Here is a 55373-nt window from a genome sequence, read left to right as displayed (position 1 = left end):
TGCTGGCGATGGCCGGTGCCGCCACCCTCCTGGGACGTCCGCCGGCGCTCGGCGGGCTCAACGACACTCCGGCCGATGCCAGCATCCTGCTGGCGCTCGGCTTGTTCCTCCTCTGGTTCGGCATCCTCGCCTGGCGTATTTGCCGGCGCCGGCTGCGCCGCCCGAGCGACCTGACCCTGGCGCCTCACCTGCTGAAGAAGCGTGGCTGATCCGACCCCGGACGTCGGGTAAACTAGGCCCCTTCGCGGAGGCCCCATGCAAGACGACGACAACGACAGCTCCCTTTTCATGTCCGAAATGCGCGGCGTGAAACCGATCCAACACGATCGCGCCGACACCGGCAAACCCAAGGCCGACCGCCAGCAGATTGCCCAGCGCCGCCAAGCCGCCACTCTTAAGCCGATCTCGACCAAGGTCGACGGCCTGTCCGACCAGTTCGTCATCGACGTCGGCGCCGAAGACGAGCTCTACTGGGCACGCGACGGCGTCCAGGAAGGCCAGATGCGCAAGCTCAAGGCCGGCCAGGTCGCCTTCGAAGGCAGCCTGGACCTACACGGCATGACCGTGGAAAAGGCCCGGCAAACGCTCTGGGACTTCCTCGCCGAAGCGGCGAAGCTGGAAATCCGTTGCGTGCGGGTCACCCACGGCAAGGCCGCCCGTCTCGACGGCAAACGCCCCTTGATCAAGAGCCATGTGAACACCTGGTTGCGCCAGCATCCGCAGGTGCTCGGCTTCACCTCCTGCCTGCCCCGGCACGGCGGCACCGGCGCGCTCTACGTCCTGCTCAAACGCACCATGCTCGAAGGACGCGATGAGTAACGCTCCCCGGCCGGCCATCCGCCGCCCTTGCCAGCGCGCCGCGCGCGCCCTACCCTTCGCGTTTGCGTAACACCCTAGGTCCCATCCATGTCCCTGGAACAGCATTACACCGCGATCATCGGCCAGCTCGGCGAAGACACCAGCCGCGAAGGCCTGATCGACACTCCCAAGCGCGCCGCCAAAGCCATGCAGTACCTCTGCCGCGGCTACCAGCAGACCCTCGACGAAATCGTCAACGGCGCGCTGTTCAGCTCAGACAACAGCGAAATGGTGCTGGTGAAGAACATCGAGCTGTACTCCCTGTGCGAACACCACCTGCTGCCCTTCATCGGCAAGGCGCATGTGGCTTACATCCCCAACGGCAAGGTTCTCGGCCTGTCGAAGGTGGCACGGATCGTCGACATGTACGCCCGCCGCCTGCAGATCCAGGAGAACCTCAGCCGGCAGATCGCCGAAGCCGTGCAACAGGTCACCGGTGCCCTCGGCGTCGCGGTGGTCATCGAGGCGCAGCACATGTGCATGATGATGCGCGGCGTGGAGAAGCAGAACTCGTCGATGGTGACCTCGGTGATGCTCGGCGAATTCCGCGAGAGCGCCGCCACCCGCAGCGAGTTTCTCAGCCTGATCGGTTGATCGCCGCCCAAGAAAAAACCGGCCTTGCGCCGGTTTTTTCATGCCCTCGATTCGTCAGCCCAGCATGGTCACATGCCGCGGATGGCTGGCAACCCGGTCCATCCAGGCGCGGATCGCCGGATAGCCCTGCAGGTCGATGCCGCCTTCGTGGGCAACGTGGGTATAGGCGTAGAGCGCCACATCGGCAATGGAATAACGATCGCCGACCAGGTAGGGCGTACGCAGCAACTGCCGCTCCATCACATCCAGTGCCTTGTAGCTGCCCTTGCGCTTCTCCTCGAACTCGGCGCGACGCTCTTCCGGCAAGCCGAGGTAAAGCATGATGAAGCGCGCGACGGCGACATACGGCTCATGGCTGTACTGCTCGAAGAACTGCCATTGCAACACCTGAGTGCGCAGACGCGGCTCGGTGGGCAGGAATTCGGTTCCTTCGGCGAGGAAATTGAGGATCGCATTGGACTCCCAGAGGCAGCTTCCGTCGTCCAGCTCCAGCACCGGAATCTTGCCGTTGGGATTCTTTTCCAGGAATTCGGGGGTCCGCGTCTCGCCCTTGAGAATATCCACCGGAACCCACTCGTAGGGCTGGCCCAGCAGATTGAGCATCAGCTTGACCTTGTAGCAGTTGCCGGACCGGTAATCGCCATAGACCTTGTACATGGTGTTCTCTCCTTTCCTAGGCGGCCTCTGCCTTCAGGGCCTCACGAACGACGGCGGCCAGACGGCCGATCCCCTCACCCAGGCGCTCCGGCGCCACATGGCTGAAATTCAGCCGCAGATGGCCAGGATGCAAATCGGGCTGGATAAAGAAGGGTTCGCCCGGCATGAAGGCGACGTTCTGCTCCAGCGCCGGCTTCAGCAGGCTACGGGTGTCGATCCGCTGCTTGAGGGTCAGCCAGAAGAACAACCCGCCCTGGGGAATCTCCCAGTCGGCCAGGTCGGCGAAGTGCTCCAGCAGCACCGCCTGCATGGCGTCGCGGCGAACGCGGTAGAAATCGCGCAACTCGGCCAAGTGCTCGCGGTATTGCTCCGTGCCGATCCACTGCAGCGCCTGCCACTGACCGATGCGATTGGTGTGCAGGTCGGCGGACTGCTTGAGGCGCAGCAGGTAGGGGAAAAGATCCGGGCTGGCGATCAGGAAACCGACGCGCAGGCCCGGCAGTAAGGTCTTGGAGACGGTGCCGGTGTAGATCCAGCTGGCCTTCTTCAGACGGCTGACGATGGGTTGGGCACTGCCGGCATCGAACACCAGCTCACGGTAGGGTTCGTCCTCTATCAAGGTCACGCCGAATTCGTCGAGCAGGGCCGCCACGGCATCGCGCTTGGCTTCGCTATAGCGCACGCCAGATGGGTTCTGGAAAGTCGGGATCAGGTAGGCGAAGGCCGGCTTGTGCTGCTCCAAACGCTGGCGCAGGGCGGCCAGCTCAGGGCCGTCGGCTTCCTGGGGCACGCCCAGGCAGTGGGCACCGAACAGTTGGAAAGCCTGCAGCGCCGCCAAGTAGGTGGGCGCTTCCAGCAGCACCTCGGTACCCGGATCGATGAACAGCTTGGAGGCCAGGTCGAGGGTTTGCTGCGAGCCGCTGACGATCAGCACCTGGCTCGCCTCGCAGGGCACGCCCAAGGCACGCGCCTCGGCGGCGATGGCCTCGCGCAGGGCCGGCTCGCCCTCGCTCATGCCGTACTGGCCGACGCTCGTCGGCATCGCGCTCCAATCCATCTGCGGCAGCATCGGCTCGGCCGGCAGGCCGCCAGCGAAGGACATGACTTCCGGACGCTGCGCCGCGGCGAGGATTTCACGGATCAGGGAGCTTTTCAGGCGGGCGATGCGTTCGGAGAAGGCCATGGATGTCACCGGGGTGCGAAGGCAAGGAATATGAGTCAAACTGCTTGACCGAAACTACGCCGCACCGGACAGATACGTCAATATGCCTGACCTAAAAAAAACAAGCGTCCAGCAACAGGCCATGGAAGCTTTCTTCTTCGGCTACCAGGCGTTCACCGCCAAGCCGGACGAAATGCTCGCCCGCCGCGGCCTGTCGCGCGTCCACCACCGCATCCTGTTCTTCATCGCCCGCTATCCGGGGCTCAGCGTCAAGGAACTGCTCGGCTACCTCGGCGTGAGCAAGCAGGCGCTGAACACGCCGCTGCGTCAACTGATGGAAATGCACCTGGTGGAAAGCGTCGCGGCACCGGACGACAAACGCAAACGCCTGCTCGGCTTCACCCCGGAAGGCGCGCGCCTGGAAGCGGCGCTGCGCCGAGAACAGGTCCGGTTGCTGGAGAAGGCCTTCGCCGAGGCCGGTGACACGGCTGTCGAGGGCTGGCTGGCAGTGAACCAAGCCCTCGGGGCGGTACGCCAGGGCGAATAGCGCTCAACGGGGCTCGCTCAGCCCTTCCAGCTCCGCCGCACCGCGGAAGAATACCAGGGCCATGGCTACGCCGGCCGCCAGGGCCGGAATCACCGCGAGCATCATGAGGACGACCGACGCGAGTAGCGGGCCTGCGGCGATCTCCAGCCAGGCCAGCACCTTGAACGGCGGTGAAACGTTCTGCACCTTGAGCAGACGGATGCCGAACCAGAGGGTGAGCAACCCCAGGATGCCGGTCAGCACGAGGTAGGTGATCGAGCGCCAGTCCAACGCTTCCAGACCGCTGCCGAACACTACGCCTTCCATCGCCAGACTGACCGCGACGGTCGCCCACACCGGTATGCCCAGCCCGCGCGCCTCGAAGCGAGCCTCGGCGAACCCCTTGAAGCGGATCAGCAGGTAGTTGCCCAGCAACACCATGGCGATCCCGATCCACTCGCCGTAGGTTTCCAGGTCGGGCATCCGCAGCGCAGCGCCCACCAGCGACATCACCAGGAACACCAGGGTGCCGAAGGTGGAAACCAGGCTCAGCCAACCGAGCACGCGCAACTGCGAGGCATTCCAGCCTTGGAGTGAATGCGGGGCGGCATCGTCCACCAGTTCCACGGTGGGGGCGGCATAGGGGTTTTCGTCCATGGGTGTTCCTCGATTCGCTGGCACTTCAGGCTGTTCTCGACACAGTAGTTTTTCAAGCGACGGCTAACCACCGGTACAGTAACCGAACCTCGCCGACTGTATCGCCCATTGCTGCATCCGCTGTACCGCGACGGCCGCCCCCCACAGCACATAGGCTGTTGGCTCTTGCGTGGAGCCTGCCCGATGAACCCTGAACTGCTGGTCGCCTTCGTCGCCTTCGCTTTTGTCACCTCGGTCACGCCGGGGCCGAACAACATGATGCTGCTCGCCTCCGGCGTGAACTTCGGGGTGCGCCGCAGCCTGCCGCACATGCTCGGCATCAGTCTGGGCTTCATGGTGCTGGTGATCGCGGTGGGCCTCGGGCTCGGCCAGTTGTTCGAACGCTTTCCCGCGCTGTACACGGCATTGCGTTACGCCGGCGGTGCCTACCTGCTTTACTTGGCCTGGAAGATCGCCGGTGCCGGCGCGCCCCAAGGCGGCGCCACCGCCAGCGGCAAACCGCTGACCTTCCTCCAGGCCGCAGCCTTCCAATGGGTCAATCCCAAGGCCTGGGTCATGGCCATCGGCGCCATCACCACCTACACGCCGCAGGAGAATTTCCTCGTCAACGTGGTGCTGATCGCCGCCCTGTTCGCCCTGGTCAACTGCCCGAGCGTCGGGCTCTGGACCGTCGCCGGCAGCCTGCTGCGCCGCTGGCTGGAGGACCCGCGCGTGCGCCGCTGCTTCAACATCGGCATGGCGCTGCTGCTGGTGGCCTCCCTTTACCCTATCCTGGCCGATGTACAAGGAACCCTTTCATGAGTGACAGCGCTCCCACCATGGACACGCCCGCACGCCTGCGCCCGCTGGCCGACTCTTCGCCCTCCGCCGTGGTGGCCGGCTTCATCGCCATGCTCACCGGCTACACCAGCTCGCTGGCGCTGATGTTCCAGGCCGGTCAGGCCGCCGGCCTGAGTACCGCGCAGATTTCCTCGTGGATATGGGCGCTGTCGATCGGCATGGCGGTGTGCACCATCGGCCTGTCGCTGCGCTACCGCGCACCCATCGTCGTCGCCTGGTCGACCCCCGGCGCCGCGCTATTGATCACCAGCCTGCCCGGGGTCAGCTACGGCGAGGCCATCGGTGCCTTCATCGTCTGCGCCGCCCTGCTCGCCCTGGTCGGCCTCACCGGCGGTTTCGAGCGGCTGATGCGCCGCTTGCCGGGCTCGCTGGCCGCCGCGCTGCTGGCCGGCATCCTGTTCCGTATCGGCAGCGAAATCTTTCTCGCCGCCCAACACAGCACCGCGCTGGTGTTGGCGATGTTCTTCACCTATCTGTTCGGCAAGCGCCTGGCGCCGCGCTACGCCATCCTCGCCACACTGCTGGTCGGTGGCGGGGTGGCTGGCGTGCTCGGCCTGTTGGATTTTTCCGGTTTCGAGGTACAGGTCGCCGTACCGGTCTGGACCACGCCGAGCTTCTCGCTGCCGGCGATCGTCGGCATCGCCATCCCGCTGTTCATCGTCGCCATGGCGTCGCAGAACATCCCCGGCATCGTCGTACTGCGTGCGGACGGCTATGACGTCCCGGCATCGCCGCTGATTTCGGTAACCGGTGTCGCCTCGCTGCTGCTGGCGCCGTTCGGCTCCCACGGCATCAACCTGGCAGCCATCAGCGCAGCCATCTGCACCGGCGCGGAGGCCCACGAAAATCCGCGCAAGCGCTACACCGCCGCGCTCTGGTGCGGCCTGTTCTACGGGATCGCCGGTATCTTCGCCGCCACCCTGGCCGCGCTGTTCGCCGCCCTGCCGACGGCCCTGGTGCTATCCATCGCCGCCCTGGCGCTGTTCGGCTCCATCGGCAGTGGCCTGAGCAATGCGATGCAGGAACCGAAGGAACGCGAAGCGGCGCTGGTGACCTTCATGGTCACCGCCTCGGGGATGACGCTGTTGTCCATCGGCTCGGCATTCTGGGGGCTGATCGCCGGCGTGCTGACCCTGCTGATTCTCAACTGGCGCAAGACCGTCTGAGCCCCTCGCAGGCAGGCGCTCATTGCGCCTGCCTCACAGGCGGAAGTGTCCGACCATCCCCTGCAACTCGTTGCTCAACTGCGCCAGTTCCACGCTCGATGCCGCCGTTCCTTCCATGGCCATGGCCGACTGATCGGCGCTGCCGCGAATCGCCGTCACGCTGCGGTTGATCTCCTCGGCCACCGCGCTCTGCTGCTCGGCCGCCGCGGCGATCTGCTGGTTCATCTCATGGATCACCGATACCGCCGCCGCGATGGCCGCCAATGCGCTTTCGGTCTGCTGGGCATCGGCCACGGTCAGGCGGACCAGCTCGCCGCTGCTGCGGATCTGCGCTACCGACGTCTGGGTGCCCTGTTGCAGGGCGCCGATCAGGCGCTCGATCTCGGCCGTGGACTGCTGGGTACGCTTGGCCAGCGCGCGCACCTCGTCGGCGACCACCGCGAAGCCCCTGCCCTGCTCGCCGGCCCGCGCCGCCTCGATGGCGGCGTTGAGCGCCAGCAGGTTGGTCTGCTCGGCGACGCTCTTGATCACGTCCAGCACCGCACCGATGTTCTGCACGTCCTGGCTGAGGCTCTCGATGCTCTGGCTCGCCGAGCCAGCCGAGGCCGCCAGTTGTTCGATACGGGCAATGCTCTGCTTGACCACCTGATGCCCGTTGTTGACCTTGGCGTCGGCGGATTCAGCGGCCTGGGCCGCTTCCTCGGCATTGCGCGCCACGTCGTGCACGGTGGCGGCCATCTGGTTCATCGCAGTGGCGACTTGTTCAGTCTCCAGCTTCTGGCTGCTGACCCCGATAGTGGTCTGCTCGGTCACGCTGGACAGCGTCCTGGCCGATGAGGCTATCTGGTCGATGCCCGCCTGCAACCCGCTGACGATGCCGCTCAGCCCGGTCGCCATCTGCTGCATGGCGCTCATCAACTGGCCGATCTCATCCGCCCCGCGCACTTCGATGCGGGCGGTCAGGTCGCCTTCGGCGATGCGGTTCGCCACCCGGATCACGCTGGTCAGCGGGCGAACAATGGCGCGGGTGATCAGGAAAGCCGCCAGCACGCCCACCAGCAGCGCCAGGCTGGACGAACCCAGGATCAGTACGGAGTTGGCGGTCAGCTCCGCTTGCATCGCTGTCTCCTGCTCGGCCGATGCCTCGTCCACCCGTTGCACCGCCAGTTCGGCGCGCTCGCGCAGCTCGGCATAAACCTGGCGCTCCTTGGCGAGCAGGTCGGTGTACTCGGCCAGCTTGGCGGTGAAATTGGTGATGTGCCCACTGACCTCGTTGAGCACAGTGCGATACCCCGGATCGGTGACCGCCTCCTTCAACTGCTCGGCCTGCTGGAGCGCCTGTTCAGCCTGCTCGATGCGGGTCGAGGCCACGTCCTCGCCGCCTTTGCGGCTCTGGTCCATGCGCAGGCGGGCCTCGTTCATCGCTTGCAGCATCAGCCGGGAAATCTGACCAAGCTGGTTCGCCTGCTCGACGAACTCGCCGCCCTTGGTGCCCTGGGATTGCTTCAACTCGTAGACGCCGTCATCGGCCAGCCCGCTCTGCAGCAGATCGAGGTTGTTGGCCACGCTCTCCACCGACCAGTTGGCCATCTCCAGCGCCAGGTCCTTGGCCAGGGTCAGCTCGACGAAACGGTCGAACGACTCGCGATACGCCGCCAGGGCCTGCTCCACGTCGGCCATCGCCGGCGAGTCCTGTTTCAACTCCGCGGTCAACGTCTGGACCGACTCCAGCCCCTGGCGCAGCGCCTCCACCGACTGGTTGTCGTTGGTCAGGGCGAAACGCTGCTCCTGCAAACGCGCGCGCAGCACTGACAGGTTGATGGACGACATCTGCTTGAGGTTTTCGAAACGCTGCTCGATAGCCTGCAAGGACACCAGCCCGATCGCCGCGACCACACCGGTGAGCAGCAGAACCAGGCCGAAGCCGATACCCAACTTCTTCGCCATTCCGAGATTGGCAAAACCGTAGTGCGAGACCGCTGGCATGTATTCGCCCCCAGGCTGAAAAGCGTCCGCGTCGACGCGCGTAGCGACTCCGTGAAGATTTGCCGCTGGCGCCTGGCCAGCACAAGCATGTGAAGCCTTTCACGGTGCAAACAGCTACGTCGGCGTCGTTTTCAGATATCCGAGGTATCGGCTGGGCGCCGGGGGACTTGAGGAAGACGACAGGGACGCGTGAGCGCCCCTGGACGCAGATGAATCGAATCCGCTTCGTAAGAGCCGGCTCTGCTGGCGAAGCGGTTACAGGCTCAACCTACGGAACGCTAGATAGCCGTCGCACCGCCATCCACGGCCAGGGAATGACCGGTGGTGAAGGACGCTCCGTCGCTGCACAGGTAAAGTACGGCAGCGGCGATTTCCTCGACCTTGCCGACCCGGCCGACCGGGTGCATGGCGGCGGCGAATTCGGCCTTCTTCGGGTCGGCTTCGTAGGCGCGGCGGAACATATCGGTGTCGATCACCGCCGGGCATACCGCATTCACCCGGACCTTCTTCTTCGCGTATTCGATGGCGGCGGACTTGGTCAGGCCGATCACCGCGTGCTTGGAGGCGGCATAGATGCTCATCTTCGGTGCCGCGCCCAGGCCAGCCACCGATGCGGTGTTGACGATGGCGCCGCCGCCCTGGGCGAGCAATAGCGGAATCTCATGCTTCATGCACAGCCAGACGCCCTTCACGTTGACCCCCATGATGGCGTCGAACTCCGCTTCGCTGCCCTCGGCCAGCTTGCCTTTCTCGATCTCGATGCCCGCATTGTTGAAGGCGTAGTCGAGACGGCCGTAGGCGGCCACCACGCCGTCCATCAGGGCCTTGACCTCGGCGTCGCGGGTCACGTCGCAACGGATGAACGTGGCCTCGCCGCCCGCCGAGCGGATCAGCCCGACGGTCCCTTCCCCGCCCGCCGCATCGACGTCCGACACCACTACGCGCAGCCCCTCGGCAGCGAACGCCAGGGCAGTGGCACGGCCGATACCAGCGGCCCCGCCGGTCACCAGGGCCACCTGGCCGGAAAAGGTCATGCTCATGAGTAGGTCCTCTCTTGTTGGAATGGAATTACCGCAGTCTAGCCAGGCTGCTCAACGAGGCGGCAGCACTATCAGGCGGCTGTTGGCAGGATCATGCGAGGCATTGATGAAGGATCGCATTACCCATCACGCGGATGGATCGGCAGCCATTCCGCATGCCGGCGGAACTTGCCCGCCGGATCATCGAGGGCTATCACCAGTGTTTTCCCGTCAACGGAGTGCCCTGCCATGCCTGCCCAGAACAACCGCCAGTTCGTCCTGGCCCGACGCCCCACCGGGGCCATCGACGACAACACCTTCAGCCTGGCGGAAAATCCCGTCGGCGAACCGGCGGACGGCCAGATCCTGGTGGAGAACCTCTACCTCTCCCTCGACCCGGCGATGCGCGGCTGGCTGAACGACACCAAGTCCTACATCCCACCCGTTCAAATTGGCGAAACCATGCGCGCCCTGGGTGTGGGGAAGGTGATCGCCTCGCGTCACCCGGGCTTCGCCGTGGGCGACCATGTCAGCGGTCTCACCGGCATCCAGGACTACTACCTGGGCGATGCCAAGGGCTTCCACAAGGTCGATCCGCAGCAGGCACCGCTGCCCCGCTACCTCTCCGCACTGGGCATGACCGGAATGACCGCCTACTTCGCCCTGCTCGATGTGGGTGAACCCAAGGCTGGCGAAACCGTGGTGATCTCCGGCGCTGCCGGCGCGGTGGGCAGCGTGGCCGGGCAGATCGCGAAGATCAAAGGCTGCCGGGTGGTCGGGATCGCCGGCGGCCAGGACAAATGCCGCTATCTGGTCGAGGAATTGGGCTTCGACGGGGCCATCGATTACAAGAACGAAGACGTGCACGCCGGCCTCAAGCGCGAGTGCCCGAAAGGCGTGGACGTGTATTTCGACAACGTTGGCGGCGACATCCTCGACGCCGTGCTGACCCGCATCAACCTCAAGGCCCGCATCGTCATCTGCGGCGCGATCAGCCAGTACAACAACAAGCAGGCAGTGAAAGGGCCGGCCAACTACTTGTCGCTGCTGGTCAACCGCGCCCGCATGGAGGGTATGGTGGTATTCGACTACGCCTCGCGCTTCCCCGAGGCACTGCGCGACATCACCGGTTGGCTGACCAACGGTCAGCTCAAGTCGAAGGAGGACATCGTGGAAGGTCTGGAGACCTTCCCGCAGACCATCCAGAAGCTCTTCACCGGCGAGAACTTCGGCAAGTTGGTGCTGAAAGTGAGGGGGTGAAGCGTAAGGGGTGAGGGATAAGGCCCTCGCCCCTCAAAGTATCAGGCCAGTTCGGCGACTACGGCAGCCAGGGCCTGTGCCGGATCGGCGGCCTGGCTGATCGGGCGGCCGATCACCAGGTAATCGGAGCCGGCGTCCAGGGCTTGGCGCGGGGTGAGGATACGCCGCTGGTCGTCCTGGGCGCTGCCGGCCGGGCGGATACCGGGGGTGACCAGTTGCAGGGCCGGCTGGGCGGCTTTCAACGCCACCGCCTCCTGCGCCGAGCAGACCAGCCCGTCCAGCCCCGCCTGGGCGGCCAGTCCGGCCAGGCGCAGCACATGATCCTGGGGAGCGACGTCCAGGCCGATACCGGCCAAGTCCTCTCGCTCCATGCTGGTCAGCACGGTCACGCCGATCAACAGCGGCTTGGGCCCGCTCAGTGCATCCAGGGTCTCGCGGCAGGCCGCCATCATCCGCAGGCCGCCGGAACAGTGCACGTTGGCCATCCACACGCCCAACTCCGCTGCGGCCTTCACCGCCATCGCCGTGGTGTTGGGGATGTCGTGGAATTTCAGATCGAGGAACACCTCGAAGCCCTGCGCCTGCAGCGCCTCGACGATCGCCGGACCGCAGCGGGTGAACAGCTCCTTGCCAACCTTGACCCGGCATTGCGCCGGATTCAATTGGGCGGCCAGGGCCAGCGCGGCTTCGCGGGTGGGGAAGTCGAGGGCGACGATGATCGGGGTCTGACAGGACATGGCAACTCTCGGGCAGGACGAAAACGGCGCGCATTGTACCCCATCGTGGCCCAGCCTGATTCGGCCCGAGACGAGAAGCCTGGGGGCCGACGGCAATCCCAGGCTGTGACCAGTCTCGCCTGACAGAGCCCTTGCCAGGGCGTATGGTGAAGGCATCGAGTTCAAGGAGACCTCCCATGCCCTGGTACGCCTGGCTGATTCTGATCCTCGCCATCGGTTCCATCCTCGGCAGCCTGCTGCTGTTGCGCGACACGGCGAAGAAGTTGCCCCTCACCGAAGAACAGTTGCAACGCATCCATGAACGCAATGCCGAGCAGGATGCGAAGGATGCACAGGATCGTTAAGCCAGTTCCAACCTCGCTCGTCAGGCTCCTTTCCCCTAGGTGACAGGGCTGATTTGAGGATGGTGTCAGGCTTGACTCCGCCCCCTCACCCTAGCCCTCTTCCCAAAGGGGCGAGGGGCAACCGGGCAGAGTTCAGATTATGGCCTGGACGATGCAACGGCGAAGAAGTCAGGCGAAGCAATGGGCGCATGCAGAGTTCTTGAACCCAGCACGACCAACTCCCTCTGGAGAGGGGCCGGGGTGAGGGGGACGATCCTATCAGGCCAGCAATTGCCGAGCCCCTGCTGAACTCAGTAATCGGTTTGGTCAGAACCTTCCAGCAACACCTAACGCCTTGCATGACTCCAGGCCCCGCGACTTGCTCGATACGCAAAGCGCGACCTGTGTCACGAGACGCGATTTCCATTGCTTCGCACAGGTAAACTGCCGCCCCTTCGATCGGGGGTTGCATGTCTGTTCACCTGCGTTTTCTCCTGCCGCTGGCGGTGCTTGCCGGCGGTTTTCCACTGGGCTTTATCGCTCCGCAAGGCGTGGCCATCGGCATGCTGTTCATTGCACTGGTGCTGGTCGGCGAACGCTACCTGCCCAGACCGCTCTGGTGGTCGTTGAGCTTCGCCGCCAGTGTCGCGCTGGCTGCCCACCTGCTGCCGGGCTTCAGCCCCTGGCCGTTGACTGCGCCACGGCCGTTCAGCCCGGACTCACCGCCCTATGCCGTGCGGCTGGGCTGGGACAAGTTGCTGGTCGGCCTGACGCTGCTGACCTGGTGGCTGAGCCAGCCCAAACCTCACGCGGGGAACCTTCGGCTCGGCTACGGAGCGGTAGCTGCCACCTTGCTGGCAGTGCCCTTGCTGGCGTTGGCGCTGGGGTTGGTCGGCTGGCAGCCGAAATGGCCTGATGAATTGCCGGTCTGGCTGACGATGAACCTGGGTGTGACGGTACTGGCGGAGGAGCTGCTGTTCCGTGCCTGGCTACAGCGCAGCCTGATCGCCCGTTTCGGCGAATGGCCGGGCCTGCTGCTGGGCGCCGTGCTGTTCGGCGCGGCGCATCTGCCATTCAGCCCGCCATTCGCCCTGGTCACCGGCGTGGCCGGGCTGGGCTACGGGTTGGCGTTCCATGCCACCGGCCGGTTGAGCGCTGCGGTGCTGTTGCACGGTGCGGTCAATCTTTCCCATCTGTTGTTATTGAGCTATCCCCTGCGACTGGCATGACCTGAATCCGGTAGGGCTCGAAGATCCGCGTCAGCCGGCCATCCCGGCGCAGATGGTCGAGCAGCGTGGCGAACGCCTTTGCGTCGATGGGCGACTCCGGGCGCAGCAGGGCGTAGTGGTGATACACCTGATCCACCGTATCGGCCATCAGCAACTGGCCCTCGTATTGCGGATGCCGGACCAGGAAGTCGTCCAGGTAGGAACGGGTGACCAAGGCGACATCCGCCCGGCCGCGCAGCACCATCAGCAGGTTGCTGTCATGGGAATAGGTCAGGGTCGCGTTGAATTCCCGGCGCAGGAACTCCGGGTCCGCATTGAAGCCGGCGAAGCGGTAGTGATAGCCGTTGTAGAGCGCCAGCCGCTTGCCCTTGAGCTGATCGAAATAGGCCTGTCCGCGCGACGGCTCGTTGCGTGCAACGTACACCTCGGCATCTTCGAGCCCCATGTCGACCAATTGATGGGGAATGCCCTGCCAGCCCCATTCGGGATTCTCGAAGATCGCGATGTCGATCCGACCCTGCTGGAAATCACGAAAGCGCCGGGCCACGGCCGTCGGCAGCAGCACGAACTGGTATTGGCCCTGGATCTGGTTCAATGCGGTGAGCAGTTCGGGCAGCAGGCCAGTGGCCTTTTCCTCCTCGAACTTACCCACGTAGGGCGGAAAATGCGCGCCGCTCACCTGCACCCGTTCGGCGGCGGCGGCCATCGACGGACCGATCATCACGCCCAACAACAACCATAGCCCCCACGCCACTCGCTCTGGATGCGGCATCCGCGACCTCGATCACAGAAAGATATAGGCCAGCCTAACGCAGAGACTGCTGGACAGCCAGTTCAGGGGGTCGTCAGGGCACCTTCGGGCATCGACAGGTAATAGCGCCGCAGCAAGAGGTCCAGCTCACCGCTGCGACGCAGATCGTCCAGCAGCACCGCCAGGGCCGAAGCGCTCAATGGCGCGCCGGGACGGACCAGGGCCTGGTGGTGATACTCCTGGTCGACCCGCTCGGAGACCAGCAGTCCGTTCCCCTGGCGCGGGTGCTCAGCCAGGTAGGCCTGCAGGTAGGAACGGGTGACCACGGCGACGTCCGCCCGGCCGCGCAGCACCATCAACAGGTTGCTGTCATGGGAATAGGTGAGCATGGCCCGGTAGTTCTCGGTCAGGAACGCCTGATCGGCGTTGAAGCCGGCGAAGCCATAGTGGTAGCCGCTGTAGAGCGCCAGCCGCTTGCCTTTCAGCTCGGCGAAATAGTCCTGCCCGCGCCCCGTCTCGGCACGAGCGACGTAGACCTCGGCATCCTCGATACCCAGATCCAGCGAGGTCAGATCGACGCCCTGCCAGCCCCAGGCCGACGACTCGAAGATCATCATATCGAAGCGGGCATGGCGGAAATCGCGGTAGCGACGGGCAGTCGAGGTCGGCAGCAGGACGAAGCGGTACTCGCCTTGGGAGCGATTAAGCAGGCCGAGCAACTCCGGCAACAGGCCACCGGGCTCATCGCTTTCCGGCTTGGTCACGTAAGGAGGGAAATGATAGGCGCCCACGCGCACCACTTGTTCGGCCGAGGCAGGTTGCAATACCTGCATCAGCAGAGCGGCCAACAGGACGGTCAATGTCACGCGCAAGCGGAACCCTCGAAGGACATGAAAAACGCAACTGCGGGGCAGCGCCACCAAGCGGACTTCCGAATGTCCCGAGCCGGTCAACCGGCTCGCTTGAAGCCTAGTCGATTCTCGTCAAACTTCCTTGATCACCAGCGAAAGCGCCTCCTCCGCCAGTTGATCCAGGCTCATCGGCCCCTGCGGACGGAACCACGTGGTGGTCCAGGACAGGGCACCGGTGAGGAAGCGTCTCAGGATGAAGGGATCGGCCTTGAAATAGCCGGCCGCCTTGGCCTCGCCGAGCACTTCCAGCCAGAGCGCTTCGTAGGTGTCGCGCAGGGCCAGGATGTACGCCTGGCCCTCTTCCGACAGCGAGCGCCATTCATAGACCAGCACCGCCATGGCTTCGCCCGTCCCGCCCATGATCGATTGCAGCTCGCAACGGATCAGCGCCAGCACCCGCTCGCGCAGGTTGGTCGCCTCGGCCAGGGAGGCCCGCATCAGCGCGGTGTTATAAAGGATGGTTTCTTCCATGACCGAGCGGAGGATCTCATCCTTGCTCTTGAAGTGATGAAAAATGCTACCGGACTGGATGCCCACTGCGCTCGCCAAGTCGCGAACGGTGGTGCGCTCGTAGCCTTTGCTGCGGAACAGGTGGGCGGCCATCTGCAGTAACTTGCCCCGGGCACTGTCCGGATCGGTCACCTGCCCGCTCGCCACCAGCTCCTGCATCACTGCCTGGGCTTGTTGATCATCCACGCTATCGCTCCCCGCCTGTGGTTCCGCTCCGGCAAACCCCGCTCGCCGGTCGTTCGGCGGGCGCTTTCAAGTTTGTCCGGCAAGTGCCTGTCGTTATTGGCGAAATTTATGCGTAGCCGGCAAGCCGAGCAAGCGCTTGGGCACACTTCGAGCGAGATTCCTCTTCCGAGGGGTTTTCAACCAAGCGCTTGCTTGGTAATGTCGAGCCATCTTTACAGCGCTGCGGACAATTCCAATGACCAAGACCGTACGCATCGGCTGCGCCTCTGCCTTCTGGGGCGACACCTCCACCGCCGCGGCCCAGCTGGTGCAGGGCGCCCCGCTGGATTACCTGGTGTTCGACTACTTGGCGGAGATCACCCTGTCGATCATGGCCGGCGCCCGTCTCAAGCAACCGGACGCCGGCTACGCCACCGATTTCATCGAAGTCCTCGCCCCGCTGCTGCCGGCAATCGCCGAGCGGCGCATCCGCGTGATCAGCAATGCCGGCGGGGTCAACCCGCAGGCATGCGCCGCCGCGCTACGCGCCGCCTGCGACAAGGCCGGAGTGGCGCTGAAGATCGCCGTGCTGCACGGCGACGACCTGCGCCCCAAGCTCGGTGAACTGGTCAAGGCCGGCGTACGTGAGATGTTCAGCGACGAACCGCTGCCGGCCATGTGCGTCTCGGTGAACGCCTACCTCGGCGCCCCCGGCATCGTCGCGGCGCTGGAAGCTGGCGCCGATATCGTCATCACCGGTCGAGTGGTGGACAGCGCGGTGGTCAGTGCCGCGCTGATCCATGAGTTCGGCTGGGCCTGGGACGACTACGACCGCCTGGCCCAGGCCGCATTGGCCGGACATATCATCGAATGCGGGGCGCAATGCACCGGCGGCAACTTTACCGATTGGGACCAGGTGCCGGACTACGAGCACATCGGTTTTCCCATCGTCGAAGTCGAGTCCGACGGACGCTTCGTCGTGACCAAGCCGGAAGGCAGTGGCGGGCTGGTCACGCCGTTCACGGTGGGCGAGCAGTTGCTCTACGAAATCGGCGACCCACGCGCCTACCGCTTGCCGGACGTGATCTGCGATTTCTCCCACGTCACCCTCGACCAGGCCGGCGCGAACCGCGTCGCCGTGGCCGGCGCCCGAGGCTTTCCGCCTACCGACCAGTACAAGGTCAGCGCCACCGCGCCGGACGGCTTCCGCTGCACCGCCAGTTGCGTGATCGCCGGGATCGACGCGGTGAAAAAAGCCCATCGGGTCAGCCAGGCAATCCTCGCCAAGACCGAGGAGCTGTTCCAGGAGCGCGGCTGGGGACCGTACCACGAGACCAGCGTCGAACTGCTCGGCAGCGAGGCCACCTACGGCCCGCACGCCCTGCGCCAGGACACCCGCGAAGTAGTGATCAAGCTCGCCGTGCGCCATCCCCGCAAGGAAGCGCTGGTGCTGTTCTCCCGCGAAATCGCCCAGGCCGCCACCGGCATGGCGCCGGGTCTGACCGGCATCGTCGGCGGGCGCCCCACGGTCTATCCGGTGATCCGTCTGTTCTCCTTCCTGGTGGATAAGGCTGCCTGCGACCTCGAACTGGACCTGGACGGCCGGCGCCTGCCGGTGGCGCTGCCGCCCAAGGCGGCCCTGGACACCCGTGAGCTGCCCGAAGCCATCGATCCGCCCAAGCCGGAAGGCCAGGCCCAGGTCAGCGTTCCACTGGTGCGGCTGGCAGTGGCGCGCTCCGGCGACAAGGGCAACCACAGCAACATCGGCGTCATGCCGCGAAAGCCGGAATACCTGCCCTGGATCGCCGAGGCCCTGACCAACGATGCCATGGTGGAGTGGATGCGCCACGTGCTCGATCCGGTCGTCGGCCGGGTCGGCCGCTGGTACCTGCCCGGTACGCACAGTCTTAACTTCCTGCTGGAGAACAGCCTGGGCGGCGGCGGCGTCGCCAGCCTGCGCATCGATCCCCAGGGCAAGGCGTTCGCCCAGCAGCTTCTGGAATTCCCGGTGCCGGTACCCCAGGCGCTGGCCGAACGGTTGGCCTAGCGGTTTCCGGGCCACCACGACGAGGACGACAACGAATGGCATACGACTCAATCTTCCGGCCCGGCCTGTTCGCCGGCCAGACCATCCTGGTCACCGGTGGCGGCAGCGGCATCGGCCGTTGTACCGCCCATGAACTGGCGGCCCTGGGCGCGCATGTGGTGCTGGTCGGGCGCAAGGCGGAAAAACTGGAAAAGACCGCCGGCGAAATCAGCGAGGACGGTGGCAGCGCCAGTTGGCATGCCTGCGACATCCGCGACGAGGATCAGGTGAAGGCCATGGTCGCAGCGGTGGTCGCCGAGCGTGGTGCCATCCATCAACTGGTCAATAACGCCGGCGGGCAATACCCCGCCCCGCTCGCCTCGATCAACCAGAAGGGCTTCGAGACGGTGGTGCGCACCAACCTGGTCGGCGGCTTCCTGGTCGCCCGCGAGGTGTTCAACCAGAGCATGAGCAAGACCGGCGGCGGCATCGTCAACATGCTCGCCGACATGTGGGGCGGCATGCCCGGCATGGGCCACTCCGGGGCGGCACGCGCCGGCATGGAGAACTTCACCCGCACCGCCGCCGTCGAGTGGGCGCACGCCGGGGTCCGGGTGAACGCCGTGGCACCGGGCTGGATCGCCTCCAGCGGCATGGATACCTACGAAGGCGCCTTCCGCGCGGTGATCCCCACCCTGCGGGAAAGCGTGCCGCTCAAGCGCATCGGCACCGAGTCGGAGGTCTCCGCCGCCATCGTCTTCCTGCTCTCCCCCGGCGCCGCCTTCGTCAACGGCGCCACCTTGCGTATCGACGGCGGCGCCAGCCTCGGCGGCCGGGCCTTCCCGCTGGGCAAGGCGAAACCCGGGCAGCACCAGCCGTACAACGGCTTCCACCGGGCCTTCCTGCCCGACGTGCTGAAGGATGCGGAGTGAGCCATGGCGGTCATCCAGTCGCAGATCGACACCCAGGGCGCGGATTTCGCCCGCAACCGCGAGGCCATGCTGGCGGCCGTCGCCGGTTTCCGTGAGATCGAGCAGAAGCTGCTGGACAAGGCGGCCGAAGCCAAGACCAAGTTCGACAAGCGCGGCCAACTGCTGCCGCGCGAACGCCTGAACCTGTTGCTCGACCCCGGTGCGCCATTCCTCGAACTCTGTTCGCTGGCCGGCTACAAGCTCCACGACGACAAGGACGGCACCCAGGCCGGCGGCGGCATCATTGCCGGCATCGGCTACATCGCCGGGGTGCGCTGCTTGGTGACCGCCAGCAACAGCGCGATCAAGGGCGGCACCATATCCCCCACCGGGCTGAAGAAGACCCTGCGTCTGCAACAGATCGCCATGGAGAACAAGCTACCGGTGGTGGCGCTCACCGAAAGCGGCGGCGCCAACCTCAACTACGCGGCGGAAATCTTCGTCGAAGGCGCGCGCGGCTTCGCCAACCAGGCACGGATGTCGGCCATGGGCCTCCCGCAGATCACCGTGGTGCACGGTTCCAGCACCGCTGGCGGGGCCTATCAGCCGGGGCTTTCCGATTACGTGGTGGTGGTGCGGGACAAGGCCAAGCTGTTCCTCGCCGGCCCGCCGCTGCTCAAGGCCGCCACCGGCGAAGTGGCGACCGACGAGGAACTGGGCGGCGCCGCGATGCACGCCCAGGTCGCTGGCACCGCCGAATACCTGGCGGAGAACGATGCCGACGGCGTGCGCATCGTCCGCGACATCCTCGCCCTGCTGCCTTGGAACGCCCAGTTGCCAGCCCGCTCGCAACGCACCTGGCGCGAGCCGCTGTACCCGGCCGAGGAGCTGCTCGGGCTGGTCCCGGCCGACCCGAAGAAGCCCTACGACGTGCGCGAAATCATTGCGCGGATCGCCGACGGCTCCGAATTCCTCGATTTCAAGAATGAATTCGACAGCCAGACCGTTTGCGGCCACTTGGCCATCGAGGGCCAGCCCTGCGGCTTCATCGGCAACAACGGTCCGATCACTCCGAAAGGCGCCGCCAAGGCCGCGCAGTTCATCCAGCTCTGCGACCAGAGCAACACGCCGATCCTGTTCTTCCACAACACCACCGGCTTCATGGTGGGTACCGAGTCGGAACAGAACGGCGTGATCAAGCACGGTTCGAAGATGATCCAGGCGGTGGCCAACGCCCGGGTGCCCAAGCTGACCGTGGTCATCGGCGGCTCCTACGGCGCCGGCAACTACGCCATGTGCGGCCGCGGCCTCGACCCGCGCTTTATCTTCGCCTGGCCGAACAGCCGCACGGCGGTGATGGGCGGCGCCCAGGCCGGCAAGGTGCTGCGCATCGTCACCGAGGAAAAACACGCGAAGGAAGGCAAGGTCCCCGACCCGAAGATGCTCGACATGCTGGAAACCGCCACCGCACAGAAGCTCGACAGCCAGTCCGGCGCGCTCTACGGCACCGCCAGCCTATGGGACGACGGCCTGATCGACCCGCGCGATACCCGCAGGATGCTCGGCTACCTGCTGGATATTTGCGCGGAGGCGGAGGACCGGCCGTTAAAGACCAACAGTTTCGGCGTGGCGCGTTTCTAGAGAACCCGGATTGCGCTGCCGCTTATCCGGGCTACACGAATCCACTCTTCCGTGTGACGGGAGAGGAAACGGCAAGGAGAACAACAAGATGCTGTTTACCCAGGAACACGAAGAACTGCGCCGCACCGTGCGGAATTTCGTCGAGAAAGAGATCAATCCGCACGTCGACGAATGGGAGAAAGCCGGGCGCTTCCCGATCCACGACATCTTCCGGAAAGCCGGCGCCCTTGGCCTGCTGGGTATTTCCAAACCGGAGAAGTTCGGCGGCATGGGCCTGGACTACAGCTATTCCATCGTCGCCGCCGAGGAGTTCGGCACCATTCATTGCGGCGGCATCCCGATGTCCATCGGCGTGCAGACCGATATGTGCACTCCGGCCCTGGCGCGCTTCGGTTCCGACGAGCTGCGCGAGGAGTTCCTCCGACCGGCCATCGCCGGGGAGCGGGTGGGTTGCATCGGCGTTTCCGAAGTGGGCGCCGGCTCCGACGTCGCCGGGTTGAAGACCACGGCGCGCAAGGACGGCAACGACTACGTGATCAACGGCAGCAAGATGTGGATCACCAACTCGCCGTCGGCCGACTTCATGTGCCTGCTGGCCAATACTTCGGACGACAAGCCGCACATCAACAAGTCGCTGATCATGGTGCCGATGAAGACCCCGGGCATCAGCGTCAGCCCGCACCTGGACAAGCTCGGCATGCGCAGTTCGGAGACCGCCCAGGTGTTCTTCGACAACGTGCGCGTGCCGCAGCGCTACCGCATCGGCCAGGAAGGTGCGGGGTTCATGATGCAGATGCTGCAATTCCAGGAAGAACGCCTGTTCGGCGCGGCCAACATGATCAAGGGCCTGGAACACTGCGTCGACGCCACCATCGCCTACTGCAAGGAGCGACAGACCTTCGGCCAGCCGCTGATCGATAACCAGGTCATCCATTTCCGCATGGCCGAGCTGCAGACCGAGATCGAGGCCCTGCGCGCCCTGGTCTACCAGGCCACCGAGCAGTACATCGCCGGCAAGGACGTCACCAAGCTGGCCTCCATGGCCAAGCTCAAGGCCGGCCGCCTCGGCCGCGAAGTCAGCGACGCCTGCCTGCAGTACTGGGGCGGCATGGGCTTCATGTGGGACAACCCGGTATCCCGCGCCTACCGCGACGTACGCCTGGTCTCCATCGGCGGCGGCGCGGACGAAATCATGCTCGGCATCATCTGCAAGCTGATGGGCATCCTGCCGGGGAAGAAGAAGGGGTAACAACAATGTGACTCCCTCGTCGAACCGTCCGCGTGGGAATCCAGGGCGGCACGCTCCACGTCCCAGCGACGCGGAGCGTCGCAAGCGGCATTCCCACGCGGAGCGTGGGAACGATCAAGAACGCGGGCCTCGATGGTTCCCACGTCGAACCGTCGCCCCGTCCGCGTGGGAACCCAGGGTGGGACGCTCCGCGTCCCAGACGACGCGGAGCGTCGCAAGCGGCACTCCCACGCGGAGCATGGGAACGATCAAGAACACAGCGCCTGGAAACGACTCCCCCCGACGTGGAACGGCCCAATCAACGAGGAATCCTGGCATGACTGAACTGCCGAACTGCGAAACCCTGCTGCTGGCCTACGACCGCGGCGTGCTGCAGATCACCCTCAACCGCCCGGACTGCCGCAACGCCATGAGCCTGCGCATGGTGGATGAGCTGCGCGCCGTGCTGGCGGCTGTCGGCGTCGACCGCGAGGTGCGTGCCCTGGTGCTGCGCGGTGCCGCTGGCCACTTCTGCGCCGGCGGCGACATCAAGGACATGGCCACCGCCCGCAGCGCGGGTGCCGACGCCTATCGCAGCCTGAACCGCGCCTTCGGCAGCCTGCTGGAAGAAGCCCAGGCCATTCCGCAGGTGCTGGTGGCTGTGCTCGAGGGCGCGGTGCTCGGCGGCGGTTTCGGCCTGACCTGTGTTTCCGACATCGCCATTGCCCATGAACGCGCGCAGTTCGGCCTGCCGGAAACCAGCCTCGGCATCCTGCCCGCGCAGATCGCGCCGTTCGTGGCCAAGCGCATCGGCCTGACCCAGGCCCGCCGCCTGGCCCTCACCGCCGCCCGCTTCGATGGCGCGGAAGCATGGCGCCTGGGACTGGTGCACTACTGCGAAGCCAACGCCGACGCACTGGACCAACGCCTCGCCGAAGTGCTCGGCCAGGTACGCCAATGCGCGCCGCAGGCCAACGCCAGGACTAAGCACCTCCTGCTGGCGACCGAAACCACCCCACTGGGTACGCTGCTGGACGAAGCCGCCGACCGGTTCGCCGAAGCCGTCACCGGCCCCGAGGGCGCCGAAGGCACCATGGCCTTCGTGCAGAAACGCAAGCCGGAGTGGTGTGAGGATTGAGGTGTCAGGCGTGAGGGGAATGAGTGGCATGACACTTCTCCTCACGCCGCCCACCTCGCCCCTCCCCCTCAACCAAGGAGCCGAGATGCCCACTTTCAACAAGATTCTCATCGCCAACCGTGGCGAGATCGCCTGCCGGGTCATCGCCACCGCGCACCGCCTTGGCTATCGTACGGTGGCGGTATGCAGCGAGGCCGATCGCGAGGCCCGTCACGTGCAACTGGCCGACGAGGCGGTGTGCATCGGCCCGGCCCCGGTCGGCCAGTCATACCTGAACGGCGAAGCTCTCCTCGCCGCCGCGCGCCGGACCGGTGCCGACGCCATCCATCCCGGATACGGCTTCCTGTCGGAAAACGCCGCCTTCGCCGAAGCCTGCGAGGCGGCGGGGGTCGTCTTCATCGGGCCATCGGTCGAGGCGATTCGCCTGATGGGCAGCAAGCGCCTGTCCAAACTCGCCATGCAGGAAGCCGGCGTGCCGTGCATTCCCGGCTACGAAGGCGCCGAACAGGGCGATGCCGCCTTCGTCCGCGAGGCGGCGTGCATTGGCTATCCGCTGATGATCAAGGCCAGCGCCGGCGGTGGCGGGCGCGGCATGCGCCTGGTGCATTCGGCCGACGAACTGATCGTCCAACTGCGCACTGCCCGTTCCGAAGCCCTGAACGCCTTCGGCTCGGCCGAACTGATTCTCGAAAAGGCGGTGATCCAGCCGCGCCATGTGGAAATCCAGGTTTTCGGCGACCGGCACGGCAATCTGGTCTACCTCGGCGAGCGCGATTGCTCGGTGCAGCGCCGCCACCAGAAGGTGATCGAGGAAGCCCCCTGCCCGGTGATGACGCCGGCGCTGCGCCGGGCCATGGGCGAAGCGGCAGTGCAGGCGGCGGCCAGCGTCCGCTACGTGGGGGCCGGAACCGTCGAGTTCCTCCTCGACCGCGACGGCGCGTTCTATTTCCTGGAAATGAACACCCGCCTGCAGGTGGAACATCCGGTCACCGAACTGGTCACCGGCCAGGATCTGGTGGCCTGGCAGCTGCATGTCGCCGAGGGCCAGCCGTTGCCGCTGCGTCAGGACGACATCCCGCTGCATGGCCATGCCATCGAGGTCCGCCTGTATGCCGAGGACACGGCCCATGGCTTCCTGCCCCAGACCGGCAAGGTGGTGCGTTGGGACCCGGCCATCATCGACGGCATCCGCATCGATCACGGCCTGGAGGAAGGCCAGTCCGTCACCCCCTTCTACGATCCGATGCTGGCCAAGCTGATCGCCTACGGCGAGACCCGCGACGAAGCCCGGCGCAAGCTACTGCGCGCCGTCGAGGATTGCGTGCTGCTCGGCGTTACCGGTAACCAACGTTTCCTCGCCAACCTGTTGGCGCATCCCGTTTTCGCCGCAGGCGAGGCGACCACCGCCTTCATCGGTGAACATTTTGCCGACGATCCGAGCCTGCACCCGCAACCGCCTATCCCCGGCGAGCTGGCCGTGGCCGCCGCCCTGCTCTACCAGGCGTCGGCCCTGGCGCGAGCACACCAGCCCGGTCTGGCCGGCTGGCGTAGCGCCAACAGTGCGCCCTGGCGCTACCTGCTCGGCCGCGGCGAAGAGAAGCATTCGGTGCAACTGGACCTGCTGGACGGTGGCCCGCAGCCGCGGATGCTCGCCCACTGCGGCGAGCAGACCATGGACCTGCGACTGATCGGCAGCGACGGCCGCTGGGCTACAGTCGAACTGGACGGCGTGCGCCGACGTCTTGCCTACCACCTCGACGGCGAGCGCATCTGGTTGCACGGTGCCTTCGGCAACCTGGAATTGCGTGATCTCACCCATGCGCCGAGCGGTGCGCAGAACGCCACGCACTCCGGCACGATCAAGGCGCCGATGGATGGTGCCATCGTCGAGGTGCTGGTCGCCGAGGGCGAAAAGGTCGGCAAGGGCCAACTGCTGGTGGTGCTGGAAGCGATGAAGATGGAACACCCGCTCAAGGCCGGCATGGACGGCGTCGTCCGTCGGGTCGGCGTGAGCCGGGGCGATCAGGTCAGGAGCCGCCAGCTTCTGATCGAAGTGGAAGCCGAAGAAACCTGAAACCGTCATGCACGCCGTCGATATCTCGCCTCGCAATCAACCAGGAGAACCGCCATGTCACTCACCGGAAAGACCCTGTTCATCACCGGCGCCAGCCGCGGCATCGGCCGGGAGATCGCCCTGCGCGCGGCGCGGGACGGCGCCAACGTGGTGGTGGCAGCGAAAAGCGCCGAACCGCATCCGAAGCTTCCCGGCACCATCCATAGCGTCGCGGAGGAAGTCGAGGCCGCCGGCGGCAAGGCCCTGGCGCTGCAACTGGACGTCCGCGACGAGAACGCCGTGCGCGAGGCCATGGCCCAAGCCGCCGAGCGGTTCGGTGGAATCGATGCGCTGGTCAACAACGCCGGCGCGATCAAGCTGCTCGGCGTCGAACGGCTGGAGCCCAAGCGTTTCGACCTGATGTTCCAGATCAACACTCGCGCAGTGATGGTCTGCAGCCAGGCCGCGTTGCCCTACCTGAAGCAGAGCGGCAATGGTCATATCCTCAGCCTGTCGCCGCCGTTGAACCTGGACGCCAGGTGGTTCGCCCAGCACGGCCCGTACAGCGTGACCAAGTACGGCATGAGCATGCTCACCCTGGGCATGAGCGAGGAATTCAAGAAGTACGGCATCAGCGTCAATGCGCTCTGGCCCAAGACCATCATCGCCACCGCCGCCATCGAGTTCGAACTGGGTGGCCGCGACGCCTTCAAGGGTGCGCGCACCCCGGCGATCATGGCCGACGCCGCCCACGCCATCCTCTCCAGCAGCAGCCGCACCATCACCGGTCGCCTGCTGGTCGACGAGGACATCCTGCGCGAACAGGGCCAGACGGATTTCGAGCAGTACCGCTACGACCCGCAGGGCGGGCCGCTGGTGCCGGATCTGTTCCTCGGCTGAAGGTTTGCCGATCTGCCCGGGCTATTCCGCGCCCGGGCCAAAGCGAGCGCAGTGCCTCTGGGCTAGAGTGCCGGCAATAACAACGACAATGCCGAACGTGCCCGATTGCCATGAGCCAAGCCGATCTGATTTCTCCCGTACGCTTCCTGGCCCGCCTGCCGCTGCACCTGCCGCGTGTGCCGCGCATGTTGCGCGGGCTCTACTACGCCGGAATCCGTAACCGCGACAAGAACCTCTCCCTGGCCTGGGCACTGGAACGCGCCGCTCGCCTACACCCGGAACGGCCGGCGCTGATGGACGAGCAGCGGCGCCTGAGCTACGACGCCTTCAACGCTTGGGCCAACCGTCTGGCCTGGGCTTTCAAGGTCGAGGGGGTGCGCCACGGCAGCGTGGCGGCCGTGATGCTGGAGAACCGTCTGGAGTTGCTGGCGATCCTCGCCGCGCTGGCCAAACTGGGCGCCATCGGTGCGCTGATCAACACCACCCAGCGCGGCAAGGTGCTGGCCCACAGCCTCAACCTGGTCGAGCCGAGCCATTTCGTGATCGGCGACGAGCTGCGGAATGCCTTCGACGAGGTGAGAGGCGAGCTGGTCAACGAGGGCCGGCATTACTGGATCGGCGATCACGATACCCTCGCCACCCCCGGCGAAGCCCCGGCCGGCTGGCACAACCTGATGCGCCTGGCCCTCGGCCAGGACGACGGCAACCCGCCGGACAGCCTCCGGGTGCGTATGAAGGATGCCTGCTTCTACATCTATACCTCGGGCACCACCGGCCTGCCCAAGGCATCGATCATGAGCCACGGCAAATGGATCAAGGCCTATGGCGGCTTCGGCCACTCCGGCCTGACGCTCGACGAGCAGGATGTCCTCTACCTCACCCTGCCCTGCTACCACAACAACGCCGTGACCGTATGCTGGAGCGCAGCCCTGGCCGGCGGCGCGGCCATCGCTCTGCGCCGCAAGTTCTCCGCCAGCGCCTTCTGGACGGATGTACGGCGCTACAACGCCACCTGCTTCGGCTACATCGGCGAACTGTGCCGCTATCTGCTGAACCAGCCGCCATCCGAGGACGAGCGCGACAACAGCCTGCGCTGCATGATCGGCAATGGCCTGCGACCCTCGATCTGGGCGGAATTCAAGGAGCGCTTCGGCATCGAGCGAATCACCGAGTTCTACGCTTCCAGCGAGGGCAACATCGGCTTCACCAACGTATTCAACTTCGACAACACCGTGGGCTTCTCCCCCGCCACCTACGCCATCGTCCGCTACGACCTGGAGAACGACCGGCCGATCCGCAATGCCAAGGGCTTCCTGGAAAAAGCGGACAAGGGCGAAGCCGGGCTGCTGATCAGCGAGATCAGCGAGAAGTGGCCGTTCGACGGCTACACCGATCCGGCGAAGAGCGAGGCGGTGATCCTGCGCAACGTCTTCAAGAAGGGCGACGCCTGGTACAACACCGGCGACCTGATGCGCGACATCGGCTGCAAGCACGCCCAGTTCGTCGACCGACTCGGCGACACCTTCCGCTGGAAAGGCGAGAACGTCTCCACCACCGAGGTGGAGAGCGTGCTGGGCGCCTTCCCCGGTATCGAGGACGCGGTGGTGTACGGGGTAGAAATTCCGGGAACCAACGGCCGCTGCGGCATGGCCGCGCTGCGCCCGGCGCCGGGCCTCGTACCGGACTGGCACGAACTGGCCGCCCACCTGGACCGCGAGCTGCCGCCCTACGCCATACCGCTGTTCGTGCGGCTACTGGCCAAGGTGGAAACCACCGGGACCTTCAAATATAAGAAGACCGACCTCAAGCGCGAAGCCTACGACCCCGCAGCTACCCAGGACGCCCTATTCGTCCGTCTGCCCGGCGAGGACCACTACCGACCGTTGGATGCCGACCTGTACCGGGCGATACAAAACGACGAGTACCGGTTCTAGGGAGGCTCGCTCGGCCGGATTCTTGTGGGAGCGGATTCATTCGCGATGGCGGGTGGCTTCTTAGCGGATAGGTAGGTGCTCTCAGCGCTTGAACTCGAACTGCAGCTCCGCACCTTCCACCGACTGCCAGTAATCATCCTCACGATCATTGGTAATCAGGCGGCCATTGAGCTGGAACGGGCTTTCCGTCGGCGCCTTGTCAACGAAGAACGACGGCAACACCGAATCCAGGGGCTTGTCCGCGAGCGGCTCGACCTGCTCCACCAGCTCCGGCGGAAGGCTTAGATCCAGGTCCGCCTTGGGCGGCTCCTCGTCCTTGGCCGGTGCCGGTGGGGTGGGCTTCACCGCGACCGCGGGCTTCGGCTTCAATTCGGGCGACTTGACCGTGGCTTTTTCCGGGGCCGCCGGTTTTTCCGGCTCGACCGCCGGCGGCGGCACAGGTGCAGGCGCGGGAATAGCAGCCGGCTCCGGCTTGGCCGGCTTCGCCGGCGGTTTGTCGGGCTCACAGGCCCCGAGGGCGAACAGGAACGGAATCAGGCAGAGAAAACGGATGTTCATTGGCAGTCGCAAAGGGAACACGGATAACCTCATGCTGGCTCTCTCGCCTTATTCTGGCAAGCGCACCGGGATGAAGCAGGCGGTGACGGCGCCACGTCTGCCGCTCCCCCGGATCGCTCACGCTTCATGGCGACCGAACAGCGCCCAGAGCAGCAGCCCGAAGCCGCAGGCCGATACCAGGCTGCCTAGCGCACCCAGTGCTGCGTACACCCAGACCATGTCGGTGGCGCTCTCCAGCATCTGGGGTAACACCGCATACAACGCAGCTTGTGCCACGAACCAGACCAGCATCAGTGCCATGCTCAGGAAGCACAGCAGGCTGACCCGTGGCCGTTGCCGCCAGTGAGCCAGGGCCAGCGCCCCACCGGCGAGCCAGACCAGCAACAACGGTAGGCTGCCGGCATAGCCTACGAGCGCACTCCAGAACGAGTAGCTCCCCATCTCCCCCTCCTTTTCGATAGTGCGCCGACCGTCGGCCAGCGCATCCGGGCTAGCGCTTCTGCGCTTCCTCCTGCGCCAGACGCTCCAGTTCGGCGGTCAGATCCCGTTGTGGGTAGCGATCCTGCAGCAGACGCAACTGTTGTTCCGCGACTTGCTCCTCACCTTGCCGCCGCAGCCCGAGAACCTTCTGCAGCGCCTGCCGCAGTTGCTCCTCCGACTGTTCGTCGGCGAGGGAACCGGCGATTCTGGCGGCCTCGACCTTGCGTTGCGGCATGGCATCGGCCATCCCGGCGGCTTCCGGGCTCTCCGCCATGTCGCTCACATCGGGCGCCATCTTGGCAGGCGCACCCTGCCTTTCGGCCAACACTGAAGGCGCAGCGGGCGCTTCCTCGACCAATTGCCGCCGACTCGAGGCTCGTTCTTCCGGCATCGGCGGCGCGGCATAGCTGCTCACTGGCGCGGGCGCCCTGGGCATCGGCACGGCATCCATTTCACCCGGCCGTTCAAGGGTATGCAGGCTAAGGCCGAGCCCCAGGCCGATAGTCGCCAGGCTGGCGAAGGCCACCGACCAGCGCGCCCGGGGGTTGCCGGCGAACAGCCAGGCACGCAGGCGATCGAGCAGGCCATGCCGCGTCTCGCGGCGGGACGCAGCGGCCTCGCGGGCCGCTGCCAGAATACGGGCATCCAGCTCGGCGGAAGGCTGCTCGGCCGTGTGCCGGCGGTAATGCTGCAGCAATTCCAGCTCATCGGAATCGGGCCGTTGTGGCGTCTGGTTCATGCGGATACCTCCTCGGCCGCCGCCGGATCGGTCAGCAACCGGCGCAGCTTCTGCAAGGCGTAGCGCAGGCGACTTTTCACCGTCTCCGCCGGGGTGCGGGTTAACTCGGCGATTTCCGCCAGTTCGAGATCGCCGTGGACACGCAGCAGGAACACCTCCCGCTGCTCTCCCGGCAACTCGTCGAGCGCCGCGCGCAAACGCTCCTGATCACGGCTGAGACTGAGCTGCTGCTCGGGGCCGGGCTCATTGGAGAGCTCGCCGTGCAGTTGCTCGTCGAACTCCTCCTGCAAGCCCTGCCGACGCCCCTGCTTGCGCCAGTGATCGATCAGACGATTGCGGGCGATCTGGTACAGCCAGGTCTTGAAGCTGACCTGTTCACGCAACACCGACTCGCTGCGGATCAGGCTCAGCCAGGTTTCCTGGAAAATTTCCTCGGCCAGCGCGGAGTCGCCGCACAGGCCGCAGAGGAAACGAAACAGACCGAGGCGATGCCGTTCGTAGAGAACGCCAAAGGCCCCGGCATCGCCATTGCGATAGCGCCACAGCAAGGCGGCATCGTCATCCATCACGGTCTCGGTCCTGAGTGATTGCCGGTCTCCTTCGACCGACCGCGCACGGGCGGCCGGTCGTTCGCGGGAAAGATGCCATCAGTCGGGCGTGCCGTCACTGGAAATATCCAGGCTCTGCGTCAGCTCGACCAATTGAACGAACTCGCCGCGCAGACCGAACGGGTCCTCGCCTTTCGCCCCGCGCGCCAGACGGGCACTGTCGGCGAGACCGAACTCACCGGTGTAGCGGCCGCCACGCAGTTGCTGGGCGAAGGCCGCCACCGCGGCGGCGAAACGCAGGTCTTCGCTGGCACGCTCGATCGACGCGACCGGCTCCGGCCGCACTGGCACCTCCAGCAGCCGGCTGCTCGTCTCCCCCGGTGCCTTGTAGCGAATCCGCAGCAGCGCCAGCTCGTTCTTATCCAATGCGGGCTGTGGCTTCGACTGGTACCGCAGCGGTTCCAGCCAACCCTTGCCTCCTACCGGGACGATCTCGTAGAGCGCGGTGACCGTATGCCCGGCGCCGATCTCACCGGCATCCACCTTGTCGTTGCTGAAATCCTCCCGCTTGAGGGCACGGTTCTCGTAGCCCAGCAGGCGGTATTCACTGACCTGTGCCGGATTGAATTCCACCTGAATCTTCACGTCCTTCGCCACCACCGACAGGGTCGAACCGAGCTGGTCCACCAGCACCTTGCGCGCCTCGCGCAAATTGTCGATGTAGGCATAGTTACCGTCGCCGGCATCAGCCAACTGCTCCATCAGTTGTTCGTTGTAGTTATCGACGCCGAAGCCCAGGGTGGTCAGCGAAACCCCAGTCTTGCGCTTGTCCGCCGCCAGTTGCTTGAGGGTTTCGAAATCGCTGATGCCGACGTTGAAGTCGCCGTCGGTGGCCAGCAGGATGCGGTTTATCCCCTTCTCGATGAAGCCTTTGCTGGCCTGCTGATAGGCCAGTTGGATACCGGACTCCCCTGCCGTGGAGCCGCCGGCTGTGAGCGCCTCGATGGCCGCACGGATGCGGGCCTTCTCCGCACCGGAAGTCGGTTCCAGCACCACCCGCGACTCACCGGCATATACCACCAGCGATACCTTGTCCTGCGACCGTAATTGGTCGACCAGCAGTTTCAGGGTGCTCTGTACCAGGGGCAGCCCCTCGCGCCGGTCCATCGAACCGGAGACATCGACGAGAAACACCAGGTTGGCCGGCGGCAAGGCTTCCACCTGTGTATCCGAGGCCTTGATCGCTACACGCAGCAGGCGGCTTTCGGGATTCCACGGGGTCTGCGCCAGTTCGATACCGACGCCGAACGGGGTGTCCCCTTTCGGCAGCGGGTAGGCGTAGGGGAAGTAATTGACCATCTCCTCTAGGCGCACCGCATCCTTCGGCGGTAACTGGCCCTGGTTGAGGAAGCGCCGCACGTTGGCGTAGGCGCCGGTATCCACGTCGATGCTGAAGGTGGAGACCGGCGACTCGATCACTGCGTGAACCGGATTGTCGGCCAATGCCTGGTATTGCTCACGTGCCTCGTCGCGATATCCCGAGGGCAACGCATCGGCCAGCGGTGCCGGCATGAGCATCGGCTTCACCGCTGGGCTGGCGACATAGCCAGCGACACGCTCGCTCTTCTGTGCAACCACGCTTTCCCGCGCCATGTCGGCGAGGCTCGCCTCCGGTGCCGCCGGGGCGGCCGCATCGGCGGTGGTCTCGGATTGCGAAGCGCTGCAGGCAGCCAAGGCCAGCAGCAGGCCGGCGGAGAAACCTGCCAACAGCGGTTGGCGAAGGGCAAACAGATAACGGGACATGGGGCGCCTCCTGGGTGCGATGATCCATTCGCACCGGTAGACGAAGCGCTCGTCTCGATCGGGTTAACCGCTCTCGTAAAAACAGGCCCGCAAGGAGCCTGTCCCGATGAAAGCGATATCAGTATGTGCCGCCCACCTCCTGGCACAACTGCGTAGCCAGCAGCCCAAGGGTCATCAGCGCCCGTTCCGTCTCGCGGTTCCACGGCACGCCGCAGTTCAGGCGCACGCAGTGGTTGAACTGCTCGGTGTTGCTGAAGATCAGGCCGGGGGCGATGCTGATGCCCTGATGCAGGGCACGCACGTGCAAATCCTTGGTATTCACCCGTGCCGGCAGGCTGACCCAGAGAATGAAGCCGCCATTCGGCCGGGTGATTTGGGTACCTTCGGGGAAGTACTGCTGGATCGCCAGTTGGAAGGCGCTAAGGTTCTTGCGGTACTCCTGCCGGATGTAGCGCAGGTGGCGGTCATAGCCGCCATTCTCCAGATACGCCGCCACGCCCATCTGAGTGACGCTGCATGCCGAGTGGGTGGTGAAAGTCTGCAAGCGCTGGATCTCATCCTGGTATTTGCCGGCGATGACCCAGCCGATGCGCACGCCCGGCGACAACGTCTTGGAGAAGCTTGAGCAGTAAAGCACCCTGCCTTCGCGGTCATGGGCCTTGAGCGACTTGGTCGGCCCCTGCTCGAACATCAGCTCGCCGTAGATATCGTCCTCGATGATCTGGATGCCGAAATCACCCGCCAGCCGGAGCAGCTGCTTTTGCCGTGCTTCGGGGACGGTACCGCCGAGAGGATTGCTCAGCCGCGAGGTCAGCACCAATGCCTTGATCGGCCACTGGTTGGCCGCCAGTTGCAGGGCCTCCAGGCTGATCCCGGTAGTCGGGTCGCTGGGAATCTCGATCACCTTGAGCCCCAGCAGGTCGGCCAGTTGCAGCAGACCGTAGTATGTCGGCGACTCGGTGGCGATCAGGTCGCCCGGCCGGGTCAGGACCCGTAGCGACATCTGAATGGCATCGACACAGCCATGAGTGATGACCACTTCCGACGGATCGACCACCACGCCGGCATCACGCATGCGGATCGCCACTTGCCGACGCAACGGTTCGAAGCCGGGACTGAACATGTAGCTGAAGGCACGCGGACTATGGAAGCGGGTCACCTTGGCCAGTTGCTGATGGAGGGCCCGCACCGGCAGGTAATCGACATGCGGAACGGCGGCACCCAAGGGGAACACCCCCTCGCGGCGGGACTCGGTCAGTACCTGGTTGATGATGCTGGCACGGGTGACCAGGCTCGGCCGCTCCACCTTGGCGATATCCGGCGTCGGCGCCGTGAGCGCGGGGGTCTGGTGCACGTAGAAACCGGACTGCGGGCGGGCGCGGATCAGGCCCTGGTCCTCAAGGTTGGCGTAGGCCTGCAGGACGGTGGCGTGGCTGACGTTCAACTGAGAACTCATCTTGCGTACCGAGGGCACGCGTTCGCCGGGACGGTATACACCGCGGCGGATGTCATCGGCCAATTGCTGGGCGATGCGCTGATAGAGCAACAGATTGGTCATGGCGGCCGTCCTTCATTCCACTGAACCGAAACAGTATCCGAGCCCTCTTCAAGTGCACCGGAACAGTTACTCATTCTGGCCGATATAGATCCGCTTGGCTAGGGACTGTATTGGCCGCCGATCATCCCCTGCGTAGCCCCGTGCATGACGAAAAACCCCGGCATGCGCCGGGGTCTCGTTCGAAGCAATCAACCACTCAGCGGCTCGGGCCGAGCTGCCCCTTCTCATCGGAGAAAACGATCTCGACCCGGCGATTCTGCGCACGGCCCCGCGAGGATGCGTTCTCGGCCACCGGATACTGTTCGCCATAGCCTTCGACCTGGATGCGCTTGGCGTCGATCCCCAGGTCCGTCAGCACATCTGCCACCGTCTGGGCACGGGCGCGGGACAACTCCAGGTTCTCCTGTTTGTCGCCGCTGCTGTCGGTATAGCCTTCGATCCGCACGACGCGGCGAGGATTGAGCTGGAGGAACTGGACCAGCTTGAGCACGGTGCGGTTGGCCGATGCCTTGAGCTCGGCCCGCCCGGTATCGAACAGCACATCACCCAAGGTCATCACCAATCCGCGTTCGGTCTCGGTGGCGGCGAGGTTGACCATCTGCTCTTCCAGCCACTTGCCCTGTTGCTGCACGCTGAGCAGCTTGGCCTCGCGCAACGCCAGTTGCAGCCGCTCGCGCTCCAGCTCCAGCCGCGCTGCGCGTTCCTGATTCATGACCAACTCGCCGTGCTGGACGGCAATCTCACTGTAGCGCTGGCTGAGATACGCATAGTGGGCGACGTCTCCACCGCTACCCCAGTAACTGGAAAGCCGATCGGCACGCGCCAGGGACTCGCCCGCGCGGATCACGTCCTTCGGTGCGCTGCGCAGCACATCGGGATCTTCCTTGACCTTCTGGAACTTGATGCGTGCCTCCTCCAGCGCCTGCTCGCTGTTCGGCTGGCTCGCGCAGGCGGAAAGCAGGACCACGCCCAGGGCGGTAACGATGAACGAAACGGTCCGTTTCACTGCAGATCCCCCAACTGCTTGCGCAGGCGATTGATCCGCTGGTTCAGCTCGGCGAGCTGGTCCTGACTCTTCTTCGTCAGCACCAGGGCCTCGGCCAGGCGTGCGTCCAGCTCAGCCTGCTCGGCCAGCATGCGCGCTTCCTTGTAGGATTCATCGGCCATGGCTTCCTGAGCCTGCGCCAACCGCTCCTGCGCCAGCTTCAGCTCGGGTACCTCTTCGGTGGCACCGACCGCCCTGGCCTGGGCCACCGCCTGTTCGGTCAGGCGCAACTGTTCGTTCGGCGCCGGGTCGGCGGCGCAGCCCGCCAGGGCCAGCAGGGCGATGGCGGCGATTGGACGTCGATTGCTCACGAAAAGAGATTCCTACTGATTCGGGGCACTGGCCGGTTGCGTCTGTTGCTCCTTCCAGCGCTCCAGATTGCGCTGCAAGAGGGTGTCTGGCAGGCCGGCAGCGGACAATTCTGTCATCTTTTTCGCCAGTTGTCCGCGCAACCACGGCTCGTTGCAGGCCGAGTTGTGCGACAGCGTCAGGTAAAGGCCCTCGCTGGAAATCGGCGGTTCGAGGGTTTCGAGGTCTTCCTGCATGCCCAGGGTGGCAGCCAGGGCAGCGCCCGGATAGCGCTCGTAGACCACGTAGTCGGTGCGCCCCAGCAGGAGCTTCTGCAAGGCCTGGGTCAGGCTGGGCACTTCCTCGATGCTCAGGTTGGCCTTGGCGAAACTATCGAAGGCTTGGCCGAAACTGTTGTTTACCAGCGTGCCGCCGGTACGTCCGCGCAGATCGTCCCAGCCGTTGTATTCGAAGGCTTCGCCCTTGCGCACCCAGACCACGCTGGAGGTGGTGAAGAACGCCGGGTGCACGTAATCCATGACTTCCAACCGGGGGAGAGTGAGAAAGGCTCCGGCGATCAGATCGACCCGCCCGCTGCGCGCTTCGTTCTGAGCCCGCGACCAGGGGCCGGTGTAAAGCACGTCGATGGTCACGCCGAGCTGCTTGCCGATCTCCTTCAGCAGGTCGGCGTTGGCACCGATCAATTGCTGAGGGTTCTGCGGATCGCGCCAGAGATAAGGTGGGTATTCCGGATTGCCCGTCGCCACCAGATGCTCGCATTTACCCATCGCCAGCACGCCACTCGAGGACAGCAACAGACTCAGGAGAACCAACGTGGATCTAAGCGACTTGGGCATGAATGACTTCCAACATGAGCGATTAGGGCATTGTTCCACAGCTGGGCGGCCAAGGGTAAGGATGGCTGGCGCCCCCTCGAACCCGACATTTCGAATGGTAGATGAAGTCACGCCTCCGACAGAACACCGCCATGCCATATGTCACTGGTAGGATACGGAACCCGAGCGAATCCGCATTCACGACCGGCAAGGAGCCCCGATGAAGAAAGCCCTGTTCGCCTTCCTTTTCCTTCTGTCCGCAACGGCCGCCGTCCTCTACCTGCACCCGCCCCTGCTGATGGCTGGAGCTCAGTTCGTCGAGCGTCAGTTGGCCGGACTCACGCCCAGGCAGGTCCGTGTCGGCGATATCAGCGTCCACTATTACGAAGGCGGCCCGCAGGATGGCGAAACCATCCTGATGATCCATGGCTTCGGTGCCAACAAGGACAACTGGCTGCGCTTTTCCCGTTACTTCACCGAACGCTATCACGTCATCGCCCTGGACCTTCCCGGTTTCGGCGATAGTGACAAGCCGGAAGCCAGCTACGATGTCGGCACCCAGGTCGAGCGAGTCGCCAGCTTCGCCAAGGCGCTCGGCATCAGCCGCTTGCATCTGATCGGCAATTCCATGGGTGGACATATCGCCGCACTCTATGCAGCCCGCTATCCCGAGCAGGTCCTATCGGTTGCGCTCCTGGATAACGCCGGTGTCACCGCACCGGTGAAGAGCGAGCTGTTCGAACGCATCGAGCGTGGCGATGCCAACCCTCTGGTAGTGAAAACCCCGGAAGACTTCAATCGCCTCCTGGCCTTCGTCTTTGTCGAGCCACCACCGTTGCCGGAGCCACTGAAGCGCCATTTCGCCGAACAGGCCATCGCCAACAGCGCTCATTACGAGCGGATTTTCCAGCAATTGATCGAACGCTACATTCCTCTGGAGCCGGAGCTGCCCAAGGTCCAGGCCCCCACCCTGCTACTTTGGGGCGACAAGGATCGCGCCCTGCATGTTTCCAGCATCGATGTGATGAAACCGCTGCTGAAGCAGCCGAGCGTGGTGATCATGGAAAACTGCGGGCATGCGCCCATGATCGAACGCCCCGAGGAAACCGCCCGGCATTACCAAGCCTTCCTCGACAAAACCGACAACACAAAAGGCTAACGAATCGCCGGCAACAAAAAACCCGCTCGATGAGCGGGTTTTTCGTTTGGACAAAGCGGTTGGGGTTGGGTCAGACCAGCTTTTCCAACTCCGGAACGGCTTCGAACAGGTCAGCCACCAGGCCGTAATCCGCCACCTGGAAGATCGGGGCTTCTTCGTCCTTGTTGATGGCGACAATGACCTTGGAGTCTTTCATGCCTGCCAGATGCTGGATCGCGCCGGAGATACCGACGGCGATGTACAGCTGCGGCGCAACGATCTTGCCGGTCTGGCCGACCTGCATGTCGTTCGGCACGAAACCGGCGTCGACCGCGGCGCGGGAAGCGCCTACGGCAGCGCCCAGCTTGTCGGCCAGCGCGTACAGATGCTTGAAGTTCTCGCCGTTCTGCATGCCGCGGCCGCCGGAAACAACGATCTTGGCGGCAGTCAGCTCGGGACGGTCGGACTTGGCCAGCTCTTCGCCGACGAAAGCGGACTTGCCGGCATCGGCCGGACCGCTCACCGCTTCGACGGCAGCGGAACCGCCTTCGGCAGCAGCGGCATCGAAACCGGTGGTACGCACGGTGATCACCTTGACGGCAGCGGAAGACTGCACGGTGGCGATGGCGTTACCGGCATAGATCGGGCGCTTGAAGGTATCGGCGCTCTCGACAGCGATGATCTCGGAGATCTGATCGACGTCCAGTTGCGCGGCAACGCGCGGCAGGAAGTTCTTGCCGTTGGTGGTGGCAGCGGCCAGCACATGGCTGTAACCCTTGGCCAGCTCGGCAATCAGCGGAGCGACGTTTTCCGGCAGCTGGTGGGCATAGGCGGCGTTGTCGGCAACCAGAACCTTGGAGACGCCGGCAACCTTGGCGGCGGCTTCGGCGGCGGCGGAGCAACCACTGCCGGCGACCAAGACGTGGATGTCACCGCCGATCTTCTGTGCAGCGGTCACGACGTTCAGGGTGGCAGGCGCCAGAGCGGCGTTAGTGTGTTCAGCAACAACCAAGATAGTCATTTAGATTACCTTCGCCTCGTTCTTCAGTTTCTCGACCAGTTCAGCCACGGACTTGACCTTGATACCGGCGCTACGGGCAGCCGGTGCTTCGACTTTCAGGGTCTTGACGGTGGAAGCGGTGGAAACGCCCAGGGTATCCGGGGTGAGCACGTCCAGCGGCTTCTTCTTGGCCTTCATGATGTTCGGTAGAGACGCATAGCGCGGCTCGTTCAGACGCAGGTCGGTGGTAACGATCGCAGGTAGGTTGAGGGCCACGGTCTGCAGGCCGCCGTCGATCTCGCGGGTGACGTTGACCTTGTCGCCAGCCACTTCCACCTTGGAGGCGAAGGTGCCCTGCGGCATGCCGGTCAGCGCGCCAAGCATCTGGCCGGTCTGGTTGTTGTCGCTGTCGATGGCCTGCTTGCCCATGATCACCAGTTGCGGCTGTTCCTTCTCGACCACCGCCTTGAGCAGCTTGGCCACGGCGAGGGAGTTCAGCTCATCGTTGCATTCGACCAGGATCGCACGGTCGGCCCCCAGGGCCAGAGCGGTACGCAGCTGCTCTTGAGCGGCATTGGGGCCGATGGAGACGACGACGATTTCGCTGGCGACGCCTTTCTCTTTCAGGCGTACCGCCTCTTCCACGGCGATTTCGCAGAAGGGGTTCATCGACATCTTGACGTTGGCGAGATCAACGCCGGAGTTGTCCGCTTTGACGCGGACCTTGACGTTGTAGTCAACCACTCGTTTGACAGCTACAAGAACCTTCATGGATTCCTCGTTACTCTCCGGTGAATAAGAATGTCGCCAAGGCAAGCCTGGCCGGTGATGCAGGTCGGCCGGAACCGACTGTCAGCCTAGACGGCAAGCGCAAAACCGCCCGTATCTTGACCGTAACGCCCATTTGGGTCAATACAGCAAAATACCTCGTCATAAGCCTCGGAGCCTGATTCTATCAGGGCTCCGCGAAATTCAAACAAACGTTTGTATTGGACCCGACAAAGGGTGTAGATATAATGCCCCGCAGCTCAGGTCAGGCAATGATCATAGCCTTCCCCCTATAACATCAAGAGTGCCTCGAGTAGGAGATAGCCTGTGGAACGCGAATACATGGAATTCGACGTCGTCATCGTCGGCGCCGGCCCTGCCGGTCTGTCCGCCGCCTGCCGACTGAAGCAGAAGGCCGCCGAAGCTGGTCAGGAGATCAGCGTCTGTGTGGTCGAGAAGGGTTCCGAAGTCGGCGCCCACATTCTCTCCGGTGCCGTTTTCGAGCCACGAGCCCTGAATGAACTCTTCCCCGACTGGAAAGACCTCGGCGCCCCGCTGAACACACCGGTCAAGCGTGACGACATCTACCTGTTCAAGAGCGCCGAAACCGCCAGCAAGATTCCGAACTTCTTTGTGCCCAAGACCATGCACAACGAAGGCAACTACATCATCTCCTTGGGCAACCTGTGCCGCTGGCTGGCCCAGCAGGCCGAAGGCCTGGGTGTCGAGATCTACCCGGGCTTCGCAGCCCAGGAAGCCCTGATCGACGAAAACGGCGTGGTTCGCGGCATCATCACCGGCGATCTCGGCGTCGATCGCGAAGGCAACCCGAAGGAAGGCTACTACACTCCCGGCATGGAGCTGCGCGGCAAATATACCCTGTTCGCCGAAGGTTGCCGTGGCCATATCGGCAAGCAGTTGCTCAAGCGCTACAACCTGGCATCGGAAGCCGATGCCCAGCACTACGGCATCGGCATCAAGGAACTGTGGGAAGTCGACCCGGCCAAGCACGAGCAGGGCCTGGTGGTACACACCGCCGGCTGGCCGCTGGACGATGAGAACATGGGCGGATCCTTCCTTTATCACCTGGAAAATAATCAGGTGGTCGTGGGCCTGATCGTTGACCTGTCCTACAGCAACCCGCATCTGTCGCCGTTCGACGAGTTCCAGCGCTATAAGCACCACCCTGTCATCAAGCAGTACCTCGAAGGCGGCAAGCGCATCAGCTATGGGGCCCGCGCGATCTGCAAGGGCGGCCTGAACTCGCTGCCGAAGATGGTTTTCCCCGGTGGCGCGCTGATCGGCTGTGACCTGGGCACGCTGAACTTCGCCAAGATCAAAGGCAGCCATACGGCGATGAAATCCGGCATGCTCGCTGCCGAAGCCATCGCCGAAGCCCTGGCCGCCGGCCGTGAGGGCGGTGACGAGCTGACCAACTATGTCGATGCCTTCAAGGGCAGTTGGCTGTACGACGAGCTGTTCCGTAGCCGCAACTTCGGTCCGGCACTGCACAAGTACGGCGCACTGATGGGCGGGGCGTTCAACTTCATCGACCAGAACATCTTCGGCGGCAAGATCCCGGTCACGCTGCACGACACCAAGCCGGATTACGCTTGCCTGAAGCCGGCAGCAGAAGCGACCAAGATCGAATACCCGAAGCCGGACGGCAAGATCAGTTTCGACAAACTGTCCTCGGTGTTTCTCTCCAACACCAACCATGAAGAGGAACAGCCCTGCCACCTGAAGCTGACCGACCCGAGCATTCCGCTGAGCAAGAACCTGCCGCTGTACGACGAGCCGGCCCAGCGCTACTGTCCGGCCGGTGTCTACGAAGTGGTCACCCAGGAAAACGGCGAAAAGAAATTCCAGATCAACGCGCAGAACTGCGTGCACTGCAAGACCTGCGACATCAAAGACCCGGCCCAGAACATTACCTGGGTTGCGCCGGAAGGTACCGGCGGCCCGAACTACCCCAACATGTAAGAAACGAAAAGGCTCCTTCGGGAGCCTTTTTCATGTCCGGGGTTCACTCATCCTGCGGCCCGATGGGAAAAAACTGCCCCCCGCTCCAGACACCCAGCCAAGTGCGACCATCCATTTCCCGTGGCACGGCCAACTCCACTAACTGGTAAAACACATTCCGGTGGATCAGTGCCTCCAGATTGGCGCGAACATGCACGTACGGCGCAGGCTCCTGAGTCCCGGCATCCAGGGCGACCCGGATCGGGTGCTCGCTCCCCGCCTCCACTTCGTCCTCGACATTGGTGACGAAGCGCAACACCTGACGCTCCCCCTGCCCCTCGACGTCGACGCTCACGGCCACGAATGGCGCATCGTCCACCTTGATACCCACCTTCTCTACAGGCGTCACCAGAAAGTAGTCGTCGCCATCGCGCCGAATGATGGTGGAGAACAGGCGCACCATCGGCTTTCGCCCGATCGGCGTTCCCATGTAATACCAAGTGCCATCACGGGCGATCCGCATATCGATATCGCCGCAGAAATCGGGATTCCACAGATGTACCGGTGGCAAGCCTTTCTTTTCGGTCTTGGGAATCTGAGCGAGCAGGTCGCTCGCCTTGCCGGAATCGGACATGTTGGGTTCTCCTTAACGACTCAAGCCGAGCAAACTCCGGGCATAGTCACGCAACGGCGGGCCCAGCAGGTCTTCCGGCTTGGTGTCATAGAGCGTCAGTAAACCGCCGCGGCTGCGAATGCGCGCAGTATCCACCAGATAGCGGGTGTTGGTTTCCACTAGCATCAATTGGATCACCCCACGGTCGGTGCCGAGACGATCCAGGGCTTCTTGGTCTTCCCACTCCTCCCAGGTTCCGATACGGTCGTCGGCACCGGCGAACCGACAGTAGAGAAGGTAATGGGCACCTGCGGACCGCGCCTGCCCCATCGCCTCCTCCAACCCGACCGGCGCCTTCGCGCGGCGAATCATGGGGAAATACTCCACGAAACCGTTGAAGGCCTCTTCGGCCACGACGTTGGGGCGCGGATAGGCCTTGCCGGGCGGCACGAAATGGCCCTGCGCGATGTAGATGAAAGAGTCGGGCTGTAAGCGCAGATTGTTGACCCGGCGAGTCTCGCTATGATCGAGGAGTCCCGCATCACCCAAGTGATAACGGGTGCCCTCGGCAAGATCGCTGACGCTCATGCAACCCGCCAAGGCCGAAAAGACCAGCAATAGAATCAGACTTCGCATCGAACACTCCCTATGCCCGGCGACGGAAAACCGGCAGACAGACGCCAGATGCAGCATCCGCGCCATCAGAGCCCACACGGCCATGCGCACCGGCTCCAACCGTTGAGAGCCGGCAAGACCAGTGAACACGCCTCGCACGGAGAACGAACACCGGCTCGATAGAGCGAATGAGAAATCGGCCATCGTTTTTCTGTAAGAAAGAATCGATGTGCTCAGCCACCGATGATCTTCATCACCGTGACGCCACCGGAGAATGCCAGGTCCTGCTTATCTGCCAGCGCCCTGACCAGAAGCCGCTGCAATGCCGGAAGCGCCTGGTGGCGCGGCTTGTCGAGCAGATCGCCAATGTAGTGACGATTGCTGGAAGACAGACACCCATGCAGCCAGCCGGTGGAGGACAAGCGCAGACGCGAACAGGTACGGCAGAATGGCACGCTCTCGTTGGCAATCACACCGAAAAAGCCGCCTTCGGGAATTTCATAGCGCAAAGCCGTAGCATCCAGCGGCGCCTCGGCCTGCTGGTAGACGTAACGCTCCCCAATCAGCTCGAGCAACTCGCCCATACCGACGAACTGCTGGTTGAACGCGTTGGGATCGCGGGCAAGGTGCCCCATGCGCATCAGTTCGATGAAGCGCAGCTCGAATCCTCGCTCCAGGCAGTAATCCAGCAGCGGCAGTACCTGATCGAGATTCTTGCCGCGCAGCGGCACCATGTTCAGTTTGATTTTCAGTCCGGCAACACGCGCCTGCTCGAGGCCATCGAGAACCGTCGCCAGATCGCCGCCACGTGCGATATGACGGAACGCCTCGGCATCCAGTGTATCCAAGGAGACGTTCAGGCGACGGATGCCGGCCTCCAGCAACAGGGGAAGCTTGCGCGTCAGCAGTTGGCCGTTGGTGGTCAGGCTGATGTCCGACAGCCCCAGCGTGCCGACCGCGCGCATGAAAGGCTCGAGCTTGGGGCTTACCAGTGGCTCACCGCCCGTGATACGTAGGCGCTCGATCCCCGCTGCCTCGATCAGATAGGCTACTCCGCGAATCAAGGCTTCGGCAGAGAGTTCGTCCTGCGCGGCAACCAGACGCTTGCCGTCCGGCACGCAATAGGTACACGCATAGTTGCAGGCGGCGGTCAGGCTGATCCGCAGGTTGCGGAAACGCCTGCCCTGGCGATCGACGATCATGGACGACTCCGGAGGCTGATGTTCCCGAGTATATCCCTCGACTTACCGACCCGCATGCCTGGCAGCGCCATTCAGGCGCTGAATATCAGCCAGCCGCCGGATGCTCTCCATCGCGCCGACGCTTGTTGCCCATGCGCACGCCAATGTCCATGAGAAACTGGAAGAAACCTTCCTGATCCTCCAGCACTTCGCGCCAGAACGGCGAGTGGTACAGTGCCACGGCACCATGGACCAAGGCCCAGGCGGCACAGTAGTGGAAGTACGGCGGCACGTCCTCCAGCTTGCCTTCGGCGATGCGCCCTTCGATCAACTGGGTCAGCCGCTCGAAGTTCGAGGCGCGAATCCGGTGCAACTGCTCCACCATCTCCGGAACCTGGTTGCCCTTGACCACCTTCTCTTCCAGGCGATCGAACAGCCGATAACGCTGCGGGTCGCGCATGCGGAACTCGAAGTAAGCGCGTGACAACGCTTCCTTGTCCTTGGCGACGTTCTCCGAGTGGAAAAGCTCGTTCAAATCCCGCTCGTAGTCGAGCATCAGACGCAGATAGATCTCCGCCTTGGACTTGAAGTGCTTGTAGATGGTGCCTTTGCCGATACCGACGGCGTCGGCGATCATCTCCACGGTCACACTGTCCTCTCCTTGCTCGAGGAACAGCTTCAACGCGGTGTCGAGAATTTCCTGTTCGCGACGACGAAACTCACGGACCTTACGGGGTTCTTTCTGCATAAAGAGACTGAAGGGTCAAAACTCGAAGCCGCGTATTATGCCTAAATAGCAGGAAATTGCACGGAACAACCAATCATGTACGGCTTTCAAGACGAATTTCCGCAAGCTCATGGGCTGCGCTATCTGAACCATGCCGCTGTCGCACCCTGGCCGAAACGCGCGACTCTGGCGGTTACAGCCTTCGCCGAAGAAAACGCACGCCTAGGCGCACGTAACTATCCAGACTGGCTACAGACCGAGCGACGACTACGCGAACGCCTCAAGTACCTGCTCAATGCACCCAGCACCGCAGACATCGCGCTGGTCAAGAATACATCAGAAGCGTTGTCTTTCGTTGCCTTCGGTCTCGACTGGCGACCAGGTGACGAAATCGTCATCAGCGACGAAGAATTCCCCTCCAACCGGGTGGTATGGGAGGCGCTGAAGCCACGCGGGGTCGTGGTGAAGCAGGTCGGCCTCAAGGGCTCGGACCCGGAGGGGAATCTACTTGCCGCCTGCGGTCCACGAACCCGGCTGCTATCGATCAGCTCCGTGCAGTACGCCAGCGGCCTGCGCCTGGATATCGAACGGCTCGGTCATGCATGTCGGACTCGGGGCGTACTGTTTTGCGTCGATGCTATCCAGCATCTCGGCGCCCTGCCCTTCGACGCCCAGGCATGCGACTGCGCTTTCGCCATGGCCGACGGCCACAAATGGATGCTCGGGCCGGAAGGACTTGGCGTCTTCTATTGCCGCAGCGACATGCGGGAACAACTGACACTGCACGAGTACGGCTGGCACATGCTGGAACATGCCGGCGATTACGATCGCAACGATTGGCAGCCCGCACGAACGGCAAGACGCTTCGAATGCGGCAGCCCCAACATGCTCGGAGCCATGGCGCTGGAGGCAAGCCTCTCGCTGCTCGAAGAGGTTGGAATGGATGCCGTAGGCCTTGCGCTGGCAGACCGGGTCCAACGGCTGCACGACGGGTTGACGAGCATTGCCGGCGTGAGCCTGCACAGCCCGGGCGATCCGACCCGACGCGCCGGCATCCTGACGTTCAGCCTGAACGGCTGGGATAATCAGGCGCTGTTCGAGCGCCTCAAGGCTGAACAGGTCATCTGCGCCCAGCGCGGAGGGGGTATTCGCCTTTCCCCACACTTCTATACCGAAGCCCAGGTGATCGAAGAAACGCTGGCACTCCTGCATAGACTGGCCAACGCCTGAATCTCAACAGGAACGGTGGTATTCCAAATCTGTTTAAAAAATGAGCGAAACCAATCTGGACGTTCAGGAATCTTCGCCAATACTTCAAGGTACTGGTGCGCGGTATCTCCCCCCAAGTGCCCCGCCAGTCAAGGTACCGTGGATCGCGTACCTTTGTTTTACTCCTAATGGTCTTAACCCGGATTCATCCCCCAGAACCCGGGTTTTTTTTGCGCATGCGCCAGACTTGGCCAGCGTTACGCAGTCAAAAATGTGCCTGTGGAAACAGTCGCCTGAAATTCGCGGTGGTTTGCGCGGCAAATTCCTCGAAAGAAACCCCTCGCAGCTCCGCCAGGAACTCGGCAATCTCGCGAACATACTGCGGCAAATTCGGCTTGCCGCGGTGAGGCACGGGCGCCAGATAAGGGGAATCGGTTTCCACTAACAGACGCTCAGCCGGCACCTTGCGCGCGACATCGCGCAGAGCCTCGGCATTGCGGAACGTGACGATTCCGGACAGCGAAATATAGAAACCGATATCCAGCGCGGCCTTGGCCATTTCCCAGTCTTCGGTAAAGCAATGGAGAACGCCCGCTTGCGGCAATGCCGCCTCGCGAAGCAAGGCAAGCGTATCGGCTCGAGCTTCCCGGGTATGCACGATGACCGGCTTACCGGTAACTTTTGCGGCCTCCAGGTGCAGTCGGAAGGATTGCTGCTGGCGTTCCGCGGCCTCCGGTTCGTAGTGGTAATCCAATCCGGTTTCGCCAATTGCCACCACCCGCGGATGGTCCAACTCGCGCAGAAGCCAATCCAGCGCCGGCTCCGCACCCGGTTCGAGGTCCAAAGGGTGTACACCGATCGAACAGTCCACATCGGCATATCGCTCGGCCAGGTGTTTGACCGCTGCAGCATTGTCGGCACTCACGCCAATGCAAAGGAAATGGCCGACGCCACGCGCTCGCGCAGCATCCAGCGCTTTATCGAGGGAGCCATCATGGACACTCAGATCGAGGCGATCGAGATGGCAATGGGAGTCGACGAGCATGGAGAACCTCAATACGAAAAACCGCAAGCCCAAGCTCTCGGCTGGTGCTCCCGGCTTGCTGCTTGAGGCGTATCACTTACATCGTGTGGGTCGGCCGATCAGACTTCAAGGCGCCGGCCAGATAGGTTTCGATCTTGTTGCGGGCGGTATTGTCGCCGTCGTTGAACTGCACGCCAACACCTGCGGCACGATTACCTTGGGCGCCTTTCGGGGTTATCCAGACCACCTTTCCGGCCACCGGAATCTTTTCGGGCTCATCCATCAGATTGAGCAGCATGAAAACTTCGTCGCCGAGCTTGTAGCTCTTGTTGGTCGGAATGAACAGGCCACCGTTCTTGATGAAAGGCATATAGGCAGCGTACAGAACGGATTTGTCCTTGATGGTCAAGGAAAGGATTCCGTTACGTGGCCCCAGATTCGGTGGCAGACTCATGCGACGTTTCCCGGCTGAATTTCGGTGGGCCGATTCTAGCCCGGTCCGGGCAGGCTTGCCCACTGCACGAGCAAGGCTTCGAGAAGCAACACACGGTTGAGATTCGCCTTGCTCAATATTTTTTGCCGCTGCGCCAGTAACCAGTCCTGGATCGCCAGCACTTTCGGCTGCGGCGCCTTGTCCGCCAGGTATTGGACGACCTTGCGCATATCGTTCAGACCCAATCCTTCTTCATCACGGGTCAACTGATAACGCAACATCAAATGCGTCCAGTCGCAGAACCAGTCGAACAGCAGCAACAGCGGGACCGCATTCCAGCCCTCTGCCAATTGGCTGGGCGCCACCTGTTGCTTCAATAGCTTCTTTACACCCTCGACCACCAGAGTCCGCTGCTCCCGCGCTCCCTGTTCATGCAGCCGCAAGGCGGTCAAAGGCGACCCACCGGCAAGCACCAACAGCTCTTCACGCTCATCCGTACCGCTCTCCGGCAGGGCCTGAGCCAGCCAGGCCAGACTCTGAGAGCGGTCCGGCAAAGGGCAAGCCTGCTGCACGCATCGACTCTTGATTGTTGGAAGCAACCGACTGGGCTGATGACTGATGAGTAGTAGGACGGTATCCCCCGATGGCTCCTCCAGACTTTTCAGCAAAGCGTTGGCCGAGTTCAAGTTCATCGCCTCGGCCGGCTCCAGCAGTACGACCTTCCGCCCACCGAGCTGGGCCGTTTGCACGACGAACTCGACCAACTCGCGGACCTGGTCGACCCGGATCGCCTTGTCGGCCTCTTCAGGCTCCAGGACAAAGTTATCGGGATGAGTACCGGCCGCCAGCAAGTGGCACGCCTTGCACTGGCCGCACGCATCCAATCCGGCCGGCTGCTGGCAAAGCAGACGGGCCATCAGGCTCTCGGCCAATCGCCGCTTGCCGATCCCGGCGGGACCATGCAGTAAATAGGCATGTGCATGCCGGGAACGACCGGCCAGTTGTTGCCAGAGCCCGGCCTGCCAGGGAAATATCTTATCCACGGACTCGCTCCAGAATCTGCGGTAGCAGCGCATCGAGCGAAGCCTGTACCTCGACAAGGGGCAGCGAGGCGTCTAGGACGCAATACCCCTCCGGACGCTCGGCGGCACGACGCAGATAGGCCAGGCGGACGGCATCGAAGAACGTACGCCCCTCACGCTCGAAACGATCGAGACGGCCACGTGCACTGGCACGCGCCAGACCGACCTCTACGGGTAGATCGAAAATCAGACAGAGATCGGGACGAACTTCTCCCTGTACGAAACGCTCCAGTATGGCGATTCGCTCCTCGGGCACACCGCGCCCTCCGCCCTGATACGCATAGGTGGCATCGGTGAAACGGTCACACAACACCACCCTCCCCTCGGCCAGAGCCGGACGGATCACCTGGGCGAGATGCTGGGCACGGGCCGCGAACATCAGCAACAGTTCGGTGTCCACGGCCATTGGCTCGTCGGACGGCGCCAGGAGCAATTCGCGGATACGCTCGGCCAGAGGCGTCCCACCCGGCTCACGTGTCATAAGGACATCGATGCCATGAGCACGGAGACGCTCGGCCAGATAATCGCGATTGGTACTCTTGCCGGCCCCTTCGGGACCTTCGAGGGTGATAAACAGGCCAGTCACAGGCAGTCCTTGATCATTGCGCATCCGGCTTCGCGGCCGGCGGAATGGGTAATGGGCTGGAACGGTAGTCGGAGCGGCGATTGAGCTGAAATTCGCGCACAGCTCGATTGTGTTCCTCCAGGCTGCTGGAGAACACATGGCTGCCGTCGCCCCGGGCAACGAAATACAGGCTCTTGCCTTCCGCCGGATGCAGCGCCGCATGAATCGCTTCGCGTCCCACCAATGAAATCGGCGTGGGTGGCAGGCCTGCCTTGACATAGGTGTTGTATGGAGTCGGTTCGAGCAGATGAGCCCGCGTCAGCTTGCCGTTATAGCGCTCGCCCAAGCCATAAATCACGGTCGGATCCGTCTGCAGCAGCATTCCCAGTTTCAATCTCCGAATGAAGACCCCGGCGATCTGGCTACGCTCCTCCGGTACTCCGGTTTCCTTTTCCACCAGCGAGGCCATGATCAACGCCTCGTAGGGATCACGGTAGGGTAAGCCTTCCGCCCGTTTCTCCCACTCTTCGGCGAGCACGCTTTCCAGTCGTGCATGGGCCTGCTTGAGCAGGTCCATGTCGCTCATCCCGCGAACATAGCGGTAGGTATCCGGGAAGAAACGCCCCTCGGGGTGCAATCCGGACTGTCCCAGACGAGCCATCAATTCGGCATCGGACAGGCCATCCAGAGTCTGCTCCAACTTGGCTTGGCGCGCCAATGCCGCACGCACCTGGCGGAAATTCCAGCCCTCCACCAGCGTCAGGCTGTATTGCACTACTTCGCCACGCTGCCAGAGGCCCAGCAGGTCGATCGCACGCATACCAGGCGCCATTCGGTATTCGCCGCTGTGCAACGCGTGAGAGGCCAGATTGAACCGCCAGTAGAGACGCAACCAGAAGGCATTACGAAGAATGCCTTCGCTTTCGAGACGATTGAGCAATCCGCTGGGCGTCGCGCCGGCAGGTACATCGAGCAATTGCTCCTCCGCCAACTGCAATGGCTGCTCGAGACTCTCGTGTTGCTGCCAGGCAGCGAACGCCAGCAGCAAGCCAGCCAACAGCAGGCCACCCTCCAGCAGCAACAGTAATTTGCGTATCACGAATCAGGAACCCAGGACGTCGCGGACAAGGGCTTGCAGTTTACGGGTCAGAGGACCAACGGGCCAGTCGCGCTCTTCCAACCCGATCACAGGCCAGACGCCATAGAGGCTGTTACAGAGGAAGACTTCATCCGCCTGCAGCAATTCCTCGTAAGGAATGTCCCTTACCTCAACAGATATGCCAACAGCCTGCGCGATCACCAGGACTTCTGCCCGCATGACTCCAGCCACACCGCAGCGGGACAGGTCGGCGGTAACGAGCCGCCCGCACCGGACCATGAACAGGTTGCTGAAGACGCCTTCAATCACACGCCCCGATACATCGCGCATCAACCCTTCGGCGAAGGCGGCCCCCTGCCATTCGGCACGGGCCAGGACCTGTTCGAGTCGATTCAAGTGCTTCAGACCGGCGAGTGCCGGTTGCTCGGCGAGTCGGGTCCGGCAGGGATACAGGCTGACGCCCCGTTCGGCATTGGCAGGGGGATAGTCGGGCAAGGCGCCGCCCTGAAGAATACGCCGCGCTTGCCCACTCACCGGAGGCGCGTAGCCACGCAGACCATCGCCCCTAGTCAGAATCAGCTTGGCTACTCCGTCACCCAACACAGAACAGAATGCCAATAACTCAGACTCGATCAGCGCTTCGTCACAGACGACTCCCAACCGGGTACAACCTTCGCTCAAGCGCCGCAGATGCCGCTCCAGCAAGCGCGGCCGCCCCGCCCTGACGGCGATGGTCTCAAACAGACCATCGCCGTAGGCGAGCCCACGGTCCGTAACGGGCACATCACCCGCTGGCAGGCCGTCGACCCAGGTCAGCATCAGCCGGCAAACCGGCGGAACAGCAGCGAACCGTTTGTACCACCGAAACCGAAGGAGTTGGAAAGCACCACATCGATCGGCATGCTCTTGGCTTCATGCGGCACGAAATCGAGATCGCAGCCCTCGTCCGGATCATCCAGATTGATGGTCGGCGGAGCCACCTGATCACGAATTGCCAACACACTGAAGATCGCCTCGACAGCGCCTGCAGCACCGAGCAGATGCCCGGTCATCGACTTGGTCGAGCTGACGGTCAGACGATAAGCGTGATCGCCGAATACCGACTTGACCGCAGCCACCTCGGCAAGGTCGCCGGCAGGCGTCGATGTGCCATGGGCATTGATGTACTGGACTTGGTCGACATTCAACCCGGCATCGCGAAGTGCATTCTTCATGCAACGCGCAGCACCAGCGCCATCTTCCGGCGGCGACGTCATGTGGAAGGCATCGCCACTCATACCGAAGCCGACCAGCTCGGCATAAATGTTGGCGCCGCGCGCCTTAGCATGTTCCAGCTCTTCGAGCACCAGCGCACCGGCGCCGTCGGACAGGACAAAGCCATCACGCCCCTTATCCCAGGGACGGCTGGCACGGGTCGGCTCGTCATTGCGGGTGGACAAGGCGCGCGCAGCACCGAAGCCGCCCAAGCCCAGACCACAAGCCGCCATCTCGGAGCCACCGGCAACCATCACGTCAGCCTCGCCATAGGCGATATTACGGGCCGCCATGCCGATGCAATGAGTCCCCGTCGTACAGGCGGTGGCGATTGCATAGTTCGGCCCCTGAAGTCCCAGGTGGATCGACAGGAAACCGGACACCATATTGATGATTGAACCGGGTACGAAGAACGGCGATATGCGCCGAGGCCCCTGCTCGATCAAGGATTTGCAGTTGTTCTCGATATTGGTCAGGCCACCGATACCGGAGCCCATTGCCACACCGATACGCTCACGGTTGGCATCGGTCACTTCCAGCCCCGAATCACGGACCGCTTGGAAACTGGCCGCCAGGCCGTATTGAATGAACAGGTCGAGCTTGCGTGCTTCCTTCGCCGAAAGATATTCCTCGACGTTGAAGCCCTTCACCGATCCACCGAAGCGGGTGGAATAGGCGGAAAGGTCCATATGCTCAATGGGGCCAATGCCACTACGGCCGGCCAGAATGCCCTGCCAGCTGCTCGGCACATCGGTTCCCAGGGGCGACAACATGCCCATGCCGGTTACCACGACGCGTCTACGCGACACAGCTATCTCCTCTTGCACGTTTGCAACACTTAAAGAAAAACCGCACGCCTGTTAGGGCAGTGCGGCTTTTCCGTGTCGGGAACCCGACGATTACATTACTGCGCGTGAGCGTTGATGTAATCGATGGCTTCCTGAACGGTGGTGATCTTCTCAGCCTGCTCGTCCGGAATTTCGGTCTCGAATTCCTCTTCCAGAGCCATCACCAGCTCGACGGTGTCAAGGGAGTCGGCGCCCAGGTCTTCAACGAAGGAAGCGCTGTTGGTGACTTCCTCTTCTTTGACGCCCAGTTGCTCGGCGACGATTTTCTTGACGCGTTCTTCGATGGTGCTCATACCTTGTTTTCACTCCTATGGGAAAATCCGTGCAGCTGGGCTGCAGTGTATAGAAAGGGTTTTCAAACTTTCAAGCCAAACGGCCGTCCCCTTCAGCAACACGTCAACAAGCCGTCTCACCCATTGCACTTTTGTAACGGATTCTAGACAGCCCTTATGACAGTTTTCTGAAGGAAGACGTCACATTCAAGCCATGTACATGCCGCCATTCACTGGAATGGTAGCTCCTGTTACGTAAGCCGCACCGTCGGAAGCCAGGAAAGCCACGACACTGGCGATTTCCTCGGCCTGCCCCAGACGCCCCAGCGGAATCTGGGTCAACAAGGCTTCCCGCTGGGATTCAGGCAATTCGCGGGTCATATCGGTATCGATGAAGCCAGGGGCCACCGCATTGACGGTAATTGCACGCGATCCGACTTCCCGCGCCATCGCTCGGGTGAAACCCTCGAGTCCAGCTTTGGCGGCCGCGTAGTTGACCTGACCGGCATTACCCATGGCACCCACGACCGAACCAATATTGATGATCCGCCCCCAACGAGCTTTTGTCATGCCGCGCAGCACACCCTTGGACAAACGGAACAGGCTGTTGAGGTTGGTGTTGATAACATCATGCCATTCGTCGTCTTTCATGCGCATCATCAGGTTATCGCGCGTGATACCGGCGTTATTGACCAAGATCAGCGGCTGACCGAGATGCTGCTGAATGTGCTCCAGGGTACTGGCAACCGATTCGTCATTGGCGACATCCAATACCAGGCCGGCACCTTCGATACCGTTAGCCTTGAGCGTCTCGGCGATACGCTCGGCACCGCTCGGGCTGGTGGCGGTGCCAATCACGACAGCTCCCTGGCGCCCCAGCTCCAGCGCAATGGCCTGACCGATGCCTCGGCTCGCTCCGGTAACCAGCGCAACTTTACCTTGCAGACTCATAGTCTTCTCCTTGTTCAAGCCAAAGCGGCACGAGCAGCCGCGAAAGCTTCGGGGGTATCGAGATTATGCGTATTCACGCCTTTGACACAGCGTTTGTTCAAGCCGGAAAGCACCTTGCCAGGACCGCACTCGACCAGATCGGTCACGCCGTTTTCAGCCAGACGGACCATTGACTCTACCCAACGCACCGGACTGTAAAGCTGGGCCAGCAGGTCACGCTTCAGCGTGTCGAGATCGGATACCACAGCGGCGCTGACATTCTGGACCAGCGGAATCTCAGGCTTCTGCCAGCCGATCGCACTCACTGTTTCGGCGAAGCGCTCTGCGGCCGGACGCATCAATTCGCAATGCGACGGCACGCTGACCGGCAACGCCATGGCACGCTTGGCACCCCGCGCCTTGCAAGCCTCGATCGCCCGTTCGACCGCCGCCCTGGCTCCGGCCACCACAACCTGGCCCGGCGCATTGAAATTCACCGCACTGACCACTTCGCCCTGGGCCGCCTCGGCACAGGCAGCCAGCACATCGGCATCTTCCAGGCCGAGGATCGCAGCCATGCCGCCCTGCCCAGCCGGAACCGCCTGCTGCATCAGCTGACCGCGACGCTCCACCAGCCTCGCTGCATCGGCCAGCCCAAGGCTGCCGGCAGCGACCAGCGCCGAATATTCGCCAAGGCTGTGACCGGCCACGAAAGCGGGACGCACGCCGCCCTGAGCCAGCCACAGGCGCCACAACGCCACCGAAGCGGTGAGAATGGCTGGCTGGGTTTTGTCGGTCTGGTTGAGTTGCTCTTCCGGCCCCTGCTGGGTCAATGCCCAGAGATCGTAGCCAAGCGCCTCGGAAGCCTCAGCGAAGGCGTCCAGCACCAGAGGCTGTTGAGCGCCCTGCTCGGCCAGCATGCCGAGCGACTGGGAACCTTGGCCAGGGAAGACGAATGCGAGGGATGCGGACATGTAAACAGTTCCCTATTGATCTTATCGTCGTGACGTTCACGCCTGCATAGCCAAACGGAACGAACTCACAGTTGGATGACAGCCCTTCGGGCGCGGTCACATCATCTACAGCAAGAGATGCTCCAGACGGCCGTGAAGGCGCTCCGGAAGATTCTCCTCGATCTCCTTGAGAGCCCGCCGAATGGCACTCTGGAAACTCTCAGCCCCTGCGGAGCCGTGGCTTTTGATCACGATTCCCTGCAAGCCGAGAAAACTGGCACCGTTGTAGCGCGCCGGTGCAAGATCAGCCTGCAGACGACGCAGGTACGGCAACGCCAGCGCCCCCACCATGCGAGCAACAATCCCTTGCCGGAACAGCTCACCCATCCGCGCGGAGATCATGGCGGCCAACCCCTCGCTGGACTTCAGCAGGATGTTGCCGACGAAGCCATCGCAAACGACCACATCGGCCACCCCACGAAACAGACCATCCCCTTCGACGTAGCCGATGTAATTGAGCCCAGAGGCCTGCTGCAACAGGCTCGCAGCCAGCTTGACCTGCTGGTTACCCTTGACGTCTTCGGTGCCTACGTTGAGCAAAGCCACTCGGGGGCGATCGATGCCGAGCGCCTCCGCCGCGACAGCCCCCATGACAGCGAACTGATAGAGATGCTCTGCGCTGCAATCCACATTCGCGCCGAGATCGAGAAGATGACAATGCCCTTTTTCGGTAGGCACCGCCGTAACCATCGCCGGTCGATCGATACCCGGCAATGTTTTCAGGACATAGCGGGACAGCGCCATCAACGCCCCCGTATTACCGGCGCTGACACAAGCATGAGCCTGACCGTTACGCACCAGCTCCAGAGCCACGCGCATGGAAGAGTCCGGTTTGCCGCGCAAGGCCTGCGCGGGCCGTTCATCCATCTCGATGACTTCACCGGCATGCTGGATGCGAAGACGAGCGCGATCCACGCCGAGGTCACGGGTAACTAATTCTTCAAGGAGGGGAGTTTGACCGACAAGGATCAGTTGCAGCGAGGGGAAAGAGGCCAAACAGGCAAGGCTGGCCGGAACAATGCAGCGGGGACCGAAGTCCCCACCCATTGCGTCAATCGCGATGATCGAAGCGGACAAGGATTACTCGTCGGCGCCCTTGTCGATCACTTTGCGACCACGGTAGAAACCGTCCGGGGACACGTGGTGGCGCAGATGCACTTCACCGGTGCTCTTTTCGACGGACAGAGCGTTGGACTCCAGCGCGTCGTGGGAGCGACGCATGTCGCGCGCGGAACGGGATTTTTTGTTCTGCTGAACAGCCATAACTAATTAACTCCTAAACGTTTGGGTCACGCTTTAACTGCGCCAGTACGCTGAACGGGTTGGACCGCGATACCTCGTCCTCGCTCGGCTCAGGCTCTTCGAGACCGACCGGCTGCTGGCAAACTTCAGGGTCATGGAGCGGAACAATGGGAAGGGCGAGCAACAGCTCATCCTCGACCAACGTCAGCAGATCCAAAGGATCCTCATCCACTTCCAGCACGTCGTAACCTTTGGGTAGAGACTGGGTGTTCGCCCCAACCTTCACCACAGCGTAATCACACTCGCTATGGATCGGCAGAGCGACCAGCTCAAGACAGCGCTGGCAAACCATCTTTACCTCTACGTCGAGCTCGCTATGGATAACCACAGCCCTTTGCTCGTTACGCCCGAAAGCGAGTTTCGCACGCACAACCCCGGCATTTTCAGCCAAGGGTTCGCAAAGTCTCGGCAAATCGGCCAGCGACAGCTCCCCTTCGAGGGTGGCGTCGCGATCAGCCAATTTGCGCGGATCGACATGAGGTGGAATAGGCCCATTCAACATAGGCGCAGCATTCTAGGGATGCCCCTCCCCCCTGTCAAAGGAAATTCGGCCTGTCCGCCATCGAAACCGACGGCTAGAATCTTCGCTCATCAAGGAGAACCTCTATGCAACCCCTTGTACTCGCCTCCAGCTCTCCCTACCGGCGAGAACTCCTCGCCCGCTTGCGCCTGCCTTTTATCTGGCAATCGCCCGACATCGATGAAACCAGACGCCCCGAAGAGCCGGCCGAAGCCCTGGTCCGCCGACTCGCAGAAGAAAAGGCCAGAGCCCTCTCAGACAGCCATCCGCACCACCTGATCATCGGCTCCGATCAGGTAGCCACGCTCGGAGAGCAGATTCTCGGCAAACCCCACGAACACGCCAAAGCCCGGGAACAATTGCAGGCCGCCAGCGGCAACAGCGTGACCTTCCTCACCGGCCTGGCCCTGCTCAACACCGCGACAGGTCGCTGCCAGATGGATTGCATTCCTTTCACCGTGCACTTCCGCCTTCTGAAACCAGCCCGCATCGAGCGTTATCTGGAAGCGGAGCGCCCATACGACTGCGCCGGCAGCTTCAAGTCGGAGGGGCTGGGCATCAGCCTGTTCCGCGCAACTGATGGGGCAGACGCCACCAGCCTGATCGGGCTTCCATTGATTCGACTGGTTGACATGCTTCTTACCGAAGGCATCGAGATACCCTGACGAAAAGGCCCGGAAAACCGTAATGCTGTTCACTTAAGCGGAGCAGCCTTCCGATCCACTGGATAGCGGGTCTTCGAAATCTTCACCGTCCTGGGCCTTGATGGCCTTGGGCGGTG

At 63.3% G+C, this 55373-nt stretch carries 58 protein-coding genes and 1 pseudogene (1 of these 59 running past the window's edge); 21 read left to right on the top strand and 38 right to left on the bottom strand.

The genetic code is table 11. The annotated features are described in order from the left end of the window. From BZL41_RS16590 to folE, 3 genes are all read left to right on the top strand, one after another. A protein-coding gene (locus tag BZL41_RS16590) for a hypothetical protein (RefSeq protein ID WP_095600331.1) crosses the window boundary here: on the top strand, positions 1-209 show its 3' portion. The gene continues 112 nt to the left of window position 1, outside the view; 209 of the gene's 321 nt are visible here — the last part of the coding sequence; its start codon lies beyond the left edge, outside the window; it ends in the stop codon at positions 207-209. Between the two features lie 46 nt (positions 210-255). Next, positions 256-819: a Smr/MutS family protein gene (locus BZL41_RS16585; RefSeq protein WP_095600330.1), complete on the top strand. Its 564-nt coding sequence runs from the start codon at positions 256-258 to the stop codon at positions 817-819. A gap of 87 nt (positions 820-906) precedes the next feature. Beyond that, the gene (folE, locus tag BZL41_RS16580; protein ID WP_084339175.1) at positions 907-1452 is read left to right on the top strand and encodes a GTP cyclohydrolase I FolE; all 546 of its coding nucleotides are present in this window, start codon (positions 907-909) and stop codon (positions 1450-1452) included. 54 nt (positions 1453-1506) lie between these two features. Here folE and BZL41_RS16575 read toward each other — a convergent pair whose 3' ends face one another. Together BZL41_RS16575 and BZL41_RS16570 are read right to left on the bottom strand one after the other, a co-directional pair. Further along, positions 1507-2109, bottom strand: a complete 603-nt coding sequence (locus BZL41_RS16575; protein ID WP_095600329.1) for a glutathione S-transferase family protein — start codon at positions 2107-2109, stop codon at positions 1507-1509. A 16-nt stretch (positions 2110-2125) separates the two neighbouring features. Next, a complete protein-coding gene (locus BZL41_RS16570) occupies positions 2126-3292 on the bottom strand; it encodes a PLP-dependent aminotransferase family protein (protein WP_095600328.1) in 1167 nt (388 codons plus the stop codon). 82 nt (positions 3293-3374) lie between these two features. Between BZL41_RS16570 and BZL41_RS16565 the strand changes: the two genes are divergently transcribed. Then, positions 3375-3818 (top strand): MarR family winged helix-turn-helix transcriptional regulator, encoded by a 444-nt coding sequence (locus BZL41_RS16565; protein WP_095600327.1) that lies wholly within the window; start codon positions 3375-3377, stop codon positions 3816-3818. 3 nt (positions 3819-3821) lie between these two features. On the opposite strand, the gene BZL41_RS16560 is transcribed toward BZL41_RS16565, so the two are convergent. Beyond that, positions 3822-4454 carry a hypothetical protein gene (locus tag BZL41_RS16560; RefSeq protein ID WP_095600326.1) on the bottom strand — a complete coding sequence of 211 codons (633 nt, stop codon included), beginning with the start codon at positions 4452-4454 and terminating at the stop codon, positions 3822-3824. Positions 4455-4637: 183 nt separating this feature from the next. Here BZL41_RS16560 and BZL41_RS16555 point away from each other — a divergent pair, with 183 nt between their 5' ends. Together BZL41_RS16555 and BZL41_RS16550 are read left to right on the top strand one after the other, a co-directional pair. Next, positions 4638-5255, top strand: coding sequence for a LysE family translocator (locus BZL41_RS16555; protein ID WP_095600325.1), 618 nt, complete (start codon positions 4638-4640; stop codon positions 5253-5255). Between the two features lie 17 nt (positions 5256-5272). Continuing rightward, a complete protein-coding gene (locus BZL41_RS16550; RefSeq protein WP_168191021.1) occupies positions 5273-6460 on the top strand; it encodes a benzoate/H(+) symporter BenE family transporter in 1188 nt (395 codons plus the stop codon). 33 nt (positions 6461-6493) lie between these two features. Here BZL41_RS16550 and BZL41_RS29465 read toward each other — a convergent pair whose 3' ends face one another. From BZL41_RS29465 to BZL41_RS16540, 3 genes and pseudogenes are all read right to left on the bottom strand, one after another. After that, on the bottom strand, positions 6494-7357 hold the full coding sequence (locus BZL41_RS29465) for a methyl-accepting chemotaxis protein (RefSeq protein WP_371916542.1): 864 nt from the start codon (positions 7355-7357) through the stop codon (positions 6494-6496). Further along, a pseudogene (locus tag BZL41_RS29460) lies at positions 7355-7579 on the bottom strand (HAMP domain-containing protein); the annotation flags it as partial. The pseudogene BZL41_RS29460 and the gene BZL41_RS29465, both read right to left, overlap by 3 nt. A gap of 1145 nt (positions 7580-8724) precedes the next feature. Then, positions 8725-9486 carry an SDR family oxidoreductase gene (locus tag BZL41_RS16540; protein WP_095600322.1) on the bottom strand — a complete coding sequence of 254 codons (762 nt, stop codon included), beginning with the start codon at positions 9484-9486 and terminating at the stop codon, positions 8725-8727. Between the two features lie 228 nt (positions 9487-9714). Between BZL41_RS16540 and BZL41_RS16535 the strand changes: the two genes are divergently transcribed. Next, positions 9715-10725 (top strand): NADP-dependent oxidoreductase, encoded by a 1011-nt coding sequence (locus BZL41_RS16535; protein ID WP_095600321.1) that lies wholly within the window; start codon positions 9715-9717, stop codon positions 10723-10725. Between the two features lie 41 nt (positions 10726-10766). Here the strand turns inward: BZL41_RS16535 and pyrF are convergent, their stop codons facing one another. Next, complete coding sequence (gene pyrF, locus BZL41_RS16530; RefSeq protein ID WP_095600320.1) at positions 10767-11462, bottom strand: orotidine-5'-phosphate decarboxylase; 696 nt, start codon at positions 11460-11462, stop codon at positions 10767-10769. 176 nt (positions 11463-11638) lie between these two features. On the opposite strand from pyrF, the gene BZL41_RS16525 reads away from it, so the two are divergent. After that, the gene (locus tag BZL41_RS16525) at positions 11639-11806 is read left to right on the top strand and encodes a DUF2897 family protein (RefSeq protein ID WP_095600319.1); all 168 of its coding nucleotides are present in this window, start codon (positions 11639-11641) and stop codon (positions 11804-11806) included. A 449-nt stretch (positions 11807-12255) separates the two neighbouring features. Beyond that, positions 12256-13014, top strand: a complete 759-nt coding sequence (locus BZL41_RS16520) for a CPBP family intramembrane glutamic endopeptidase (RefSeq protein WP_095600318.1) — start codon at positions 12256-12258, stop codon at positions 13012-13014. Here the strand turns inward: BZL41_RS16520 and BZL41_RS16515 are convergent. The 3 genes from BZL41_RS16515 to BZL41_RS16505 form a co-directional block, all read right to left on the bottom strand. Continuing rightward, positions 12965-13735 carry an ABC transporter substrate-binding protein gene (locus BZL41_RS16515; RefSeq protein ID WP_256578177.1) on the bottom strand — a complete coding sequence of 257 codons (771 nt, stop codon included), beginning with the start codon at positions 13733-13735 and terminating at the stop codon, positions 12965-12967. The genes BZL41_RS16520 and BZL41_RS16515 overlap by 50 nt on opposite strands. 113 nt (positions 13736-13848) lie before the next feature. After that, positions 13849-14598, bottom strand: a complete 750-nt coding sequence (locus tag BZL41_RS16510; protein WP_095600368.1) for an ABC transporter substrate-binding protein — start codon at positions 14596-14598, stop codon at positions 13849-13851. Between the two features lie 150 nt (positions 14599-14748). Continuing rightward, entirely contained in the window at positions 14749-15372 is a 624-nt protein-coding gene (locus BZL41_RS16505; RefSeq protein ID WP_095600316.1) for a TetR/AcrR family transcriptional regulator, read from the bottom strand. 235 nt (positions 15373-15607) lie between these two features. Between BZL41_RS16505 and BZL41_RS16500 the strand changes: the two genes are divergently transcribed. The 8 genes from BZL41_RS16500 (at position 15608) to BZL41_RS16465 (ending at position 27182) form a co-directional block, all read left to right on the top strand. Continuing rightward, complete coding sequence (locus BZL41_RS16500; RefSeq protein ID WP_095600315.1) at positions 15608-17398, top strand: acyclic terpene utilization AtuA family protein; 1791 nt, start codon at positions 15608-15610, stop codon at positions 17396-17398. 35 nt (positions 17399-17433) lie between these two features. After that, positions 17434-18309: an SDR family oxidoreductase gene (locus tag BZL41_RS16495; RefSeq protein ID WP_095600314.1), complete on the top strand. Its 876-nt coding sequence runs from the start codon at positions 17434-17436 to the stop codon at positions 18307-18309. Between the two features lie 3 nt (positions 18310-18312). Then, on the top strand, positions 18313-19929 hold the full coding sequence (atuC, locus tag BZL41_RS16490) for a geranyl-CoA carboxylase subunit beta (RefSeq protein ID WP_095600313.1): 1617 nt from the start codon (positions 18313-18315) through the stop codon (positions 19927-19929). An 88-nt stretch (positions 19930-20017) separates the two neighbouring features. Then, positions 20018-21178 carry a citronellyl-CoA dehydrogenase gene (gene atuD / locus BZL41_RS16485; protein WP_095600312.1) on the top strand — a complete coding sequence of 387 codons (1161 nt, stop codon included), beginning with the start codon at positions 20018-20020 and terminating at the stop codon, positions 21176-21178. A 316-nt stretch (positions 21179-21494) separates the two neighbouring features. Beyond that, positions 21495-22295 carry an enoyl-CoA hydratase/isomerase family protein gene (locus tag BZL41_RS16480; RefSeq protein ID WP_095600311.1) on the top strand — a complete coding sequence of 267 codons (801 nt, stop codon included), beginning with the start codon at positions 21495-21497 and terminating at the stop codon, positions 22293-22295. A gap of 85 nt (positions 22296-22380) precedes the next feature. Further along, positions 22381-24369 carry an acetyl/propionyl/methylcrotonyl-CoA carboxylase subunit alpha gene (locus BZL41_RS16475; RefSeq protein ID WP_095600310.1) on the top strand — a complete coding sequence of 663 codons (1989 nt, stop codon included), beginning with the start codon at positions 22381-22383 and terminating at the stop codon, positions 24367-24369. Between the two features lie 54 nt (positions 24370-24423). Beyond that, positions 24424-25248 carry an NAD(P)-dependent oxidoreductase gene (locus tag BZL41_RS16470; RefSeq protein WP_095600309.1) on the top strand — a complete coding sequence of 275 codons (825 nt, stop codon included), beginning with the start codon at positions 24424-24426 and terminating at the stop codon, positions 25246-25248. A 110-nt stretch (positions 25249-25358) separates the two neighbouring features. Next, a complete protein-coding gene (locus BZL41_RS16465; RefSeq protein WP_095600308.1) occupies positions 25359-27182 on the top strand; it encodes a long-chain-acyl-CoA synthetase in 1824 nt (607 codons plus the stop codon). A gap of 81 nt (positions 27183-27263) precedes the next feature. Here the strand turns inward: BZL41_RS16465 and BZL41_RS28070 are convergent, their stop codons facing one another. From BZL41_RS28070 to BZL41_RS16420, 9 genes are all read right to left on the bottom strand, one after another. Beyond that, on the bottom strand, positions 27264-27740 hold the full coding sequence (locus BZL41_RS28070) for a hypothetical protein (RefSeq protein ID WP_143518105.1): 477 nt from the start codon (positions 27738-27740) through the stop codon (positions 27264-27266). 117 nt (positions 27741-27857) lie between these two features. Then, entirely contained in the window at positions 27858-28181 is a 324-nt protein-coding gene (locus BZL41_RS28065) for a hypothetical protein (protein ID WP_143518104.1), read from the bottom strand. Between the two features lie 49 nt (positions 28182-28230). After that, on the bottom strand, positions 28231-28959 hold the full coding sequence (locus BZL41_RS16450; RefSeq protein ID WP_095600305.1) for a hypothetical protein: 729 nt from the start codon (positions 28957-28959) through the stop codon (positions 28231-28233). Next, the gene (locus tag BZL41_RS16445; RefSeq protein WP_095600304.1) at positions 28956-29525 is read right to left on the bottom strand and encodes an RNA polymerase sigma factor; all 570 of its coding nucleotides are present in this window, start codon (positions 29523-29525) and stop codon (positions 28956-28958) included. Before BZL41_RS16445 ends, BZL41_RS16450 begins: the two co-directional genes overlap by 4 nt. Positions 29526-29606: 81 nt before the next feature. Continuing rightward, positions 29607-31310 carry a VWA domain-containing protein gene (locus BZL41_RS16440; protein WP_095600303.1) on the bottom strand — a complete coding sequence of 568 codons (1704 nt, stop codon included), beginning with the start codon at positions 31308-31310 and terminating at the stop codon, positions 29607-29609. Positions 31311-31428: 118 nt separating this feature from the next. Next, positions 31429-32868, bottom strand: a complete 1440-nt coding sequence (locus tag BZL41_RS16435; protein WP_095600302.1) for a PLP-dependent aminotransferase family protein — start codon at positions 32866-32868, stop codon at positions 31429-31431. Positions 32869-33064: 196 nt separating this feature from the next. After that, complete coding sequence (locus BZL41_RS16430) at positions 33065-33874, bottom strand: OmpA family protein (RefSeq protein ID WP_095600301.1); 810 nt, start codon at positions 33872-33874, stop codon at positions 33065-33067. Further along, positions 33871-34224 carry a DUF4398 domain-containing protein gene (locus tag BZL41_RS16425; protein WP_095600300.1) on the bottom strand — a complete coding sequence of 118 codons (354 nt, stop codon included), beginning with the start codon at positions 34222-34224 and terminating at the stop codon, positions 33871-33873. The genes BZL41_RS16430 and BZL41_RS16425 overlap by 4 nt, the downstream gene beginning before the upstream one ends. A gap of 12 nt (positions 34225-34236) precedes the next feature. Beyond that, on the bottom strand, positions 34237-35058 hold the full coding sequence (locus BZL41_RS16420) for an ABC transporter substrate-binding protein (protein ID WP_095600299.1): 822 nt from the start codon (positions 35056-35058) through the stop codon (positions 34237-34239). A gap of 199 nt (positions 35059-35257) precedes the next feature. Here BZL41_RS16420 and BZL41_RS16415 point away from each other — a divergent pair, with 199 nt between their 5' ends. Continuing rightward, complete coding sequence (locus tag BZL41_RS16415; protein ID WP_095600298.1) at positions 35258-36196, top strand: alpha/beta fold hydrolase; 939 nt, start codon at positions 35258-35260, stop codon at positions 36194-36196. Between the two features lie 70 nt (positions 36197-36266). Here the strand turns inward: BZL41_RS16415 and BZL41_RS16410 are convergent, their stop codons facing one another. Further along, positions 36267-37196, bottom strand: coding sequence for an electron transfer flavoprotein subunit alpha/FixB family protein (locus BZL41_RS16410; RefSeq protein ID WP_095600297.1), 930 nt, complete (start codon positions 37194-37196; stop codon positions 36267-36269). Continuing rightward, the gene (locus tag BZL41_RS16405; protein ID WP_095600296.1) at positions 37197-37946 is read right to left on the bottom strand and encodes an electron transfer flavoprotein subunit beta/FixA family protein; all 750 of its coding nucleotides are present in this window, start codon (positions 37944-37946) and stop codon (positions 37197-37199) included. A 324-nt stretch (positions 37947-38270) separates the two neighbouring features. Between BZL41_RS16405 and BZL41_RS16400 the strand changes: the two genes are divergently transcribed. Beyond that, positions 38271-39926, top strand: a complete 1656-nt coding sequence (locus BZL41_RS16400) for an electron transfer flavoprotein-ubiquinone oxidoreductase (RefSeq protein ID WP_095600295.1) — start codon at positions 38271-38273, stop codon at positions 39924-39926. A 43-nt stretch (positions 39927-39969) separates the two neighbouring features. On the opposite strand, the gene BZL41_RS16395 is transcribed toward BZL41_RS16400, so the two are convergent. From BZL41_RS16395 to BZL41_RS16380, 4 genes are all read right to left on the bottom strand, one after another. Further along, the gene (locus BZL41_RS16395) at positions 39970-40539 is read right to left on the bottom strand and encodes a DUF1285 domain-containing protein (RefSeq protein ID WP_095600294.1); all 570 of its coding nucleotides are present in this window, start codon (positions 40537-40539) and stop codon (positions 39970-39972) included. A gap of 12 nt (positions 40540-40551) precedes the next feature. After that, entirely contained in the window at positions 40552-41211 is a 660-nt protein-coding gene (locus tag BZL41_RS16390; protein WP_256578175.1) for a DUF4823 domain-containing protein, read from the bottom strand. Between the two features lie 155 nt (positions 41212-41366). Then, complete coding sequence (locus tag BZL41_RS16385; RefSeq protein ID WP_095600292.1) at positions 41367-42335, bottom strand: GTP 3',8-cyclase MoaA; 969 nt, start codon at positions 42333-42335, stop codon at positions 41367-41369. Between the two features lie 85 nt (positions 42336-42420). Further along, the gene (locus BZL41_RS16380; protein WP_084333994.1) at positions 42421-43062 is read right to left on the bottom strand and encodes a TetR/AcrR family transcriptional regulator; all 642 of its coding nucleotides are present in this window, start codon (positions 43060-43062) and stop codon (positions 42421-42423) included. Positions 43063-43137: 75 nt separating this feature from the next. On the opposite strand from BZL41_RS16380, the gene BZL41_RS16375 reads away from it, so the two are divergent. After that, positions 43138-44271: an aminotransferase class V-fold PLP-dependent enzyme gene (locus tag BZL41_RS16375; RefSeq protein WP_095600291.1), complete on the top strand. Its 1134-nt coding sequence runs from the start codon at positions 43138-43140 to the stop codon at positions 44269-44271. A gap of 244 nt (positions 44272-44515) precedes the next feature. On the opposite strand, the gene BZL41_RS16370 is transcribed toward BZL41_RS16375, so the two are convergent. The 13 genes from BZL41_RS16370 to BZL41_RS16310 all read right to left on the bottom strand — a co-directional run bounded on the left by BZL41_RS16370 (position 44516) and on the right by BZL41_RS16310 (position 54574). Beyond that, positions 44516-45295, bottom strand: a complete 780-nt coding sequence (locus BZL41_RS16370) for a TatD family hydrolase (protein WP_095600290.1) — start codon at positions 45293-45295, stop codon at positions 44516-44518. Between the two features lie 76 nt (positions 45296-45371). Next, entirely contained in the window at positions 45372-45728 is a 357-nt protein-coding gene (locus tag BZL41_RS16365) for a PilZ domain-containing protein (RefSeq protein ID WP_003245164.1), read from the bottom strand. Between the two features lie 35 nt (positions 45729-45763). Continuing rightward, positions 45764-46750, bottom strand: a complete 987-nt coding sequence (locus tag BZL41_RS16360; RefSeq protein WP_095600289.1) for a DNA polymerase III subunit delta' — start codon at positions 46748-46750, stop codon at positions 45764-45766. Beyond that, positions 46743-47375: a dTMP kinase gene (tmk, locus tag BZL41_RS16355; protein WP_095600367.1), complete on the bottom strand. Its 633-nt coding sequence runs from the start codon at positions 47373-47375 to the stop codon at positions 46743-46745. Before tmk ends, BZL41_RS16360 begins: the two co-directional genes overlap by 8 nt. A gap of 13 nt (positions 47376-47388) precedes the next feature. Then, a complete protein-coding gene (gene mltG, locus BZL41_RS16350) occupies positions 47389-48453 on the bottom strand; it encodes an endolytic transglycosylase MltG (protein WP_095600288.1) in 1065 nt (354 codons plus the stop codon). Between the two features lie 3 nt (positions 48454-48456). After that, on the bottom strand, positions 48457-49272 hold the full coding sequence (gene pabC / locus BZL41_RS16345) for an aminodeoxychorismate lyase (protein ID WP_095600287.1): 816 nt from the start codon (positions 49270-49272) through the stop codon (positions 48457-48459). Then, on the bottom strand, positions 49272-50516 hold the full coding sequence (gene fabF, locus BZL41_RS16340) for a beta-ketoacyl-ACP synthase II (protein WP_095600286.1): 1245 nt from the start codon (positions 50514-50516) through the stop codon (positions 49272-49274). Before fabF ends, pabC begins: the two co-directional genes overlap by 1 nt. A 95-nt stretch (positions 50517-50611) precedes the next feature. Next, the gene (gene acpP / locus BZL41_RS16335; RefSeq protein ID WP_003283670.1) at positions 50612-50848 is read right to left on the bottom strand and encodes an acyl carrier protein; all 237 of its coding nucleotides are present in this window, start codon (positions 50846-50848) and stop codon (positions 50612-50614) included. Between the two features lie 186 nt (positions 50849-51034). After that, positions 51035-51778 (bottom strand): 3-oxoacyl-ACP reductase FabG, encoded by a 744-nt coding sequence (gene fabG, locus BZL41_RS16330; protein ID WP_095600285.1) that lies wholly within the window; start codon positions 51776-51778, stop codon positions 51035-51037. Positions 51779-51792: 14 nt separating this feature from the next. After that, positions 51793-52731, bottom strand: coding sequence for an ACP S-malonyltransferase (gene fabD, locus BZL41_RS16325; protein ID WP_095600284.1), 939 nt, complete (start codon positions 52729-52731; stop codon positions 51793-51795). Between the two features lie 105 nt (positions 52732-52836). Continuing rightward, positions 52837-53847: a phosphate acyltransferase PlsX gene (plsX, locus tag BZL41_RS16320; protein ID WP_095600283.1), complete on the bottom strand. Its 1011-nt coding sequence runs from the start codon at positions 53845-53847 to the stop codon at positions 52837-52839. Between the two features lie 3 nt (positions 53848-53850). Then, a complete protein-coding gene (gene rpmF / locus BZL41_RS16315) occupies positions 53851-54033 on the bottom strand; it encodes a 50S ribosomal protein L32 (RefSeq protein ID WP_084334003.1) in 183 nt (60 codons plus the stop codon). A gap of 13 nt (positions 54034-54046) precedes the next feature. Further along, positions 54047-54574 (bottom strand): YceD family protein, encoded by a 528-nt coding sequence (locus BZL41_RS16310; protein WP_095600282.1) that lies wholly within the window; start codon positions 54572-54574, stop codon positions 54047-54049. A gap of 104 nt (positions 54575-54678) precedes the next feature. Between BZL41_RS16310 and BZL41_RS16305 the strand changes: the two genes are divergently transcribed. After that, entirely contained in the window at positions 54679-55257 is a 579-nt protein-coding gene (locus tag BZL41_RS16305) for a nucleoside triphosphate pyrophosphatase (protein WP_095600281.1), read from the top strand. Positions 55258-55373 lie beyond the last annotated feature (116 nt).

It is taken from the genome of Pseudomonas sp. PIC25 (assembly GCF_002286785.1).
Classification (GTDB): Bacteria; Pseudomonadota; Gammaproteobacteria; order Pseudomonadales; family Pseudomonadaceae; genus Pseudomonas_M.
The sequence above is the reverse complement of the archived record's forward strand: the minus strand, read 5'-3'. Positions and strand labels throughout refer to the sequence as shown.

Coding starts and splice junctions, on each gene's coding strand:
- BZL41_RS16445 (WP_095600304.1), bottom strand. CDS start 29,525: ATGGATGACGATGCCGCCTTGCTGTGGCGCTATCGCAATGGCGATGCC.
- BZL41_RS16475 (WP_095600310.1), top strand. CDS start 22,381: ATGCCCACTTTCAACAAGATTCTCATCGCCAACCGTGGCGAGATCGCC.
- atuC (WP_095600313.1), top strand. CDS start 18,313: ATGGCGGTCATCCAGTCGCAGATCGACACCCAGGGCGCGGATTTCGCC.
- BZL41_RS16470 (WP_095600309.1), top strand. CDS start 24,424: ATGTCACTCACCGGAAAGACCCTGTTCATCACCGGCGCCAGCCGCGGC.
- BZL41_RS16380 (WP_084333994.1), bottom strand. CDS start 43,062: ATGCAGAAAGAACCCCGTAAGGTCCGTGAGTTTCGTCGTCGCGAACAG.
- BZL41_RS16515 (WP_256578177.1), bottom strand. CDS start 13,735: ATGATCGGTCCGTCGATGGCCGCCGCCGCCGAACGGGTGCAGGTGAGC.
- BZL41_RS16390 (WP_256578175.1), bottom strand. CDS start 41,211: ATGCTGCATCTGGCGTCTGTCTGCCGGTTTTCCGTCGCCGGGCATAGG.
- BZL41_RS16415 (WP_095600298.1), top strand. CDS start 35,258: ATGAAGAAAGCCCTGTTCGCCTTCCTTTTCCTTCTGTCCGCAACGGCC.
- BZL41_RS16480 (WP_095600311.1), top strand. CDS start 21,495: ATGACTGAACTGCCGAACTGCGAAACCCTGCTGCTGGCCTACGACCGC.
- BZL41_RS16435 (WP_095600302.1), bottom strand. CDS start 32,868: ATGACCAATCTGTTGCTCTATCAGCGCATCGCCCAGCAATTGGCCGAT.
- BZL41_RS16410 (WP_095600297.1), bottom strand. CDS start 37,196: ATGACTATCTTGGTTGTTGCTGAACACACTAACGCCGCTCTGGCGCCT.
- folE (WP_084339175.1), top strand. CDS start 907: ATGTCCCTGGAACAGCATTACACCGCGATCATCGGCCAGCTCGGCGAA.
- BZL41_RS16555 (WP_095600325.1), top strand. CDS start 4,638: ATGAACCCTGAACTGCTGGTCGCCTTCGTCGCCTTCGCTTTTGTCACC.
- BZL41_RS16465 (WP_095600308.1), top strand. CDS start 25,359: ATGAGCCAAGCCGATCTGATTTCTCCCGTACGCTTCCTGGCCCGCCTG.
- BZL41_RS16560 (WP_095600326.1), bottom strand. CDS start 4,454: ATGGACGAAAACCCCTATGCCGCCCCCACCGTGGAACTGGTGGACGAT.
- BZL41_RS16540 (WP_095600322.1), bottom strand. CDS start 9,486: ATGAGCATGACCTTTTCCGGCCAGGTGGCCCTGGTGACCGGCGGGGCC.
- BZL41_RS16375 (WP_095600291.1), top strand. CDS start 43,138: ATGTACGGCTTTCAAGACGAATTTCCGCAAGCTCATGGGCTGCGCTAT.
- BZL41_RS16585 (WP_095600330.1), top strand. CDS start 256: ATGCAAGACGACGACAACGACAGCTCCCTTTTCATGTCCGAAATGCGC.
- BZL41_RS16575 (WP_095600329.1), bottom strand. CDS start 2,109: ATGTACAAGGTCTATGGCGATTACCGGTCCGGCAACTGCTACAAGGTC.
- fabD (WP_095600284.1), bottom strand. CDS start 52,731: ATGTCCGCATCCCTCGCATTCGTCTTCCCTGGCCAAGGTTCCCAGTCG.
- BZL41_RS16495 (WP_095600314.1), top strand. CDS start 17,434: ATGGCATACGACTCAATCTTCCGGCCCGGCCTGTTCGCCGGCCAGACC.
- acpP (WP_003283670.1), bottom strand. CDS start 50,848: ATGAGCACCATCGAAGAACGCGTCAAGAAAATCGTCGCCGAGCAACTG.
- BZL41_RS16450 (WP_095600305.1), bottom strand. CDS start 28,959: ATGAACCAGACGCCACAACGGCCCGATTCCGATGAGCTGGAATTGCTG.
- BZL41_RS16550 (WP_168191021.1), top strand. CDS start 5,273: ATGGACACGCCCGCACGCCTGCGCCCGCTGGCCGACTCTTCGCCCTCC.
- BZL41_RS16310 (WP_095600282.1), bottom strand. CDS start 54,574: ATGTTGAATGGGCCTATTCCACCTCATGTCGATCCGCGCAAATTGGCT.
- BZL41_RS16305 (WP_095600281.1), top strand. CDS start 54,679: ATGCAACCCCTTGTACTCGCCTCCAGCTCTCCCTACCGGCGAGAACTC.
- BZL41_RS16420 (WP_095600299.1), bottom strand. CDS start 35,058: ATGCCCAAGTCGCTTAGATCCACGTTGGTTCTCCTGAGTCTGTTGCTG.
- BZL41_RS16370 (WP_095600290.1), bottom strand. CDS start 45,295: ATGCTCGTCGACTCCCATTGCCATCTCGATCGCCTCGATCTGAGTGTC.
- BZL41_RS16520 (WP_095600318.1), top strand. CDS start 12,256: ATGTCTGTTCACCTGCGTTTTCTCCTGCCGCTGGCGGTGCTTGCCGGC.
- BZL41_RS16500 (WP_095600315.1), top strand. CDS start 15,608: ATGACCAAGACCGTACGCATCGGCTGCGCCTCTGCCTTCTGGGGCGAC.
- atuD (WP_095600312.1), top strand. CDS start 20,018: ATGCTGTTTACCCAGGAACACGAAGAACTGCGCCGCACCGTGCGGAAT.
- fabG (WP_095600285.1), bottom strand. CDS start 51,778: ATGAGTCTGCAAGGTAAAGTTGCGCTGGTTACCGGAGCGAGCCGAGGC.
- BZL41_RS16525 (WP_095600319.1), top strand. CDS start 11,639: ATGCCCTGGTACGCCTGGCTGATTCTGATCCTCGCCATCGGTTCCATC.
- BZL41_RS28065 (WP_143518104.1), bottom strand. CDS start 28,181: ATGGGGAGCTACTCGTTCTGGAGTGCGCTCGTAGGCTATGCCGGCAGC.
- BZL41_RS28070 (WP_143518105.1), bottom strand. CDS start 27,740: ATGAACATCCGTTTTCTCTGCCTGATTCCGTTCCTGTTCGCCCTCGGG.
- BZL41_RS16535 (WP_095600321.1), top strand. CDS start 9,715: ATGCCTGCCCAGAACAACCGCCAGTTCGTCCTGGCCCGACGCCCCACC.
- BZL41_RS16395 (WP_095600294.1), bottom strand. CDS start 40,539: ATGTCCGATTCCGGCAAGGCGAGCGACCTGCTCGCTCAGATTCCCAAG.
- BZL41_RS16405 (WP_095600296.1), bottom strand. CDS start 37,946: ATGAAGGTTCTTGTAGCTGTCAAACGAGTGGTTGACTACAACGTCAAG.
- BZL41_RS16570 (WP_095600328.1), bottom strand. CDS start 3,292: ATGGCCTTCTCCGAACGCATCGCCCGCCTGAAAAGCTCCCTGATCCGT.
- rpmF (WP_084334003.1), bottom strand. CDS start 54,033: ATGGCTGTTCAGCAGAACAAAAAATCCCGTTCCGCGCGCGACATGCGT.
- pyrF (WP_095600320.1), bottom strand. CDS start 11,462: ATGTCCTGTCAGACCCCGATCATCGTCGCCCTCGACTTCCCCACCCGC.
- BZL41_RS16440 (WP_095600303.1), bottom strand. CDS start 31,310: ATGTCCCGTTATCTGTTTGCCCTTCGCCAACCGCTGTTGGCAGGTTTC.
- pabC (WP_095600287.1), bottom strand. CDS start 49,272: ATGCTGACCTGGGTCGACGGCCTGCCAGCGGGTGATGTGCCCGTTACG.
- BZL41_RS16385 (WP_095600292.1), bottom strand. CDS start 42,335: ATGATCGTCGATCGCCAGGGCAGGCGTTTCCGCAACCTGCGGATCAGC.
- BZL41_RS16565 (WP_095600327.1), top strand. CDS start 3,375: ATGCCTGACCTAAAAAAAACAAGCGTCCAGCAACAGGCCATGGAAGCT.
- BZL41_RS16510 (WP_095600368.1), bottom strand. CDS start 14,598: ATGCAGGTATTGCAACCTGCCTCGGCCGAACAAGTGGTGCGCGTGGGC.
- BZL41_RS29465 (WP_371916542.1), bottom strand. CDS start 7,357: ATGGCGACCGGGCTGAGCGGCATCGTCAGCGGGTTGCAGGCGGGCATC.
- BZL41_RS16365 (WP_003245164.1), bottom strand. CDS start 45,728: ATGAGTCTGCCACCGAATCTGGGGCCACGTAACGGAATCCTTTCCTTG.